Annotated in this window: 57 protein-coding genes, 1 pseudogene and 1 riboswitch (1 of these 59 only partly in view); of the genes and pseudogenes, 38 read left to right on the top strand and 20 right to left on the bottom strand. The window is 42.7% G+C overall.

The features are described from left to right. Positions 1-482 carry the start of a MocR-like pyridoxine biosynthesis transcription factor PdxR gene (gene pdxR, locus MH117_RS15170; RefSeq protein ID WP_239329679.1) on the bottom strand. The gene continues 943 nt to the left of window position 1, outside the view, so the window shows 482 of its 1,425 coding nt (coding positions 1-482); its start codon is at positions 480-482; its stop codon lies beyond the left edge, outside the window. Positions 483-747: 265 nt separating this feature from the next. Between pdxR and MH117_RS15165 the strand changes: the two genes are divergently transcribed. From MH117_RS15165 to MH117_RS15145, 5 genes are all read left to right on the top strand, one after another. Beyond that, on the top strand, positions 748-1,203 hold the full coding sequence (locus MH117_RS15165; protein ID WP_239329677.1) for a GNAT family N-acetyltransferase: 456 nt from the start codon (positions 748-750) through the stop codon (positions 1,201-1,203). A 296-nt stretch (positions 1,204-1,499) separates the two neighbouring features. Beyond that, a complete protein-coding gene (locus MH117_RS15160) occupies positions 1,500-2,174 on the top strand; it encodes a PspA/IM30 family protein (protein ID WP_239329675.1) in 675 nt (224 codons plus the stop codon). A gap of 27 nt (positions 2,175-2,201) precedes the next feature. Then, entirely contained in the window at positions 2,202-3,236 is a 1,035-nt protein-coding gene (locus MH117_RS15155; protein WP_239329674.1) for a TFIIB-type zinc ribbon-containing protein, read from the top strand. Beyond that, positions 3,236-4,030, top strand: a complete 795-nt coding sequence (locus MH117_RS15150; RefSeq protein WP_239329672.1) for a TPM domain-containing protein — start codon at positions 3,236-3,238, stop codon at positions 4,028-4,030. The genes MH117_RS15155 and MH117_RS15150 overlap by 1 nt, the downstream gene beginning before the upstream one ends. 25 nt (positions 4,031-4,055) lie before the next feature. Further along, the gene (locus MH117_RS15145) at positions 4,056-5,045 is read left to right on the top strand and encodes an SPFH domain-containing protein (protein ID WP_239329670.1); all 990 of its coding nucleotides are present in this window, start codon (positions 4,056-4,058) and stop codon (positions 5,043-5,045) included. 82 nt (positions 5,046-5,127) lie between these two features. Here MH117_RS15145 and MH117_RS15140 read toward each other — a convergent pair whose 3' ends face one another. After that, a complete protein-coding gene (locus tag MH117_RS15140; RefSeq protein WP_239329668.1) occupies positions 5,128-6,963 on the bottom strand; it encodes an alpha/beta fold hydrolase in 1,836 nt (611 codons plus the stop codon). A 65-nt stretch (positions 6,964-7,028) separates the two neighbouring features. Further along, positions 7,029-7,610, bottom strand: a complete 582-nt coding sequence (locus tag MH117_RS15135) for a TetR/AcrR family transcriptional regulator (protein ID WP_239329666.1) — start codon at positions 7,608-7,610, stop codon at positions 7,029-7,031. 690 nt (positions 7,611-8,300) lie between these two features. Here MH117_RS15135 and MH117_RS15130 point away from each other — a divergent pair. The 6 genes from MH117_RS15130 to MH117_RS15105 all read left to right on the top strand — a co-directional run bounded on the left by MH117_RS15130 (position 8,301) and on the right by MH117_RS15105 (position 14,077). After that, the gene (locus tag MH117_RS15130) at positions 8,301-9,752 is read left to right on the top strand and encodes a CDP-glycerol glycerophosphotransferase family protein (protein WP_239329664.1); all 1,452 of its coding nucleotides are present in this window, start codon (positions 8,301-8,303) and stop codon (positions 9,750-9,752) included. 156 nt (positions 9,753-9,908) lie between these two features. Continuing rightward, the gene (locus MH117_RS15125; RefSeq protein WP_239329662.1) at positions 9,909-10,955 is read left to right on the top strand and encodes a pyridoxal-phosphate-dependent aminotransferase family protein; all 1,047 of its coding nucleotides are present in this window, start codon (positions 9,909-9,911) and stop codon (positions 10,953-10,955) included. 122 nt (positions 10,956-11,077) lie between these two features. Next, positions 11,078-11,809, top strand: a complete 732-nt coding sequence (locus MH117_RS15120) for a phosphocholine cytidylyltransferase family protein (protein WP_239329660.1) — start codon at positions 11,078-11,080, stop codon at positions 11,807-11,809. Further along, a complete protein-coding gene (locus MH117_RS15115; protein ID WP_239329658.1) occupies positions 11,806-12,645 on the top strand; it encodes a LicD family protein in 840 nt (279 codons plus the stop codon). The genes MH117_RS15120 and MH117_RS15115 overlap by 4 nt, the downstream gene beginning before the upstream one ends. A 22-nt stretch (positions 12,646-12,667) precedes the next feature. Further along, positions 12,668-13,429 (top strand): class I SAM-dependent methyltransferase, encoded by a 762-nt coding sequence (locus MH117_RS15110; RefSeq protein ID WP_239329656.1) that lies wholly within the window; start codon positions 12,668-12,670, stop codon positions 13,427-13,429. 27 nt (positions 13,430-13,456) lie between these two features. Further along, the gene (locus MH117_RS15105) at positions 13,457-14,077 is read left to right on the top strand and encodes a class I SAM-dependent methyltransferase (protein WP_239329655.1); all 621 of its coding nucleotides are present in this window, start codon (positions 13,457-13,459) and stop codon (positions 14,075-14,077) included. 526 nt (positions 14,078-14,603) lie between these two features. Here MH117_RS15105 and MH117_RS15100 read toward each other — a convergent pair. Next, positions 14,604-19,316 (bottom strand): SpaA isopeptide-forming pilin-related protein, encoded by a 4,713-nt coding sequence (locus MH117_RS15100; protein WP_239329653.1) that lies wholly within the window; start codon positions 19,314-19,316, stop codon positions 14,604-14,606. A gap of 242 nt (positions 19,317-19,558) precedes the next feature. Beyond that, a riboswitch (cyclic di-GMP riboswitch) is annotated at positions 19,559-19,648 on the top strand. Positions 19,649-19,764: 116 nt separating this feature from the next. Between MH117_RS15100 and MH117_RS15095 the strand changes: the two genes are divergently transcribed. From MH117_RS15095 to MH117_RS15085, 3 genes are all read left to right on the top strand, one after another. Continuing rightward, on the top strand, positions 19,765-20,748 hold the full coding sequence (locus MH117_RS15095; protein WP_239329651.1) for a CAP domain-containing protein: 984 nt from the start codon (positions 19,765-19,767) through the stop codon (positions 20,746-20,748). Positions 20,749-21,164: 416 nt separating this feature from the next. Continuing rightward, entirely contained in the window at positions 21,165-21,884 is a 720-nt protein-coding gene (locus tag MH117_RS15090) for a YebC/PmpR family DNA-binding transcriptional regulator (RefSeq protein WP_239329649.1), read from the top strand. A 286-nt stretch (positions 21,885-22,170) separates the two neighbouring features. Continuing rightward, the gene (locus tag MH117_RS15085) at positions 22,171-22,992 is read left to right on the top strand and encodes a protein-glutamine gamma-glutamyltransferase (protein WP_239329647.1); all 822 of its coding nucleotides are present in this window, start codon (positions 22,171-22,173) and stop codon (positions 22,990-22,992) included. Between the two features lie 73 nt (positions 22,993-23,065). On the opposite strand, the gene udk is transcribed toward MH117_RS15085, so the two are convergent. Together udk and MH117_RS15075 are read right to left on the bottom strand one after the other, a co-directional pair. After that, positions 23,066-23,692 carry a uridine kinase gene (gene udk, locus MH117_RS15080; RefSeq protein WP_239329645.1) on the bottom strand — a complete coding sequence of 209 codons (627 nt, stop codon included), beginning with the start codon at positions 23,690-23,692 and terminating at the stop codon, positions 23,066-23,068. Positions 23,693-23,936: 244 nt separating this feature from the next. Continuing rightward, the gene (locus MH117_RS15075) at positions 23,937-24,530 is read right to left on the bottom strand and encodes a TetR/AcrR family transcriptional regulator (protein ID WP_239329643.1); all 594 of its coding nucleotides are present in this window, start codon (positions 24,528-24,530) and stop codon (positions 23,937-23,939) included. 353 nt (positions 24,531-24,883) lie between these two features. Here MH117_RS15075 and MH117_RS15070 point away from each other — a divergent pair, with 353 nt between their 5' ends. From MH117_RS15070 to MH117_RS15050, 5 genes are all read left to right on the top strand, one after another. Next, on the top strand, positions 24,884-26,092 hold the full coding sequence (locus tag MH117_RS15070; protein WP_239329641.1) for an MFS transporter: 1,209 nt from the start codon (positions 24,884-24,886) through the stop codon (positions 26,090-26,092). Positions 26,093-26,473: 381 nt separating this feature from the next. Further along, the gene (locus MH117_RS15065) at positions 26,474-27,838 is read left to right on the top strand and encodes an MFS transporter (RefSeq protein WP_239329639.1); all 1,365 of its coding nucleotides are present in this window, start codon (positions 26,474-26,476) and stop codon (positions 27,836-27,838) included. Positions 27,839-27,870: 32 nt separating this feature from the next. Then, positions 27,871-29,112, top strand: coding sequence for a macrolide family glycosyltransferase (locus tag MH117_RS15060; RefSeq protein ID WP_239329637.1), 1,242 nt, complete (start codon positions 27,871-27,873; stop codon positions 29,110-29,112). Positions 29,113-29,227: 115 nt separating this feature from the next. Then, positions 29,228-29,653, top strand: coding sequence for a MarR family winged helix-turn-helix transcriptional regulator (locus MH117_RS15055; protein ID WP_239329634.1), 426 nt, complete (start codon positions 29,228-29,230; stop codon positions 29,651-29,653). Between the two features lie 361 nt (positions 29,654-30,014). Next, positions 30,015-30,872: an alpha/beta hydrolase gene (locus MH117_RS15050; protein WP_239329632.1), complete on the top strand. Its 858-nt coding sequence runs from the start codon at positions 30,015-30,017 to the stop codon at positions 30,870-30,872. A 180-nt stretch (positions 30,873-31,052) separates the two neighbouring features. On the opposite strand, the gene MH117_RS15045 is transcribed toward MH117_RS15050, so the two are convergent. From MH117_RS15045 to MH117_RS15035, 3 genes are all read right to left on the bottom strand, one after another. Then, positions 31,053-32,117: a hypothetical protein gene (locus MH117_RS15045; RefSeq protein WP_239329630.1), complete on the bottom strand. Its 1,065-nt coding sequence runs from the start codon at positions 32,115-32,117 to the stop codon at positions 31,053-31,055. Between the two features lie 991 nt (positions 32,118-33,108). After that, positions 33,109-33,267, bottom strand: a complete 159-nt coding sequence (locus tag MH117_RS15040) for a hypothetical protein (RefSeq protein WP_239329628.1) — start codon at positions 33,265-33,267, stop codon at positions 33,109-33,111. A 24-nt stretch (positions 33,268-33,291) separates the two neighbouring features. Then, a complete protein-coding gene (locus tag MH117_RS15035; protein ID WP_239329626.1) occupies positions 33,292-33,480 on the bottom strand; it encodes a hypothetical protein in 189 nt (62 codons plus the stop codon). A 254-nt stretch (positions 33,481-33,734) separates the two neighbouring features. Between MH117_RS15035 and MH117_RS15030 the strand changes: the two genes are divergently transcribed. The 4 genes from MH117_RS15030 (at position 33,735) to MH117_RS15015 (ending at position 36,597) form a co-directional block, all read left to right on the top strand. After that, a complete protein-coding gene (locus tag MH117_RS15030; protein ID WP_239329624.1) occupies positions 33,735-34,217 on the top strand; it encodes a hypothetical protein in 483 nt (160 codons plus the stop codon). A gap of 103 nt (positions 34,218-34,320) precedes the next feature. Further along, complete coding sequence (locus MH117_RS15025; protein WP_239329622.1) at positions 34,321-35,343, top strand: peptidoglycan DD-metalloendopeptidase family protein; 1,023 nt, start codon at positions 34,321-34,323, stop codon at positions 35,341-35,343. A gap of 271 nt (positions 35,344-35,614) precedes the next feature. After that, positions 35,615-36,181 (top strand): TetR/AcrR family transcriptional regulator, encoded by a 567-nt coding sequence (locus MH117_RS15020; protein WP_239329620.1) that lies wholly within the window; start codon positions 35,615-35,617, stop codon positions 36,179-36,181. Further along, entirely contained in the window at positions 36,178-36,597 is a 420-nt protein-coding gene (locus MH117_RS15015; RefSeq protein ID WP_239329618.1) for a DUF3995 domain-containing protein, read from the top strand. Before MH117_RS15020 ends, MH117_RS15015 begins: the two co-directional genes overlap by 4 nt. A 131-nt stretch (positions 36,598-36,728) precedes the next feature. Here MH117_RS15015 and MH117_RS15010 read toward each other — a convergent pair whose 3' ends face one another. Next, positions 36,729-37,145, bottom strand: a complete 417-nt coding sequence (locus tag MH117_RS15010) for an Lrp/AsnC family transcriptional regulator (protein ID WP_239329616.1) — start codon at positions 37,143-37,145, stop codon at positions 36,729-36,731. Positions 37,146-37,266: 121 nt separating this feature from the next. Between MH117_RS15010 and MH117_RS15005 the strand changes: the two genes are divergently transcribed. The 6 genes from MH117_RS15005 (at position 37,267) to MH117_RS14980 (ending at position 44,372) form a co-directional block, all read left to right on the top strand. Next, a complete protein-coding gene (locus MH117_RS15005; RefSeq protein ID WP_239329614.1) occupies positions 37,267-38,025 on the top strand; it encodes an MBL fold metallo-hydrolase in 759 nt (252 codons plus the stop codon). Between the two features lie 172 nt (positions 38,026-38,197). Continuing rightward, positions 38,198-38,434 (top strand): DUF6953 family protein, encoded by a 237-nt coding sequence (locus tag MH117_RS15000; protein WP_239329612.1) that lies wholly within the window; start codon positions 38,198-38,200, stop codon positions 38,432-38,434. A 55-nt stretch (positions 38,435-38,489) separates the two neighbouring features. Then, a complete protein-coding gene (gene rnhA / locus MH117_RS14995) occupies positions 38,490-39,131 on the top strand; it encodes a ribonuclease H (protein WP_239329610.1) in 642 nt (213 codons plus the stop codon). A 230-nt stretch (positions 39,132-39,361) separates the two neighbouring features. Next, positions 39,362-40,360, top strand: a complete 999-nt coding sequence (rpoD, locus tag MH117_RS14990; RefSeq protein ID WP_481857272.1) for an RNA polymerase sigma factor RpoD — start codon at positions 39,362-39,364, stop codon at positions 40,358-40,360. Positions 40,361-40,387: 27 nt separating this feature from the next. Further along, complete coding sequence (locus MH117_RS14985; protein WP_239329608.1) at positions 40,388-40,597, top strand: hypothetical protein; 210 nt, start codon at positions 40,388-40,390, stop codon at positions 40,595-40,597. A gap of 292 nt (positions 40,598-40,889) precedes the next feature. Beyond that, on the top strand, positions 40,890-44,372 hold the full coding sequence (locus tag MH117_RS14980) for a copper amine oxidase N-terminal domain-containing protein (RefSeq protein WP_239329606.1): 3,483 nt from the start codon (positions 40,890-40,892) through the stop codon (positions 44,370-44,372). A gap of 173 nt (positions 44,373-44,545) precedes the next feature. On the opposite strand, the gene MH117_RS14975 is transcribed toward MH117_RS14980, so the two are convergent. After that, a complete protein-coding gene (locus MH117_RS14975) occupies positions 44,546-45,505 on the bottom strand; it encodes a carbohydrate deacetylase (RefSeq protein WP_239329604.1) in 960 nt (319 codons plus the stop codon). 279 nt (positions 45,506-45,784) lie between these two features. Here MH117_RS14975 and MH117_RS14970 point away from each other — a divergent pair, with 279 nt between their 5' ends. Beyond that, positions 45,785-45,997, top strand: coding sequence for a cold-shock protein (locus MH117_RS14970; RefSeq protein ID WP_028547162.1), 213 nt, complete (start codon positions 45,785-45,787; stop codon positions 45,995-45,997). A 174-nt stretch (positions 45,998-46,171) separates the two neighbouring features. Here the strand turns inward: MH117_RS14970 and MH117_RS26850 are convergent. From MH117_RS26850 to dhaS, 3 genes and pseudogenes are all read right to left on the bottom strand, one after another. After that, positions 46,172-46,266, bottom strand: a pseudogene (locus MH117_RS26850) (oleate hydratase); the annotation flags it as partial. After that, entirely contained in the window at positions 46,257-46,382 is a 126-nt protein-coding gene (locus MH117_RS26545; RefSeq protein ID WP_275444651.1) for a hypothetical protein, read from the bottom strand. The pseudogene MH117_RS26850 and the gene MH117_RS26545, both read right to left, overlap by 10 nt. Before the next feature lie 262 nt (positions 46,383-46,644). Further along, a complete protein-coding gene (dhaS, locus tag MH117_RS14965) occupies positions 46,645-47,220 on the bottom strand; it encodes a dihydroxyacetone kinase transcriptional activator DhaS (RefSeq protein ID WP_239329602.1) in 576 nt (191 codons plus the stop codon). Between dhaS and MH117_RS26540 the strand changes: the two genes are divergently transcribed. Further along, the gene (locus MH117_RS26540) at positions 47,214-47,345 is read left to right on the top strand and encodes a hypothetical protein (protein ID WP_275444650.1); all 132 of its coding nucleotides are present in this window, start codon (positions 47,214-47,216) and stop codon (positions 47,343-47,345) included. The genes dhaS and MH117_RS26540 overlap by 7 nt on opposite strands. Positions 47,346-47,383: 38 nt before the next feature. On the opposite strand, the gene MH117_RS14960 is transcribed toward MH117_RS26540, so the two are convergent. Then, positions 47,384-47,647, bottom strand: coding sequence for a hypothetical protein (locus MH117_RS14960; RefSeq protein WP_239329600.1), 264 nt, complete (start codon positions 47,645-47,647; stop codon positions 47,384-47,386). Positions 47,648-47,918: 271 nt separating this feature from the next. Between MH117_RS14960 and MH117_RS14955 the strand changes: the two genes are divergently transcribed. Continuing rightward, positions 47,919-49,160 (top strand): DUF445 domain-containing protein, encoded by a 1,242-nt coding sequence (locus MH117_RS14955; protein WP_239329598.1) that lies wholly within the window; start codon positions 47,919-47,921, stop codon positions 49,158-49,160. Between the two features lie 177 nt (positions 49,161-49,337). On the opposite strand, the gene MH117_RS14950 is transcribed toward MH117_RS14955, so the two are convergent. Next, complete coding sequence (locus tag MH117_RS14950; protein WP_239329597.1) at positions 49,338-49,883, bottom strand: cupin domain-containing protein; 546 nt, start codon at positions 49,881-49,883, stop codon at positions 49,338-49,340. Between the two features lie 241 nt (positions 49,884-50,124). Here MH117_RS14950 and MH117_RS14945 point away from each other — a divergent pair, with 241 nt between their 5' ends. Then, on the top strand, positions 50,125-50,529 hold the full coding sequence (locus MH117_RS14945; protein ID WP_239329595.1) for a DoxX family protein: 405 nt from the start codon (positions 50,125-50,127) through the stop codon (positions 50,527-50,529). Positions 50,530-50,616: 87 nt separating this feature from the next. Beyond that, positions 50,617-51,387 carry a DODA-type extradiol aromatic ring-opening family dioxygenase gene (locus MH117_RS14940; protein ID WP_239329593.1) on the top strand — a complete coding sequence of 257 codons (771 nt, stop codon included), beginning with the start codon at positions 50,617-50,619 and terminating at the stop codon, positions 51,385-51,387. Between the two features lie 206 nt (positions 51,388-51,593). Here MH117_RS14940 and MH117_RS14935 read toward each other — a convergent pair whose 3' ends face one another. Continuing rightward, on the bottom strand, positions 51,594-52,373 hold the full coding sequence (locus MH117_RS14935) for an alpha/beta fold hydrolase (RefSeq protein ID WP_239329591.1): 780 nt from the start codon (positions 52,371-52,373) through the stop codon (positions 51,594-51,596). Between the two features lie 160 nt (positions 52,374-52,533). Further along, positions 52,534-53,355 (bottom strand): hypothetical protein, encoded by an 822-nt coding sequence (locus MH117_RS14930; protein WP_239329589.1) that lies wholly within the window; start codon positions 53,353-53,355, stop codon positions 52,534-52,536. A 376-nt stretch (positions 53,356-53,731) separates the two neighbouring features. Between MH117_RS14930 and MH117_RS14925 the strand changes: the two genes are divergently transcribed. From MH117_RS14925 to MH117_RS14915, 3 genes are all read left to right on the top strand, one after another. After that, positions 53,732-53,908, top strand: coding sequence for a hypothetical protein (locus MH117_RS14925; RefSeq protein WP_239329587.1), 177 nt, complete (start codon positions 53,732-53,734; stop codon positions 53,906-53,908). Next, positions 53,908-54,774 carry a metallophosphoesterase gene (locus MH117_RS14920; RefSeq protein WP_239329585.1) on the top strand — a complete coding sequence of 289 codons (867 nt, stop codon included), beginning with the start codon at positions 53,908-53,910 and terminating at the stop codon, positions 54,772-54,774. Before MH117_RS14925 ends, MH117_RS14920 begins: the two co-directional genes overlap by 1 nt. An 80-nt stretch (positions 54,775-54,854) precedes the next feature. Continuing rightward, on the top strand, positions 54,855-55,256 hold the full coding sequence (locus MH117_RS14915; RefSeq protein WP_239329583.1) for a YflT domain-containing protein: 402 nt from the start codon (positions 54,855-54,857) through the stop codon (positions 55,254-55,256). A gap of 91 nt (positions 55,257-55,347) precedes the next feature. Here MH117_RS14915 and MH117_RS14910 read toward each other — a convergent pair whose 3' ends face one another. Together MH117_RS14910 and MH117_RS26845 are read right to left on the bottom strand one after the other, a co-directional pair. Beyond that, positions 55,348-56,427: a S8/S53 family peptidase gene (locus MH117_RS14910; RefSeq protein ID WP_239329581.1), complete on the bottom strand. Its 1,080-nt coding sequence runs from the start codon at positions 56,425-56,427 to the stop codon at positions 55,348-55,350. 98 nt (positions 56,428-56,525) lie between these two features. Continuing rightward, positions 56,526-57,248: a radical SAM protein gene (locus MH117_RS26845; RefSeq protein WP_481857271.1), complete on the bottom strand. Its 723-nt coding sequence runs from the start codon at positions 57,246-57,248 to the stop codon at positions 56,526-56,528. A 26-nt stretch (positions 57,249-57,274) separates the two neighbouring features. Between MH117_RS26845 and MH117_RS14905 the strand changes: the two genes are divergently transcribed. After that, the gene (locus MH117_RS14905; protein ID WP_239329579.1) at positions 57,275-57,553 is read left to right on the top strand and encodes a hypothetical protein; all 279 of its coding nucleotides are present in this window, start codon (positions 57,275-57,277) and stop codon (positions 57,551-57,553) included. The last annotated feature ends 118 nt before the right edge of the window (positions 57,554-57,671 follow it).

Here is a 57,671-nt window from a genome sequence, read left to right as displayed (position 1 = left end):
TACTTCGTAATTTCAAAGCGAAGTTCATATTCGCCTTGAGAATCCCCGTAAGAGAAAAGCTCCACTTCTTCGGGTTGTAAGCACTGGTTGGACAGCTTGCGCCAAGTGGAAACCGGAAAGTGCGAAACGTCCACATCGCCATATCGAAAATCATATTGTACTACAGGCCGGTCATGCTTGCTTAATTCAAAGGATTTACTACGCACTGGAGAGGGAGCAGGCAGCTTCTCATGCTCTAATTGAATGACAAACAGCCCGCTTCTCGGCCTGCTTTGAACATAGCCTTCGGCTATTAATTGGTGATAGGCGAGTTCTACCGTATTACGGCTAATATGGAGATGGGATGAAAGCGCACGGATGGAAGGCAATCGTGTCTTAGCGGCCAGCTTGCCGCTTATAATATCATTTTTGATGTGTTGATACAGTTGGCAGTATAACGGTTCTCTAGCGTTTACATCCAGCAGCAGTGTGATATCGACCATGATAACCCTCCTGATCATTCAATCTGACCCTATAATATTATTAGGAGTTGACACTACAAATGGGGTCAGTAAGATATTACAATTATATCACTTCCAGTTAAAATCACGTCAAAATTTGTTGTCCTATCGTAAGGGGAGAATTGGAATGGGGCACAAGTTCAACTCGACTCGGCGTGCGCTACGACAGAGCATGTAGCGGTTATTATTAGCCTGCGCATCCCCTTGCTGCTAGTACTTGAAATACACCAGAATGAGGAGGCGAAGTATGGATAATTATGTGGTTCGAAAAGCGAGTCAGCAGGATATCCACCCGCTCAGCTTGCTTATGCAGGCGTATATCGTTGACTTTTACAAATGTCCCCGCCCTGCGGAGGAGAGCCTATTCGGTCTAATCCAGATGCTGTATCGAGAAGAGGAAGGCATTCAATTTGTTGCCGAGAAGAATGGGGAACTTGTAGGCTTTGCAACACTCTATTTCACATACAGTACAATCAAAGCACACAAGATTGCGATCATGAACGACTTGTATGTTGTGGAAGGCAAGCGTGGTGAAGGAGTAGGGGCCGGTTTGTTCCAAGCATGCAATTCATATCGAATGTCACATGATTACGCTTCTATGGTATGGGACACGGCAAGCAGTAACAAACGTGCACAAGCATTCTATAAGAAGATGGGTGGTATGCCAGAAGATTGGATTATCTACAGTTTAGAAGACGAGTAAATAGGGGATGAATCCTACCCATGCCGGACCCCATCCTCTGTTTAACGGGTGGTAGAAGATGATCATCGAGGAAAGCACCGTATAGGTGCTTTTTTTGCATACTTGGAGAAAACCAGATAAGGTTGGATTGTGGCACGTCACTTGTAAACATGATGATGAGACAATGGCAGTGGTTCGACAAGGGAATTGACAGCGGCTGTTTTCAACTCGCGGCACGAAAATCTCTTCAAATGAATCCTTTCTGGCTTAATTGAGGTATGATATGAAGATGAAATCTTTTCAAGGGGGAACTCATCATGGGAATTTTGTCGAGGTTCAGAGAGGTTATGAAAGTTAACGTTAACTCTTTGTTGGATAAGTCAGAAGATCCGATTAAAGTTGTCGATGAATATATGCGGAACTTGAACGATGAACTAAGAAAAGTGAAAGCGGAAACAGCCTCTGTATTGGCGGATGAGAGAAGGTCGAAAAAAGCATTAGATGAATGCCAAACGGAGATAGACAAGCTGCAGCGTTATGCTGAGAAGTCAGTAGCTGACGGGAATGAGGGGGACGCGAAAAAGTTCCTGGAGAGAAAGAGAGTACAGGCAGAGAAACAACATCGATTACAAGTTTCTTATGATTTGATATCTTCAAACGCAGCAAGCATAAAACAAATACAAGATAAACTCGAATCGTTCCGTAATCAATTGGAAGCCCGGCGTGTCGAGTTAAATGGGAAGTGGACGGCTGCCCAAGCTCAAGAGCTGATGAACTCTATTAGTTCTCCCTCAGGAGATGGAGACTCCATTTTCGGGAAAATGGAAGCAGAGGTTAATAAAGCCTACGATGAAGCGATGGCAATAGCGGAGATTAGAGCAGAAGCCAATGACAATCTGGACGACCTATTCACACAATTTGAGAAGAGCACACATATGCAAACAGAAGATGAATTGGCTGCAATCAAAGAGAAAATTAAAAATAAGGACTAACAGTTCCCTAGTCATAGAGGTGAGCAGATGCCAGTTATCGAGTACAAATGTCCAAACTGTGGCAGTGGGATGACTTTTGACGTTAAAACAGGGATGTTGTCCTGTCACAGCTGTGGAAGAAAAGACAACATTGAGCAAATTCCGGACCCTCTCACAAAACATGTGTTTTCAGAAGAAGATGAAGCACGCGAGTATCATTGTACGAGTTGTGGTGCGGTCATTATGACTGAGGCGGAGACGAGCGCAACGATCTGCAGCTTTTGCGGTTCGGCAGTTGTTCTCGGCGACCGTTTGATCGGGAAGCTGGCCCCAGCGAAGATCATTCCATTTACAATTAGTAAAGAACAGGCGATGATGGCTTTTCGAAAATGGTGCAGGAGAGGTACTTTGACACCAAGGGGATTTATGTCAGCGAATCGAATCAAGGGGATAACTGGAATGTACGTCCCGTTTTGGCTCTATGATCTGCATAATGATGTCGAGGTACATGGAAGTGGGACAAAAGTCAGCACCTACACGAGCGGTGACTACGAGTATACGAAGACGGATTATTTTCAGATATACCGGAGACTCTGCCTGGATTATGTAAAAGTGCCGATTGATGCTGCCGAGAAAATGAATGATGAACTCATGGATAAATTAGAGCCTTTTGCTTACGATCAGCTAGAAAGCTTTAAAACCCCCTATCTTGCCGGCTACATTGCCGAAAGATACAGTTATAACGATGAGGAGCTTTTTCCGCGGGCTAAAGATAAAATATACGGCTACATCGATGCTTACATTGACTCTACAACGAATGCATATACCAGCGTAAGTTATGCTGACGTGCAAATCGATACAACAATAGAGCGTGCTGATTATGTGCTGCTTCCCGTATGGGTGATCCACTATGATTACAATCAATCAAAATACACCTTTGCTATGAATGGCCAAACGGGAAAGGTAGTTGGCAAGCCTCCGATTAGTAAGGCAAAAGTGGCTGCTTGGTTTGCAGGTATTTCCGGTATCTCTTTCCTGATACTGCAGTTGCTGACCTTTTGGATGATAGGGGGTAGAACTTAGTGAGACGAAAGCATACACTCTTTGCAGTTCTGTTCTTGATCGCCATGATGCTGATTGTTCCGATGCATTTGGCAGCGGGAGAAGCGAGTACAACAAATATTAAGCAGTTAATCTATGATGAAGCGGGATTGCTCAGTCAGGAAGAATACAACGAGATTAATGCGCTGGCCAATCAATACGGAGTCGAAAGAGAAGCAGATATTATAATTGTTACCGTCAATAACGAATCCCCTACCGATGTAAAAAGAATGACACAAGAGTTTTACGATGAACATGCACCTGGTTACGATAAGCCTCACGGCAATGCCGTGATTTTGACGTTGGACATGAATTCTCGCGAATTGTATTTGGCTGGATTCTACAAAGCAAAGCTTTACTTGAATGACGAGAGGCTTGATCATATACGTGACAAGATCGCTCCGGATTTAACAAACGGTGATTACAAGCTGGCATTTGAAAAATACATCCAAACTGCGCATAAATATATGGGGTTCAAGCCAGAGGTAAATCCGAACAACATATTTTATAATGTTTGGATTCAATTGGGTATTTCAGTGATACTCGGAGGAATTATTGTTACGGCGATGGTTCTTCGTTCAGGTGGCCGTATAACCGTAAATTCACGAACCTACGAGGATGCAGCTACCTCAGGCCTTGTAGATTACGAGGACAGGTATCTGCGTTCAAACACTACAAAAAGGAAAATTGAAAAGAGCAGTAATGGTGGCTCAAGTGGCGGAGGAGGGACCACCTCAGGAGGTCACTCACATAGCGGCAGCAGGGGATCATTTTAACTGAATCGGAAGGGATGGGTACAGAATGAGTTTTTTTAGAAATCAATTTGCGAATGTTGTAGAATGGGAAGAATTTAGAGATGACATGATTTTTTGGAAGTGGAGCAATCAAGAAGTTAAAAAAGGAAGTAAGTTAATCATTCGCCCAGGTCAGGACGCTATTTTCATAAATAACGGCAAGATTGAAGGGGTTTTTGAGGATGAAGGAGAGTATAAGATTGATTCTGATATCATTCCTTTCCTATCCACATTAAAAGGTTTTAAATTTGGATTTAACAGTGGGATGAGGGTGGAAGTTCTTTTTGTGAACACAAAGGAATTTACCGTCAAATGGGGAACGCAGAATCCGATTCTGATCCCGACTCCACAACTACCAGGCGGTATGCCTATTCGTGCTAACGGCACATTCCACTTTAAAGTCAACGATTACGTTGCGCTTATTGATAAAGTTGCTGGCATTAAAGAGAGTTACTTGGTTGAGGATGTTAAAATCCGATTGACGTCTGTGCTGGATCAACTGTTAATGAAGTGGATCAGTAGAGAAGGGAAGGATATGTTTAATTTACAGGCGAATGCTTCTGATATAGCCAATGGGATCCGTGAAGATCTTGATATGCAAGTGATAGACAATGGGATGACGATTACAGGCTTCCAGATCATGAGCTTTAGTTATCCTCAAGAGATTCAAGATATGATTACGAAGACAGCCTCCCATGAAATGATCGGCAATCTGCAAAAGTATCAGCAGGTTAGTATGACGGACGGTATTGCGTCCGGCAAAGTAACAGGGGGTGGGGCTGCTTCGGATATGGCAAGCATGATGATGGGAATGAATATAGCAAACGAAATGATGAAAAATATGAATCAAGGCCAGAAGGAGCCACTTGCGTCTGAAACTGCATCTACGGTACCTTCTTCTGAGGGCGGTAAAAAAGTCAACTTCTGCCCTAACTGCGGTGCAAAAAACGAAGGGGCTAATTTCTGTCCGAACTGCGGTTATAAACTGAGCATGTAGCTTGCGGCAGCACATCACCTTGCCCCCATGTAAAGCCCCCGACCTATAAGATCGGGGGCTTTTGCTCACGCAAAAGTGATTGCTAATTGTTTATCAACTTGCTTATCCAGCGGGCGGTATCCTCCGGATGTGAAATGGGGAACTGGTGGGCATGGGGCAAGTGTGTAATACGAAAATCACGATAAGGGTTCGGAATTTCGAATTTATGATCTTTTGTGCCCCATAGAATGGAGACCTTGTTATAGTCCCAACTGTTGGGGTTGAGGGTGATATGACCTGGCTGGGTAAGCGCGGACATCACCTCTGTTGTTGTTTTTCGCACACGAGCAGATTTCAGTTCATCATGTATATAAGGGATGTAGTCAGCTGGAATTTCTTCAATATGCTCAAAGCCTTGAGCATGTAATAATTGTTTCGTTAATGCGGCTTTAGACATGAGCCGCAGCATAGTGTGGGTCAAAAATGAAGATTTGTAGTTTGAACCTATAGCATGTAGTACAGGCTGCAGCAAAAGGACCCTTTGAACACGATCTTGCAGTTTTTCCATCACTTTGGCCGCAAGATATCCCCCAAATGAATGCCCCACGATGATCACTTCTGATGGTATGTTGAGTATCAACTCCATGATAGCTTGTTCAAACCCTTCTATAATTGAGGGGTTATGGTGAAAGGGAGATCGGCCGAATCCAGGGAGATCAATCAAATATATGGGATTGCCTGCTGTCGATAATTGCTCTGCCAGCGGCAATAAATTATATGCGGTGCTGAATGTACCGTGCAGAATTAGAATAGGTGTTCCTTCCCCCGCCCTTTCGATAGTGGCTAGATTTGCTCTTCTATTAAGACGAAATGGAGGAGGTACATGAATCGTTCCATGCGAAATTCGGTAATCTAAATCCGAAATGACAAAAGGCAAGGTCGATGGTGATACCGACAGGTCAAGGTTGTTTTTTTCTGCCAAGGCAAGCTTGGGTGAGACGGGAAAATCAGTATTAACAATAAAATCTATAGATTCCTTGGGCATGTTCACGAGTTTGCCTGCACCAAGGTTCAGGATGGCTTTTAAGAAGCGATGGGGAATAGCACCAAACGGACCGTTTACACGCACTTCTTTTGAAACTAGCCGAGTAAGTTCTATCATGTCGGGGCTATTTGATTTCTGGTCCAATAAATAATATGTATGATCAACAGGGCGCTCCTCTGCGCTTAAAGCGGCGATAAATGCCGCAACGTGATCGACATGCACCAGTGGAAGCCAGTAATCCTTCCCACCAGGGACCAGAGCCATCAAGTTTCGACGTACGGTATCCACTAGAATGCCTAATCCTCCGACTTGTTCGGTAATGCCAGTGTAGGAATCACCGATGACTACACTGGGGTTAACGACAGAAAGAGGAATTCCCCATGGACGTAGCGCCTGCCGAATGAAGAGATCGGCTTCAAACTTCATTTTTTCATATGGAGGTTCTTTAGAGTCTTGATCGTTATGCCGTTGGCTCTCGTGATCCTGCTCCGAATAAGGCGATTTGAATCCGACAACGTGGATAAAGTGCTTTAATGGGTTAGAATCATGAATCATTTTGGCAATATTGGTTATTTCTCGAGCGCCATCTAGAAATACCTGCTGTGCTTCCTCTGCTGTTAAAAGAATATCCATTGGGCCACCAGCGTGAATAATGATATCTACATGGTGTAAAAGCTGCAGATCGGCAGGGTTTAAGCCAAGAGAAGGCTTGGTGAGATCGCCTTGTACAGGTGTTATGAATGAGAAGTCGTTCCATCCGATTCCTCTCATCGCCTCAATCAGCTTTTCCTTGGAACGAACGAGGACATAGAGCTTATGATTAGCCTTTGCTAATGCCACCAGTACATGCCGTCCAATAAACCCGCTGCCACCTGTCATAAAAATAGTACTCATCGTCTAATTTCCTCCTCATTTTTATATTATATAGTACTATATAGTACTAATTGTGGGTAAAAAAATTACTTCAGCATAAAAGCCAAAGTTTGAAGGATGTTAGGCAGTAATAAAGGATCTTTTCTAGTATGTTGTAAAAATAGGGCCCCCTCAATAGTAGACAGGATAAGAGCAGCAAGCTGCGAAGGGGGAAGCTGACTGCTGAACTCTTTGCGTGTAATACCTTCTTGCAGTAGATTTTCTATCGTGTGCATTTGATTTTGGAAAAATGAACCTATCGTCTCCCTCACAAACTCAAATTCATGGGATGTTTGGACGTAAATCGTAAGAAAGGGACATCCGCCTAAACTGTTAGATTGATGCTCAGACAGCAGCATCGTAATTTCGCCAATTCGTTCAACTACAGGAAGATGTGTTTTTTGCACAATATTATCAATAATGTGGTTGTAATGATCGACCATTTGGTCGACAATGGCGGCTAAAAGCTCCTCCTTGCTTTTGAAGTGGTAATAAATATTGGTTTTAGATACTTTGCTGACGGCAACGATTTCATCCATACTGGTGACTTGGTATCCTTTTTCTAGGAAAAGGGTTGTAGCTACTCGCATGACGATGCTGCGATTTGAGGTCTTTGTTTTTTTGATCATATTAGCACTATATAGTACTAGTCTGTAGTTTGTCAATCAGTCCCTTCTTTGTGATGTATCTGCGGGTTATAAGAACAGTGTGGATGCTGGTTTTTTTGTACATCGAATATGACATGATAACAACCTACTACCTTATCTTCAAGCATGCATTCCATCTACTAGCAGATCAAATTATTTCGTAGTTCACCATATTTGAAGATGGAACTCGAAAAAATCGAAACAAGCAATGAAAAATCCTCACAATAAGCGACAGGGTAACTAGAGATTTCAATGACTGAATTCGCTTTTTTGGTGAGATGTAAGAGGTGCGTAGATGCTTACAGAAATGCACTAAAGGATATTGTTTAGATAACATTGTGACGTTTCAGGTGAGGATAATTGCTTCATTAAGCAACACTTTTCTATTTTGTAAAATTATTTCCTAATTTGCAATCTGTAATCGCATTCATTCAAGCCAACGACTATTAATCTTTTGTAGTATTTTGTCGATAGAATATATACAACAACGTACTGTTTGTGAGATTAATTATGATGATGGTCTATACTCAAATGGTACCTTATATGAAATGATAATAAAGGTGTCTAAGCAGTATCTGTCCAGAGCTAGCTTAGCTTTGAAACATAATAATAAAACTGTTGGTTAGAGTTAAATGTGAGGGATTAACTAACCAAATTAATTGGAGAGAGATTATGAGATTAAAACAAAAAAAGCAAATAATGGAATTTATTAATACGATAGAAGAAGGCATTGATTATTTAAGCTATAGTGGTAAAAATAGTACAACTGCAATGATACAAGATTGTAATGATGGTTTAATGTTCTTATCTAATTTAATGGGTGAGGAACAGGAAGTAAGCGAGCTTGTTCAAAAGGCAATCCATACGGTTCAAAGTTTGATACCAGGAGAACAGGATGAGCAAATCTTTATAACACGCATCAATTTAATAAAAGAGATCATGAATGATGTGAGATCAATAATTAAAAATAATGTGAAAACAGAACTAGAAATAGCGTTTATGCCATACAAAGTATCCATGTGGGACTCATTAGAAAGTATATATAGAGAAGCAGAAAAAGATCCTAATTGTACTTGTTATGTAGTACCTATTCCATACTATGAAAAGGATGCTCAAGGGCAAATCATTAGGTTTTGTTATGAAGGAAATCAATTGCCAAAGGATATAAAGATTACACCGTTTGAAATGTACGAGTTTGAGAATAGACAACCAGATATTATTTATATCCATAATCCGTTTGATCAATATAATTCGCTAACGATGGTTAACCCTCGTTTCTATTCTGACAATCTCGCACAATATACAGACATGTTAGTCTATGTACCCTATTATGTAGCTGGTAGCTCAGAAAAACCAGATATATACGTAATGCCATCGTATAAAAATGCAACAAAAATCATTGTGCAGTCGGAAAATTTAAAAGATGCTTATGTGGCAAATGGAACGGATGCTGATAAAATATTGGTCCTGGGGTCCCCTAAAGTTGATGCTATGCTTGCAACGTTAAATGAGCCTAGAGAAATACCATTATACTGGAAAGAAACGATAAAAAATAAAAGGGTATTTTTATTTAATACAGGCATCGCCGATATTCTATCTATTGACACGTGGTTTGAACAAACAGAACTAGTTTTAAATTATTTTATGGATCATGAGAATTATACTTTAATTTGGCGCCCACACCCGCTTACAGAACTAACAATAAAAACATTGCGCCCTCGTCTTTTGGAAGCATTTGAAAAGATAGAGAATAAGCTGAAACAAGCTACGAACATTATTATCGATAATAATGGTGATACTTATCCAGCAGTTGCTGTATCTGATGCTATCATTAGTGATTATAGTTCTGTTATGCTGCAATACATTATTACGGAGAAGCCTGTTTTAGGTTTACTAAGTAAAACGAAGCTAGAAAAAGATAAATATTATTTTGCAGACTATTTGGGATGTTATTTTACAAATCAAGAAGTATCGGTATCTCAATTTGTTGATATGGTAACATGCAACGAAGATTTCAAAAAAGAAGAGCGAATTTCCAGATTTATTAATAGCATAAGCAATGCAGATGGTACATGTGGACAAGTAATTCATCGAACCATTAAAAATGAAGTTATTAATAACTAGTTAATTCTTAATCTTGCCGACACAATGTGAGAATAGTGCTGGATCGTAACGTCATTCTGAGTGTTGTTATGGTAATGATTGGATGAAACCAAAAAACAGAAACTATTTTATAATTAATTGGAGGCAAGAATGCTAAATTTTTCAGTGGGTCCGGTTATGATGGAGCAGGATATCTTAAAGATCGGTTCTGAACAAATACCATATTTCCGCACAGAGCAATTTTCCAATCTTATGATTGAGAATGAAATGCTTATGAATAAATGTGTAAAGGCATCGGAATCAGCTCGAGTAATTTTTCTAACAGCCTCTGGAACAGCAGCAATGGAAGCAACAATTATGAACCTCTTTGATAAGAGCGATAAACTGCTCATCGTAAATGGAGGGACCTTTGGCACCAGGTTTAAAGAGATCTGCGATATACATGGATTCTTATCGGAAGAAATTTGTTTAGATCATGGTGAGATATTAACGAATCAACATTTAGAATCATACGAAAATAATAATTTTACAGGTTTCTTAATAAATATGCATGAAACATCTACTGGCGTTTTGTATGATATGGAGCTAGTTAGCGGCTTTTGCAAAAGGAATAATTTGATGCTTGTAGTAGATGCCATAAGTTCATTTCTAGCTGATCGTTATGATATGAGTGAATATAATGTTAACGCAACAATATTAAGTTCACAAAAAGCAATTGCTCTACCACCTGGTATGTCTTTTGTCGTGTTGGATGGAAAAGCCCAGGAAAGAGTTTTGAGAAACAATGTAAAAAGCCTGTACTTTAATTTCAAGAATTATTTATTGGACGGATTAAGAGGGCAAACACCGTATACCCCTGCTGTTAGCATACTCTTACAGTTAAGAGAACGATTAAGAAAAATAGATAGTATAGGAGTTGATAGGACTGTAGAAGAAGTCGCTCGTATTGCTCAAGATTTTAGAACGAAGATTAAAGGATTACCATTAATGATAACGTCTAGTTCCCTTTCGAATGCTGTCACGCCTCTAAAGCCAATAGGGAAAGTCCCTGCAGATGAAATTTTTAAATATTTAAAGGATCATTGTCAAATATATGTCTGCCCAAATGGTGGATCACTTAGTAAGGTCTTGTTTAGAGTTGGTCACATAGGTGCATTAACAGAAGATGATAACAGTGAGTTAGTAAATGCTTTAATTGATATGAATAAGAAGGGTTTGTTATAACAAGGGAATGCTACTGACAGTGCAGGAAGGTCAGCTAATGATAACCCATATTGATATGCTAGTACAATTCATATTTTGGGAATAATCAAGTAAGAAATATAAAGTTGGGGGAGGGTCAAATCATGAAAGCTATTTTGTTGGCGGCAGGAAGAGGAACAAGAATATCAAGAATGATTGAGGAAATCCCCAAATGTGTATTGCCAGTTGATGGTATTCCGTTGATTAGAAGAAGTGTACTGATGTTATTAGAAAGAAATATTCAGCCAATCGTATGTGTTGGATATTGTAGAACTAAGATTTATGAAGCTTTAGAAGGCCTAGATGTTACATATTATTTTAATCCATTCTATAATGTAACTAACAGTATTGCCTCCTTCTGGTTTGCTAGAGAAGAATTGACAGAAGAAACTATTATTATGAATGGTGACGTTTATATTGATGATACTATTTTAAATCTGATTGTAGAGACGAAAAAAGATTGTGCTTTAATGGTTGATACAGGTAGAACCGTAGAAGGCGATTATTTTTTGCAGCTAGAAAACGGATATATAAAAAAGTACGGCAAGGATTTACCTTTAAAAGAACGAACGTGTGAATATGTAGGAATGGGAAAGATAAGACCAAAATTCCTTGTTGAATTCAAAGGGAAACTAGAGAGTTTAATTGGAGATCAACAGCACCAACTATGGTGGGAAAATATATTATATTCACTAATAGAAGAGAAAAACATAGAAACTATTGATATAAAAGGGATGTTCTGGTCGGAAATCGATTATTTTGATGATTACGAAAGAATATTAGCTTACACAAGTAAGGCTAACAAAAAAGAAAGGGCTGTAGGAGGCGGAGTGTGAAACCGGGAGTAGATTATATAAAATTAAATGATGAGCAATTAAAACAATTGAAAATTGAGATGTTTTCACTTCTTATAGAAGTAGATCGTATATGTGAAAAGCATAATATACAATACTTTTTATCTGATGGGACATTGCTGGGAGCAATTAGACATAAAGGATTTATTCCGTGGGATGATGACGTGGATATCCAAATGTTTAGACAGGATTATGATAGATTTTGCGAAATTTGCGAAAGCGAATTGAATAAAGAAAAGTTTTTTTTACAAAACCAACAAAACGATAAACATTATAATTGGGTTTTTGGAAAGTTACGATTAAAAAATACATCCTATATACGTTCAGGGCAAGAACATTTAAAACAAAAAGACGGCATATGTATGGACATTTTTCCAATAGACAATATTTCACCAAACAAGTATATACAAAAGCTCTCTATGTTCATATGCAAAATTTGTAGAAAAATATTATGGGCGCAGGTTGGAAAAAAAGCTGCAAGTACTATATACAGTAAAATGCTATTTAAAGTGTTATCTTTCATACCTCGAAAGGTTACTATTTTTATTTTTGATTATTTTTCTAAATTTTATAACAAAAAAGAAACGACTTTTCTAGTGTGCCATAATTTAGCAGGTCATATTTATAAACGTGAATGGTATGATCAAACGATAATTGTAAATTTTGAAGGGCATGCATTTCGTGCACCGGAGAGATATGATGATATTTTGACATCAAGGTATGGAGAATACATGGAACTACCGCCGCTTGATAAACGACACGGACATAGCTATGCGTCATTTATAAAGTTTTCGAATGGACTAGAACTGGAACTATAGAGGCGGAGTAAGGGGAAGATTTATGAACAGAATATATAATGAACATGTTGATATTGATCATGAAAGTCTACAAGACTTTTATAGAAAAAGAGCTGTTGAAAAGGTTTCTATTGATGTCGATGCGCCAGTAGTTTTATGTGGTGACAAGGACAAAAGCAAGATTGAAATATGGACCAGCTTTGAAATAGAACACAGGCTTCCTCTTTTATGTTTAGATAGCAATAGTCGTGTGCTTGAAGTTGGCTGTGGGACAGGACGTATATCAAAATATATTACTTCTGTTGCAGATACATATGTTGGTGTTGATTATGTAGAGGAATTTATTGAATTAATACAATCGCGAGAAGATATTGAGAAAAAAGATACGACCTATTTTATTCATTCTTCCATTCAGGAATTAATGAATAATGAAGATGATTTTCCTATAGAGGAAAAATTTAACCGGTTTATTATATCGGGTGGAGTTCTAATGTATATTAATGACGATGAGGTAAAGACAGCACTTAATAGTCTTGTTGGAAGATTTGATGAAGAGTGTATCATCTACTTATCAGAGCCAATTGCATTGAAAGAAAGATTAACTTTAAATAAATTTTATTCTGAAAATTTAGAAAGTGAATATAGTGCAATTTATCGAACTGAAAAGCAATATAATGATATTTTTGAAGTCTTATATAAAGAAGGTTTTGAATTAAAAGTAAGTGAAGAGTTTTTTTATGATGACATAAAGGCTCAAAATGAAACAAAGCAATGGATATTTATATTGCAAAAAAGTAAGAAATAATAAAGTAGTTACAAGGGGAAATAACTGTTGGATTATTCGTACTGGGATAATTATTATACAAAAGCTGAGACTTCTAATGAACCAACTAAGTTTGCAACCGATATTCTACCTGTTTTGGAAAAAGGCAAAACATTGATAGAATTAGGTTGTGGAAATGGAAGGGATTCTTTATTTTTTGCTGGGAACGATATACGAGTAATTGCGATTGACCAATCACAAAATGCAATTTCGAACTTACAGGCGAACTATGCCAATGAGAATATTCAGTTTGCAGCAAAAGATTTCATTCGCTCGAATGTGCTAAAGATCAATAACTATGATTATGTATATAGTCGCTTTACATTACATTCAATTACGGAAGAAGAAGAAGATATCCTACTTAATAACGTATACAACTCTATGAAAACAGGAGGACAGTTTTTTATAGAGGCTAGAAGTGTTAAAGATGAAATTTTTGGATTGGGAAAACAAGTGGGTAAGAATTCCTACTTTTATAACGAGCACTATAGAAGATTTATTGTATTAGATGAATTAGTACAAAAGTTACAGCTTATAGGGTTTCAAATAAGCTATATGATTGAGGGAAATAACTATGCTGTTTATAAAGAGGAAAATCCAGTAGTTATTCGAGTAATCGCAAAGAAGTAATCGGTGAAGAATAAGGATGAAAACCTGTTCTGAAGGATTTCTTGCAATAAAAGAGAGAACAACAAAGACAAGTTCAAATGCCGATCGATGATGAATTCTAGCAGCAAGTAATGGAGCAATCAACATCGATTTGCTTCCAACAAGCACCCCCCAACCAATACGGACTGGGGGGTGCTGTTATTAGTAAACGCTAATTGGTAGTCGACCTGCTCATCTGGTGAGTGTATCCTCCGAACGAATATCCCACAATAATTACTTTATTCGCCGAGGTGAATGCTCCTTTAGTCTTCACCTATAAGCCAACCATGTTAGGTTCGGCTCAGCTTATAGGAGGAGAGCATTAGAGGCGGATTCCCTGATATCTAGATCTAACGCTACCCAGTGTCCTGATTGATCAGTTTTAGCACCTTTGCCTGTGGGTTACTTTTTGAATGTGCATGAAGTGGTGCAATACAATGTTGTTAAGGATTATAGGCTATAATAAATACGCCTGCTGAGCTTTCAGCAGGCGTATTTATATACAATATTATGCTCTAAACCATTTTCTGCGTATCCCGATAAGCGCTGCTCCCAGCAAAATCAAGGCTGCACCTATTAGCTGCATAGGCAATGAGCTATCTTCACCCGTCTTCGGCAGAACGTTACCAGAGTTGTTGTCACGGTCTGGTTCACGATTGCTTGTCTTATCATTTACACTTGTATCCTTCACTTCATCCGTTGTACCGGTGTTGGTATTATCCCCAGAGTTATTATTGCTATTGCCTCCTGGCTTAACGGTCGGTTTGTCCGTGTTACCGTCAGGCTTGTCGGTTGGCTTGTCCGTGTTACCGTCAGGCTTGTCGGTTGGCTTGTCCGTGTTACCGTCAGGCTTGTCGGTTGGCTTGTCCGTGTTACCGTCAGGCTTGTCGATTGGCTTGTCCGTCTCACCATCGGGCTTGTCGGTCGGCTTGTCCGTGTTACCGTCAGGCTTGTCGGTTGGCTTGTCCGTGTTACCGTCGGGCTTGTCGGTTGGCTTGTCCGTATCACCGCCCGGCTGATCTGGAGTCTTACCTCCATTGTCAGGAGGAGTTGTTGGATCAACTGGTGGCTGCGGTGTGACCGGTTGGCGCGTATTCGCTACCGTTACAACCGCCTCCTTCTCGCTGATCACAACGAATCCAGTCATCTTCTGGTCAATTATATAGCCAGAAGGTGCTTTAATCTCTTCGACAAAGTATTTACCTGGCTTGAGGACAGGGATAAGTGCCTGTCCGTCTTTATCAGTAGTTAGAAGCGGAAGCTCCTTGCCAGATGCATCGACTACTGGTTTTTGATTCTCGTCCAATAGACGGAACTGAGCCCCAGCAAGCTTCACGTCTGGATGGCTTGTTTCAATCTTGATCAGCTTAACGGAACCTGAAAGCGGCTCGCGAATGTTTTCTACCGTCACAACCGCCTCCTTCTCGCTGATCACAACGAATCCAGTTAACTTCTGGTCAATCATATAGCCAGAAGGCGCTTTAACTTCTTCGACGAAGTATTTACCTGGCTTAAGAGCAGGGATAAGTGCTTGTCCGTCTTTATCAGTAGTCAGAAGCGTACGCTCTTTGCCAGATGCATCAACTATCGGTTTTTGATTCTCGTCCAATAGACGGAACTGAGCTCCAGCCAGCTTGATATCAGGGTGACTCGCTTCGATTTTAACGAGCTTAACGCTGCCTGGAAGCAGTTCATTTGTAAATGTAACTTCCAGCTTCTTCTCATCCACGATTTCAAATGTTAACGGCTGTGTACTTAACTTGTAGCCTTTAGGTGCGGCTGTCTCCACAAATTTATAAGTTCCTGCTGACAAATTGTTAACCAGCAGTTTGCCGTATTGGTCAGTTGTTCCAACCTGCACTATTTTGCCTGCAGCATCTAGTAGTTGGAACTTTGCTCCGGCAAGAGGCAAGGCAACTTTGCTGTCATCTACTTTCGTCAACTCGACGGTTCCTTTGATCAACTTATTTTTAGCGATCAGTGTCTTCAGCGTAGATTGGTTTGTCACAATGGTAAAGCCAAGTGGGGTTGTATCCACCTTGTATCCCTGTGGGGCCGTGACTTCAATAAGTTGATAGCTTCCTGGCTTCAGTGCAGACAGTCGAATCTTACCGTCTAGAGCTGTCTTTAAGCTTGTATAACCATCTACATCCTTGAACTCTACTCCTGTTTTTACTTGCAATTTAAACACAGCATTAGGAAGAACCTTCGTAGGTGTATCGATATCGACCTTCGTCAGCTCGACATCCCATTCATCCTTCACATTACCGATTGAGATTGGCGCCATGTCCTTACGAAGTGTGATAAGCTTTCCGTTCTGATATTCACTTGCAATCACATAACCCGTAGGAGCAGCTAATTCCTTAAGTTTATAATCTTTTAATCTGTAATTCTCAAAAGTGGCTGCTCCGTTGACGTCAGTAACAAGCTCTTGCAACAAAGTATTGCCCGACTTGTCATATAGTCCAAATTTGGCGCCAGCTAATGGAAGTTTTGTGCTGGCATCCACTTTAATGATAGTGAGATTCCCTTTGCCAGGGGTAGTTGCTCCACCGCCAGCTCCTGAGAATTGAACCTGAAACTGATTGCTCGTATTTTTGTCAACGCTGCCCGCAGATTGACCTTTAAAGGATACCTTATTGCTAATATTCTCGCCGTTATCGGCATTAATAAATGATTTATACTCCAGAATATAAGCAGCACGGAGTTCATTGATAAACGTTACGGACAACGTATTTCCTACAATATTTACGGTATACTGATCTGAATTTACGAGTCCTGCTTTACTTAAATTCCCGTTCTTATCTACTGTGGTATGGAATAACTTCACCGCATCTGGTATCAGAAGCTGATTTGGCGATAACGTATCTGTTAAAATCGAGCCAGCTTGAATGTAGGATTGGCTGCGATTAACGTTTACTTGCCAGAATGCAAATTCTGCGTCAGCCCCAGTCCCCTGTCTACCCAGTTTATTTACAAACTCACCGCCATGCTTTGGTGCAACCGTAGCACTCTTCTCAAATAATGTTGTCATAGAGCCTGCGCCGTCTCGCAGCGAAGCTTCGTTGGAATAGGAAGTTGTAACCGGATGCCCATCCAGACTCGTCTTGTACGTGATCCGATAAGCAGAATTAATTGGCTTGTTAAAGCTTAACTCAAAGCCGTCTTTCCCATCTTTTTTGACCGTGCTATCAAACGAATAGTCTGCCTCTGGAACAAGGCTACCCACACTGACTTTATTATCAGCGCCCAATAGGTTCAGTTGATGAACGGTGAGCGAGTTGGCTACAAGCGTTTGTTCACCGGTATAAAAGTCTCGGATGACGGCATTTGTAATACCATGGAGATTATAGTTGAAATCAATCGTCCACGTAATTTGTTTTGTGATTGCGTCATAGACACCTGTTTTATTCCCGTTGTCCCGCGTATAGCTATCTGGCACGACGGTTGCTGTTTTTGAGATGGACGGTTGTGAAATATTATTCTCTTTCCAATCCAATACAGCTGTATTCACATATTTCGATTTATTAGCAGTTGGGTCGAATTTAGTCTTGTATGTGAAAACATATTGTTGAGAGATCGGATTCTTGAATGTAATCTTAAGTCCTTCATTATAGGTTGCGTCAGGTTGTACTGTATAATCGACACCTTTTTTAAGGCCTTGAATATCCAAGCTGTCTTCAATGAAAGTTAATTTTTGGCTTGCAAAATTATCTTTAATGATAACATCCTGCATTGTTTTATGATCAAGGTTAAGGTAAATCTTCCATTCAATTGTCTTGCTAGCATAATCAACTGTACCTGGGTACTTGTTAAAAATTACTTGGGAAATCGTTTGCGCAGCATTCACGCCTGTAGGGTTATCTACGATCTTAACATTGTTCTCAACAATGGTGGCATCTGCATGCACCCGATTAATTGCCTTTGTCGCATACTTGATCTCATAAGCGTCGTGAATATCGTTTAGAAACTCTAATTTAAATCCATATCCAACGGAATCATTAACCGTATAATCAGTGCCTTCAGTTAGTGGAGTTCCTGTTGCTTGTGTAGCATTTCCATTGGCATCAATCGTCATTTCAAACACTTCAAACGGTCTTACCAATTCCTGCTGACTCTTGTTAAACGTATCTTGAAGCCAAGCTTTAGACTGTTCAATGGCTTGTTCATTATAGTTGTACTGTACGGCCCAATGAATCGTTTGTGTGTAGGGATCATAGTTGACAGCCTTCTTATCAAGCGGCTTACTGAATCTTACAGTTACTTGAGCTGACTTATCCATGGGAGCAGCAAGGTTACTTCCACTTACTGTGGCTGTATTCTTGTAGGTTTGATCCGAAGTTGATGTAACCTTGGTCGTATACTTCACTCTGTAAGCATTGTGGATATCACCTAAATTAAGTCCAAATCCGTCTGTGGTGATTTGTGGTGTACTACCAGCAACGAGTTCTTTTTCAACAAGGCTACCATTTAAATGTACGTCTAACTTGAACACTTTAACGGAGTTCAGATCAATATTCAGACCAATAGGGAGTTTATCTGCAAATACAGCCTGCTCAATTTTCTGCTCGCCTTTGTTGAGATCGACTTCCCAATTAATTTCACTCGGGTTCATGCCTTTATTGGGATTTCCTCTTTTGTCCATAAGACTGCTTATGTTCGTATTAAAATGGACAGGAATAATGGTGGAGTCACCCTGAATAACAAACGTAATGGGCTGCTCGCTGCTACCAGAGAACTTGTCTTTGTTAAATTGTCTCCATACGAAGAAGTCACCCTTTAATTCTTGTCCGTCTTGAATTTCTTCGTTAAAGGTTAGGGTCACTTGCCCTTCTGGAGTTACGACGTATGTACCATAATCACCAGTTAAATTCCCAGTCAAAATACGATCTACATTAAATTTGTCGGGAAGCTGGAATGTAAAGGTTGAACCAGAGCCATAGGTATGGCCCGCTGGCAGTCCCCACGTAAAATCAATCTGTACACGTGAGCCCGGTGTAGGCCTAACGTCTGTAATATTACGTCCTGTTTCATCTTTCATCGTGACCGAAGTAATGATATTCTGCGTGATCGGCCCATAAGTTGCATTGGTGACACTGTTATTCCCCTGACCATAGGTCGAGTTGGTTACGCTTTGCGAGGAATTGCTCCCTACGATGGACAATGCATTCAGTAATCCTTCACTGGCAAGTACCATGGAAGGAGGAAGTACAAGGTTCATCAATAGGGTGATAACTAAGAGGCCATATAGTATTTTTCTAGAATAATGCATACTTAAAATCTACCACTCCTTTTCTTTTTACAACTGGTCTATTGTCCCCTATATAATAGCTACTTGTCAAATTAGATAGAGGCAAAGGTATATAGATTCATAAGCGTGAATTTATATTTGTTCAATATAAAATAGTAGAGATGTACAAGCCTTTTATTCCCGTGGTATCATAATAGTATCAAAACGCTAAATATGGATAATGGCAAACCTTAGCGAAAGCAGGGGACGCAAAGCCACGGGTCTAATGCACTTTAAGGTGCGATGATAGCCGGGTTGCCCTAATTGCGAGAAGTCGTATATTTTCGCGCTACCATTAGGGTGGCGCTTTTTTTGTTGAAAAAGCGCCCCTATTGTTCATCGTCCAAGCGTAAATCGTTAAGAATGGGGATGATAGTTGATGCGAAAACAGTTGATAGTATTAGTCGCAGGTCTTGCACTTGTAACAGGTAGTGTGATCCAGGCAATACCTGCCTCGGCAGCGCCAATCAAGTCGAACGCTGCAGTACGCATGTTGTCTAATGAGCAGGCTGCCGCAATCAAGTTCCAAGGTGTATCCATTGGATTAAACGAGGATCAGCTTATCAAGCTCGTGGGAGAGCCGAGTCGGAAAGATAGCAGCGAATATGGTTTTGAATGGTACATTTACAACAAAGATTATGAGCGCTATTTGCAGGTTGGAGTGCGTAACCATAAGGTAGTTGCATTGTATACCAATGCAAAAGAGTGGAAGGCTGGCGGAGTTGGCTTTGGATCTACCAAGAATGAGATCACTGCTGTATTTGGACCTGCCTTGAACCAAATCAAGAAAGGGAACACAATCTATCAATATAAAGATAATGGTGGCAAGTATAGCCTTCATAAAGTTGGAAGCCTTTACGCTACGGTGTTCTACGATACGAAGCTGCAATCCAAAGCTTCTTCCATTCAATTGATCCAACAAGAGACTGAGTTGGCGTTCCAAGGTTATTACGGAACTCCGAGCGAGAGTCTGCGCAGTAGCTTTGAGCAAGAGGTGTTTGACCTGACCAATACGATGCGTGTTCGTCACGGCAAGAAGCCCTTACAATGGAATGATCAGATTGCAACTACAGCCCGTAAGCATAGTGCGGATATGGGCAAGAGAAACTTCTTTAACCACAGCAATCCAGATGGTGAAACTCCATTTGACCGGATGAAAGAGGATGGGGTTGCATACAAGCAAGCTGGGGAGAATATCGCAGCAGGTCAAACAAGTGCTATTTTTGCGCATGAAAACTGGATGAACTCCGAAGGTCACCGCAACAATATTTTAGGTGATTTTGCTAGATTAGGAGTTGGCGTATCCTTTGGCGGTTCCTATAAAGTGTATTACACGCAAAATTTCTATACACCAAGTCTTTAATCGGCATATATCATATAGAATCTTCAGCGGTTAAGCAGGAATGAAATCCGGCTTAGCCGCTTTTTATGCAGGTTGAGGTAGCGGGAAGTGGTTTAAAGTAGAAATTCAGAAAAGTTAATTGCTGAAGAGGAAGAGGAGTTCTTAGTACGAGGCCAGAATACGTAGTGACATGGATAGCAAAAGACAAAAAAGCAATTTACACTTTAGAATAACACGGCAGCGCCCCTGTTTATTATGAAATGTGCTCCCATTATCGTTGGATAATAAATACTGTTCTTGGATTATTGGATTCGCCCATACTTGTCATTGGCCTATTTCCACCTAAACAAATCCCAATCTAATTTGCTCAGGTTCCTTATACGAGATATAATAATTACGATTGTACACATTCAATGTGGAAAGAGAGCGAGAACAGTATGGGACGTAAATGGAATAATATCAAAGAGAAGAAAGCATCGAAGGACACGAATACAAGTCGTATATATGCTAGGTTCGGAAGAGAAATTTACGTGGTGGCGAAGCAAGGCGAACCGAATCCCGAGTCTAATCAGGCTCTAAAGTTTGTTGTTGAGCGTGCCAAGACATACAACGTACCAAAAGCGATCATTGACCGTGCGATTGAGAAGGCAAAGGGCGGTTCAGATGAGAATTATGACGAACTCCGTTATGAAGGATTTGGACCTAACGGTTCGATGGTCATTGTAGATGCATTAACGAATAATGTGAATCGTACAGCTTCGGAGGTACGATCTGCATTTAACAAAAACGGCGGAAGCCTCGGCGTTACGGGCTCTGTTAACTATATGTTTGATCAGACGGCTGTTATCGGTCTAGAAGGCAAGACGGCAGATGAGGCGCTTGAGATCTTGATGGAAGCGGAATTAGACGTACGCGACATCCTCGAGGAAGAGGAGACAGTAATTATTTACGCTGAACCAGACCAGTTCCATGCTGTTCAAGGAGCCTTTAAGCAAGCAGGTGTGACCGAGTTTACGATTGCAGAACTAACGATGCTGCCACAGAACTATGTGACACTCCCAGAAGATGTACAAGCCCAATTTGAGAAAATGATTGATGCGTTGGAAGATCTGGATGATGTGCAGCAGGTGTACCATAATGTCGAGGGTGACGAGTAAGTATTAATGGAGATGAGGAGTTCACTCTAGCTGTTTCTTGTCGGTTATGGGTCCGATATCATTTAGCTCCATCTCATCTCTGTTTTTATCGATAAGGTTGTGAAAATGTTCGCTTGATTCATCTCAAAAGGCAGTCGCTATTTTAAGCGATTGTCTTTTTTATATAGTAGGACTGGCTAGCTTCACGTTGCATCTTAAACATCTCTCATGCCCTCAGTGGCACCAACTTCGAACAAGGTACATACATGTATACAGTAGCCTATTGACCAGAAGGTTGGGATAAGTAATGATTCAGATCTCGGAGTTGCATTCGAAACCGATAAGTACGCTAAAGCTATCTGAATTCGAACAAGGAATACTGGCACAGAAGGAACGAAGTCCAGAGACCTATTATTATAATTCGCTCGAAGCTTTGGACTTTGAATTGAAGATGCGTACGAGTATAGTAGAAGCTGCCACAGCTTTAAACTTTAGTGGTGTTGATTTTGCAGTATTTGAACGTTCGCGATGCAACGAGCAGTTTTGGGTGCGAGCAGAGAACGGCGGGTTTCAACTTAGACCGGATGTATTGCCCTCAGACGCAATCAATGATATTTTTCAGCAGGGCAAGCTTTATGCATTTGAATGTTCAGCGGCGATCGTAATTATTCTTTATAAGGCCACTCTTGATATGATTAAGAAGGAGGCCTTTAATGCCTACTTTCAGGATCTGTTCATTTGGGATTGGAATTATGATAGCGATTTAAAGCTTGTAGCTAAACGTACTAGTCGTGAAGTATATCCAGGAGATATTCTCTATTTCAAGAATCCTGATCATGACCCACAATTTCCGGAATGGCAGGGAGAGAACGTCATTTTATTGGCTAATGATCTCTATTACGGGCATGGTATCGGAATTAGATCAAAACAGGCGATCATTGACGCCTTAAACAAAGCCAGGGCACCGGGAAGCACCACATCGGCGTTTTTGACAGAGGATGTCATTCATCCGGACTTTGAGTATTTACGAGGGTTAGCGATCAAAGATCATTTTCCAATGTGGGGTAACCGCGAGGGGGGAACGGTGGTGGTTGCTAAAATAGGGAATAAAGTTTATGTTGCAAAATGAAGGTGCTCATACGACTTCAATGCATTCATAAAAAGGCAAGCGCGATAAAATGCGGTTGCCTTTTTATATTGTTCTATGTGGATTTCCAGTCGCAAGTCAAATATTTCTCCGTCATCGAGGTTAGCATTTGAATACCAACTTCGTTCTGGCCGCCTTCCGGGATAATGATATCTGCATATTTCTTAGAAGGCTCAATAAAGGCTTCATGCATAGGCTTAACCGAATTTAAATATTGATTATGAATCGATTGAATCGTCCGACCACGTTCCTCAATATCTCGCAGCACACGTCGGAGTATACGAACGTCTGGATCAGTATCTACGAACACCTTGATGTCGAGGCACTGACGCAGCTGCTCGTCCGATAGGACATGCAGCCCTTCCAGAATGACAATGTTGTAGGGCTTCAGCTCTATAACTTCGCTAGAACGCGCATGCAGGGTAAAGTCATATACGGGTGCTAAAGCAGTCTGGCCTTCTTTAAGTATTTGAAGGTGTTCCATCAGCAACGTGTTATCAAACACGAGTGGATGGTCGTAATTAAGCGACTCACGCTCGGCAAAGCTGAGATTTGGATATTCCTTATAGTAGTTATCTTGAGAGATAAACGTTACTTTGTCTGTCCCCAGACGGTCAATGACGGCTTTGGCGACCGTTGATTTCCCCGATCCGGTGCCGCCGGCGATACCGATAATTAGCATGGTAATGAAATAAACCTCCCTAAGATGACAGATGCAATTATGTATTTTAGCACAGCTTTCACAATTTTTCATCTCGATCAAGCAGTGATTTGCCCAATCACGAGTGATTTGTGGTTATAAATGAAGAGATATTGATTGAGTAAGGCTATCGTACAGACCAGATTATTAAGCTATCCCCTAAAGAGGTGGAAGATATACGCCATACGATGATTGTTAAATTAGAATCGATGACAGATCAAATGAATTACTTATCCAGCAGCAGCCCGCTTAATACAATGGAAAGGCTGTGTAAACTTGTTGCCAAGCCTGCCTCTGCATCCTTGCAGCTTGCAATCCAGAAAGCGGTATCCACCAGTCCCCCGTTCAGGAGCCTTGCTAATGACTCGCTGTCCGTCCTTACAATAACCTTCTCGTCCATCAACTGTTGAAGCATATGGGCCATGGAAGCTAGGCAGTGTGATTGGGATGATTGAGAATATGCGTTACCCAGCACCGAGGGTGCATCCCTAAGCACGATTCGTTGAATTTCTGGTTCGAGCGCCATGGCAAGGTAAGCGCGGCAGCGACCGACAAAGCCCTCCCAATGCCCAACTGCTGCATCTGAAATTTGTTCCAATCTCACATCCATTTCAACATCCAATTCTTTGACTACAGCTTGCAGCAGACCTTTTTTGTCGCCAAAGTGATGATAAAGCGCACCGCGTGTCAGCCCCACGGAAGCAGTAAGGTCATCCATAGATGTGTCTGCATAACCGATCGTGCCAAATGCTTGTCTGCCCGCACTCAATAATTTGGTGCGTGTTTCTTCAATCATTTCTGCTCTTGCTTTTCGAGCCATTCAGATTCCTGCTTCCATACGTATTTGTTGTATAGTGTTATCTTCTCTGCTATATCCGCTGATCGTGCACAAGGAGGTAACGAGAAAAGGTTATCAGGTATGTTGATTAGTCGCATTATAATACCTCACAGAAAAGTATGAACGCAAATGTTGATCAAGAAATAGTAATTGACATACGAATCGTATGTATATATAGTATTTCACATACGACGTGTATGTCAATGTGGATGATCTCGACGCTAGGCGCAGAAATTGTCTTAGTTCTAGTACTGTTCTGCGCGCAGTGAGTTAGTATGAAGTAACCAAGGCAGGGAAAGTTGTGTGCTGGTTTAACTTTTGAATGGAGGTGTCGTATGTTTAAATTATACCGTGAGATATTTAATGCTCCTGGTGCAAAGGGATTCTCTGCAGCAGGCTTTATTGCCAGAATGCCAATCTCGATGATGGGGATTGGCATCGTTACGATGCTGTCGCAGATGCGCGGTGAATACGGGCTTGCTGGTGCTGTTGCAGCTACGTTTGCGTTGTCGTCAGCTTTGATCGCTCCTCATATCTCACGTATGGTAGACCGATTGGGGCAATCCCGAGTGCTGCTCCCATCCGCGGGAATTAGCGTGGTATCGATTATTTCCTTGCTCTTATGTACAAGATACGAAGCACCCGTCTGGACGCTGTTCCTATTTGCATTGCTAGCAGGGTGTATGCCTAGTATGTCGGCCATGGTTCGTGCACGTTGGACGGAGTTGTATCGTGGTTCTCCTATGCTGCATACTGCTTTTTCTTTTGAGTCTGTTGTAGATGAGCTTTGTTTTATTATAGGTCCTGTCATTTCTGTTGGACTAAGTATTATGTTCTTTCCTGAAGCGGGTCCGCTATTATCGTGTATTTTCTTATTGATAGGGGTAGTCTTATTTACGATGCAAAGGAGTACAGAGCCTACTGTTCGTCCCCTTAGCTTGAAGAGTGCAGGTACTGTAATTAAGATTGGTTCATTACGGCTGTTGGCATTCACGCTTGTTGCTGTGGGTACCATATTTGGCACAATAGACGTCGTTAGTGTAGCCTTTGCAGAAAGTCAGGGGAACACAGTGGCGGCTAGTTATGTGCTGTCCATTTACGCGATCGGCTCCTGTTTGGCAGGTTTGGTGTTCGGTACGCTTAAATTAAGGACACCGCTATACCGTCAATTTCTAATAACGGTTGCGGTGGCGATGGTAACGATGATCCCGCTGATCTTCGTAGACAGCATAGTCAAGCTTGCATTCGTTGTATTTTTCGCCGGTATGTCTGTGGCTCCTACTATGATTGTTACGATGGGACTAGTGGAGAAAATCGTCCCCGAGTCGCAATTAACGGAAGGTATGACTTGGGCCATTACAGGGCTCGGTGTCGGGGTTGCTCTAGGATCAGCAGCGGGGGGATGGGTTGTCGATGGTTTTGGCGAACGAATGGGGTTTAGCGTTGCAATAGCAGCAGGCGTGATTGCTTTAGCAATTGTAGGAATAGGGTACAAATCCCTTCAGTCAGCCTATTATCACGCGATTAGTAGTTCCAATAAATAACGTTCTATCCATTTTTAATTAAGACGAGCTTTCTCTAATCATCTTACGCTCGATTCCATAACGAGTTGACGAACTGCTTTGTTAAGGCAAGCAATAGAAGATGATGTTCTTTTTAAGGAAGAGGTATTATCCAATTTCAGGAGATTAATGGTGTTGACACTGTTAATGGTCATGGATATAATAGTCATAGCAACTAATAGGAGTTAACGGGCAGCGTAACCAATTTATTGAGAATAAGTTTGGGGAGTTGCCTTTATTACGCTCGATAGTTGTTATGACTAGTATTGTTATAACAAATAATAATTTTTTAGGAGGTGGTTAGAGACAAACTCAACAATAAGCATTTTCAGCCCGCCTTACAGGTCACTAACGATTGGCATCATGTTGATTTTGACGACTGTAGCGTTTGAAGGATTGGCTATTACAACCATTGCACCTGCATTGGCGCAGAGCTTGCAAGGTATTCATTTGTATGGCTGGATATTTAGCGCGTTTCTGCTGTCACAAATCATTGGCACGATGGTTATAGGCCAACAGCTCGACAAGCACGGTGTCTTACGTTCTATTTTATTATCTTTCACGATTTTTATTATTGGCATTGTGATTGCTGCAACTGCCTTCCATATGTACATGATGATTGCAGGCAGAGCTTTGCAAGGATTTGGGGCAGGTGCCCTCAGTACATGTGTGTACTACAGCGTAACACTGCGATATCCTGATGCCCTTCGCACAAAGATATTAGCTGCGTTTTCAATGGCCTTTGTCATCCCCGCATTAATCGGACCCTATGTAGCAGGACTTATTGCTGCTTATGTATCATGGAGATGGGTGTTCTGGATTGTGCTGCCGCTAATTGCTCTCGCTCTAAGCTTGACGCTCCCTTCATTTCGTAATTTATCTGGTAATGGATCAACAACTCCTCGAGGGAGTAAAAAAGAAATATATGCGATCTTACTCGCCCTTGGCACAGGTTTACTGTTAACTGGCTTAGGCGGGATTATCAATTGGTGGGGCATTGTACTCACGGTGGCTGGTGTATTTATGATGATTCAGCCATTGCGGATGCTGCTTCCGGAAGGCACGTTTAAGGTTAAGCAGGGCTTGCCAGCAACGATGGTTACGAGAGCATTGTATGTGGCTTGTTACTTTGCGACGGAAAGTTACGTTGTTTTGGCCCTTACACAAGTGAAGGGATTATCAGAGGAAGTGGCGGGTCTCATTGTTGCTGCGGGAGCTTTAAGTTGGTCAACAGCTGCATGGGTACAATCCAAACTTGACGAAAGAGACCTTGGTCGCGGTCGGAGAAGCAGGGTGACGTATGGCATCGGTATTATGATCGTTGGGGTCATATTTGTGATCATGGCGGTCGGATTACCAAGCGGAGGGATTGTTCTCGCCTTGACGTCGCAGATCATTATTGGATTTGGCGTCGGGTTGGCTAACCCTACTACTGGGGCAATTGCTTTGCAGTACGCTCAGGCAGGGAAGGAAGGCGAAGTGTCTGCGACACTGCAATTTGTCGACTCTTTTAGTATTGGACTAAGCATAGGTTTAAGCGGTGCACTTATTGCTTTAAGTGAGACGTTCCAATGGGGTATCTTGGCGGGCGTCTTAATAGCTTTGTCGCTCCAGCTATGCTTTGTGCTATTAAGCTTGCTGGCATCGTTCCGTATTACGACACGAAGTGCCGAGGGTAAGCAATCCTATGAAGAGGCTCGGAGTTCGAGTACACCCAATTCTATGTAAGGAAAAGACGACATTTATCGGAGGTGGAGAAGATGGCACGTGTGTTAGTTGTAATGATGCCTGCGGAGGGACATGTTAACCCATCTTTAGGTTTGGTTAAGCAATTGGTGGATAGCGGTGAGGAAGTCATTTACGCTTGTACTGAAGAATTCCGTACTCGTGTAGAACAGACGGGTGCCAAATTCATAACGTTCCATTTTGACAGACAGGCCTTTTCAGACGACCCGGATTTAAAGCCAATTGAGTTTAAGCATCCCAACCAATTTATCTACATGATACTTAGAGGACTTGTTGAACGAATGGTTCCACATGTGCTGGACGCCGTTGAGCAGGGCGAATATGACTATATGATATACGATTCTTTAATGGGATGGGGAGGGCAGGTTGTTTCTGAAAGACTAGGTATACCAGCGGCATGCTCGATAGCTTCCTTCGCTTTTGCTGAGCCCTTAGGATTAAGTAAAGGATCTTATGAAGACACCGAGGAAATGAAGCAGCTTTATAGTGTAATCGAGGAGCTGTCTCAGCAGTTAGCTACCAAGTTTCAGGTGGCCACTCCACCAGTGGATGAAATCGTCAAGCATTTTGGGCAAATTAAGATTGTGTATACGAGCAGGTATTTCCAACCGCAGGTGGATAAGCTGGATGACAGCTTTGTATTCACAGGTCCCTCCATCGTCCCTCGTGCAGATGCTCCAACATTTTCATTCGAAACTTCCCACGAACAGTACAAGCATACCGTTTACATTTCGATGGGCACCATATTAAATAGAGACCTTAACTTTTACAAGTTATGTTTCTCGGCCTTTCAAGAGTTGCCGATTCAATTTATTTTATCTTCAGGCAAAGATACGGATTTGACATCGGTGGCTGATCTTATCCCAGACAATTTTATTGTAAGACCATACATTCCACAGTTAGAGGTGCTGCAGCAGGTAGATGCTTTTATAACCCATGCTGGCATGAACAGCACAAGTGAGGCTTTGTATTTTAATGTGCCTTTAGTAACTATTCCACTAACTTCTGACCAGCCAATGGTGGCTAGGCGAGTACAGGAACTTGGGGCCGGTGTGGTTGTGGATAAGCGGGAGCTTACACCGGAGAGCTTGAAAGCCGCATTGTTAGAGGTTCTGCACGATCCATCTTACAGGCAGCAGGCTCACGTGATAGGGGAGACATTACGTCAAGCTGGCGGGTATAAGCAGGCTGCGATCGAAGTCATGAATCGTATGGGCGGATCACGACTTCGCACGGTCTCTTCCACTCAAGAATAGCTGTAGTACCACTGCCATAAGCAATTTGGGCCATCTCCCTTCATTGACACGATACAGGTTGATACCTATAATGGTCGTAGCAACTATTATTAGTTTATGAATTCGGGGGCTCACATTGGAATTAGAAAAGTATATCGGTGTTATTGTCCATCGGGCAGATTTAAAGCTTAACAATTATTATCAGAAGGTAGTTAATCCCTTTGACATTACCGTTGATCAATGGGAAATACTAGTTGTGTTATGGGAAAATGAAGGGATTACCCAGAAGGAACTTGCGGAACGATTGTGCAAAGATCAGACTAATATTGCACGTATGCTGTTTAAACTAGAGAAAAAGAGTTTTATTTATCGGGTCACGCATGAGACGGATCGTAGATCTTTACGCGTGTATTTAACCGATAAAGGAAGAGACGTCAAAGAAGAGATTCTTGCTCCTTCTATAGAAGCATATCAGAAAACGATTGAAGGACTGTCGGAAGAAGAGGTGGAGACTTTTAGACGAATCCTTTCCGTCATGTATAACAATGTCAAAGATTTATAAGCTGAACAAGAATGTAGACGAGAATGATGGGTAAACATGCCGCTCATAAGGTTATTTTGCTCGTTACTATCATGTGCTCCCCTTGTGGCAGGCCATGTAAAGTCATCGCTTGTGGATGGACTTTCAGGTATTGCCCAAGGGGATTATTTGTCGTGATAGAAATTGTTGGCACAATGAAATGTCGGGTCCATAACAGGAGAACTCGTATAGAAGGAGAGGATGAGCTAAAGGAAACTGAGGAAACTGATCACGGAAATTTGTCCATGCGTAGAACAGAATAACGTCCATGGTGACCGCACTGCACATTATCATATAATCATTTAATAGTGAGAACTATTTTCAATGGGGAGGAAATGAAGATATGCCTTACGAGACAAGCATAGAAGGCGCACAGGCTGTTGAAGGCAATAAGCGAGTCCCTGTGCAGATTCCAGGCTCTGAGCAGTGGTTTGTTCGCTCGCGAGCAGAGAATCGTAAGTATCATATTCAAGTGGCAGTGCCCGCCGAGGGGCCTCCTGCTGCCGGTTATCCTGTCATTTATATGCTTGACGGCAATTCTGTATTTTGCACGATGGTGGAGACGGCAAGATTACAAGGCCGTAATCCGGATAAGAGCGGCGTGATCCCTGCAATTGTAGTCGGCATCGGATATGAAACGGAAGGACCTTTCTCTCCAGAACGCTACTGTGATTATACGATTGCCGGTACGAGTCCTTACAACCTTAAAGCGGATGGAACGAAGCCGTATAAAGAGGGAGGGGCCGCAGCCTTTCTGCAGTTTATTGCAGAGGAGCTTTTGCCCGATATTCAAGAGCGATACCAAGTAGATGCCTCGAGACAATCGATATTTGGGCATTCTCTAGGTGGATTGTTTGTTCTTTATGCGATGTTTGCGAAGCCAGGATTGTTCGAAAATTATTTGTCGGGCAGTCCGTCCGTTCATTGGAATGAGGCAGAGTTTCTCGCACATGAGCAGCAATTTACGGCTGATCTGGCACAAAGCGAGCATCACATTAGGCTATTGATTGGAGCAGGTGAGAATGAGAAAGGGCATTTTACGGGTCATATTGAAAAGGTAAATGCTTTTGCCCAACGTTTATCTGGTCTGTCGTATCCACACTTTCAAGTGGAGTTCAAAGAGTTTGAGGGAGAGGGACATATTTCGGTGCTGCCTGTATTTATTAATCGCTCCTTACGGTTTGCCCTTAGACCTGAATAAAAAAGGGATAGTTAGCTGTGGTTAGAAGGACGTCTACAATGGACGTCCTCTAACTATTCTTCGGCTGCATCAAGGATGTTGCAGATTGCAACATCCACTCCATCGGTATGCTCGAACCAGCCAACCCATGAGAAACTTTAAATGATAGCGCTTATCATTTGTCATATGGGAAACAAGTTGTTAATGATGAGGAGTGCTCGCTGGACTTGTATTAGCTGCATGTGGAATGGAGTGATTTGTAATTACCGAATGATTTTGTACGACAAATCCATTGGCAGGCTGCCCCATCCAGACGTAAACGAGCATCATGCCGAACAACATCACGCAGAAGTTTACGGCAACGAAGGTGTAACGCAGTTTTGATGTTTGCTTAAACTCGAACAAAATCTTCCTATCCTCTCGTCCAACGATCAAGAAAATAATCAACAATGTATGGACGACAGTGTGTCCAACGATCTCTGTGAAGCCAAACACGGTGGTTGTGGCCAGAAAGACTCCCGTTAGCAGCAATGCTGTAAATCGATTCATAAGTCCGACGATAAACGCCCACGCAAGACCCATCTCGATAAAAGCACTAATTAGCACGAAGTCTTCCACGGTAAAACCGAGCGTTGGCAAACCATACTCATGCATTAAAGAACAAGCAAGCTTAGCTAGTGTCATCTTCTCCATAGCGAGCCAAGCGAGAGAGAGTCCTGTACAAATATAGAGCACAGGAATTGCCGTTCGATACCATCTGGTTTCAGCTACAAACAAATAATACATAATGCCGAGATAGAACATATAATCCAGTGCATGGAACAGACCATAAGTAGTAAGCGCTTTAATATATAGGGTAGTCAGTGCTGCTCCACTAACGAAGAGGCTCTTCCGATGCAGGAGTCCAAGGATCGCCACTACAAGTACCGCATATACCCACCAATCGTTGGATACGAGCGTAGGAGCAAGATAAGTTCCGGTAAATAGTTGCAAGATAAGTCCAAGTCCCAGGCCGACACGAAGGACAAGTTGTTGAAAGCGCTTTAAACTATTGAGTGAAGAATGTACCTTGCGAACGATACCAATACGATCAATAGACTCATTAAAGATTGCAGTCAGGAGAAGCACTGCTACAGTAAAGCAAAGCCAGAACAAAAATGTAGGGGTTATCACTTTGTTGATTGCTTGAGGCGTCCACTCTTGGTCAGTAGTAAACCATTTGACATGCATGTACAGCTTTTGCCACATTGGCAATCCTTGATACATTATCCTTACCTCCTTTGCATGCGCGAGACGTCGATATGCCCTCAATACCTCTGTTCAGGTTGCAAGAAATGGCTGCGTTTGCGTAATCTTGGGAGATGCAGGAATGGTCTCAACATGGTGGATGTGCAAAAATTTCAGGTAGGCATTTCTGATGAGGATACACATTAGACTTGTGAGTAAATGAGATGTTCCTTAACTTAGGTAAGTAGTCCGCAGAAAGAAGCAAGTTCTTGTATGTACGGAGAAGTTGGTGGTCATTCGAAAATTTACGCAGGTTGTTCGTTCATAATCTTTAGCAATTTTTTAGTTTTCATTTATATTACCACAATTTAGCCAACATGCCAGTGAAAAATGTGTCGAACAATGTCGAATGTTAAATATTTTTAACTATTTTTAAAAAACAGGTAAAAAAGACTACTCGCCGTTCTTATCGGTGCAGTGATGCATCAAAACGAAAAATGGACGGAATACCGATCGTTTAAAGAGGCACAGTTTCATAATTTTATATGTATGAAATAGGGAGCCCATTCGAAGAAGCTGGTGTAGAAGATGGAAAATGAGGCAAAGGGAGCGGACAGCAGATACCTTCTTGTGGGCGTTAACAATCGGCGCATGCTTTATGGGGGAATAAGCTTCTACCGTTGAAATCTTTACCGGGTCTATAGCCTAATACCTAGATGAGTTATGGTTATCGATCACCAAGCTGCTGATTGGATTGATATTAGTAGTACTTATTACACTGCTGCTGTCCTATTTACCTTGATGTTAAGGGGGTTAGTTCCATAGTGTTCTGCCATGCTATAACCGTAAGCTGTACCTCTGTTTTTTGCAGTGCCGATCACCTTATTGTTATGCCTAATTGGCAATATCGTTTAGTGACTTTGAGCTCGCAGTGTAGGAAGAGGCAAATAATCACATTAGTAAGCTAAAAATATCGACGAAGACATCCGGATGAAGGATGTCTTCTTTTCAATTTAATACCTTACGACATTTACTTTTTAGGTCTAATATCTGTTCTTACTACACCTACATCTGATGCATTTATCGCAAATGCATTTCCACCTTGACCTGTGCTTGCGCTAGCCGACTGTTTGACATTTACACGGTTAGAACCTTCCCTGGTACGCGTTTTTCTTTGGACTTTGGACATCTTTCTTCACTCCTTACTACAATATTAACCTTGCAAATACCGCTTCTTTCTCCTTTTCTGAATAGCTTTAAAAATTTTTAAATTAATGGCATTACTAGCCAATGCATTCCCGTGAACGGCTTTTGCAGTTGCTGACTGGTATATTTTAATGACAAGGTACTTGTTTTTGCCAACACGGTATTTAAATGTTTTTACTTTTGATTGCTGGAGCATCACGTATTGTCTCCTTTTGTACTGACTGTACAGTTATGATATTCATAAAAAAGGGACAGGGGGCGGCGAATGCTCGAGGGTTTTAGCTGAAATTCAAGGACAGCAATGTATATATGTGGGGCGAGTCCTTGTAGAAGAGCGATGCCTCATCAATCAGGTTACTGACAGCCAAGAAGCAGTTCTACAGAATGTAGGTGAGCTTTGAGGCTATGGTATAATACACGGTATTAATCTAGTTACATGGAGGAACGTACATGCTCAGCTTTGAACAAAAATCGGCGATAGCGGATTCATTCCCTGAATTGCAGCGGAAGTCAGTATCACTTGGACGTATGAATTATCATTATGAGCAAAGTGTTTACGATAAGAAGACAGTGGTGTACCATCTGCATCCAAATGGCAATGGATTTGTTTATGCCGGCCATATCAAAGGCTATGCTACAGACGACAAAGGCATGGTAAATATTCGTGACTTAAGCGCAGATGAATTGAGGACGCTGATCACAAATTCGATCCGCTCGCTGGCTGGCACGCCATCAACACCAGCAGAACCGGTTGTACAAACTACAGAAGAACGGTGGCTGGATGCTGATAAGCATATGCTTACCCTATGTTTTGAAGATGAAGACCAGATGTGGTATGTCTATGCAGGTTTAAATCTAGACACGGTATTTGAAACATATGAGGAAGCGGTTGACTATTTGCAGGAGGAAGGCTTTACACGAGTGAACAGTTAAGTTGTTTCAGATCGAATTAAGGTTCCGTTAAACTTCCGTTTCATACCCGATAAACTACGTCGTCTACACTCCTTATATAGACATAAAAGGAGTGATGGATTGTATGAATAATCGAACAATGAAACGGAATATCGTTCTCTTAAGTTTGATTTGTGCCTTATCTGCCGGCTCAATGACAGTTTTTGCAGGAGCGTCCAACACTACGAATTCCGGCTCACCAGCAAAAGCGTCTACACAACAAAATAAAGCCGTACCAAGCAAACCAGCTTTATTTACACCCGACCAACTGCCAAAGCTGCTGCTGCAAGAGAAATACGAGCGTATTTATAAACAACTTAGCGCGGCATTAAAAAAACAGATTCCGTTAAATGAGTTTAAGAAAGTTGGTATCCCGTTCCATAAAGGCGCTGGATCTTACAAACTGTCTTCTAAGTTGCCAGTGAACGGTCTCCAAAGATATGCGTGGGTGAGCAGCAAAGGTGATAAAGGTGTAGAGGCTATCTTTGACAGCAAGCACACCATTCACAGTATTTTGTTTAAGCCGTTACAAAAATATCCGCAGACTGATGCTAAGCGTACAAAAACGAAGTTCCAACTGCCCTTCCATGGCAATTGGTTCACCTTTTGGGGCGGAACGAATGCTTTGGTTAACTATCATTACGAACATGAAACGCAGCGCTATGCCTATGACATTGTGATGGAGAAGAACGGGTACAGCTATAAGGGCGATGTTTCGAAAAATGAAAGTTATTATGCTTTTGGCCAACCGATTTTAGCTGCTGCTGGAGGTAAAGTTGTGGCGGTTGTAAATGATATAGCGGACAATGTGCCTGTAGGTGTAATGAACAGTGCACAGCCTGCTGGCAATCATGTGATCATTGATCATGGCAACGGAGAATTCAGCTTCTACGCACATCTACAAAAAGGTTCAGCGCTTGTGCAGGTGGGGGACGTCGTGAAGGCCGGTGATGATCTTGGAAAATGCGGGAACTCAGGCAATTCCAGCGAAGCGCACCTTCATTTCCAAGTGTCGGACGGAGTTGATCTGTTTACCTCCAAATCAATCCGTGTCCAGTGGAAAGACGCAGATGATTACGTGCAAGGAACGACGATAAAAGCACCTTAAGCGACATGTAATTCGCAGGGATTTTCTATAATTTAAGACATCTGATGAGATTCAGAGCGCTCTATAGAAGAGCAGAAGAACCTTCTGACCCACAAATTTTGTGGAATAGGAGGTTCTTTTTTATGAGCATAAAGTGTTTGCACAGCTTAATCGCGATTGCCATCCATCATCAAGTCGTATTCGTACACATGTCTTGAAAATGACATCCCGCAGAGATATAATGGAAATAAATGATATGTACGGTGGCGTACAGAAAAGGAATGGCTCAGATATGCCTAAGATAGTTGTGACAAAAGAGGAATGGATTGAGAAAGGAATCGGTAATTTTGCGGTAGGGGGAGCCGATGCTTTGTTGATTGAGAAGATGGCCAGAGAGTTGGGATGCAGCAAAAGCAGCTTCTACTGGTACTTTGGTGATCGAGAGCAGTTTATCAGGTGTCTCGTTGATGAGTGGGTACGTCGAGCCACCTATGAGGTCATGCAGTGTAGTCTAATGGAGCAGAGTGTGGATGCTCGAATTAAAGTACTGTTGACGTCGATGTTTTCAACCCATACAGGGAAGGATTTTGTCTACTATTTGCGGAGAATGGGACAAGAGAATTTTCAATATCGTGACTTGTTGGAAAAGGTTGAGAACGATCGAATAGACTTTATGACTTCTCTGTTAGTGGAACGTGGCTTTCCACAGGAAAAGGCAATTTCGCTGGCGACGGTGATCTACCATTTTTACTTGGGGTGGTATGAGCGTAATAAGTATCTTGGGCCTACTGCGAATGCGGATCAGCTAACTGCATTATTGTGGGAGTACGTGATTCAGACAGAAGGAGGGATTGAATGATTGCGATACTATCATTATCTGTAAGTTGTGTGCTGCTGGGATTGAGTGTCCTGCACGTATATTGGATGTTGGGCGGGCGATGGGGGATCGAGGCAGTGATCCCGGTTCGAGGAAATAAACGATTATTTACGCCAGGTAAGATAGGTACGTTAGGGGTAGCAGCCATGCTTGCTTTTGCTGCTGCTATTATAATGGGTATCGGTGGATTAACGGAGCCTCTGCTGCCTGGCTGGGTGTATCAGTGGGGCGGTTGGGTAATATTTGGTGTGTTCCTACTGCGAGCAATCGGAGAGTTCCGTTGGGTAGGATTTTTCAAGACAGAGAAAGGAACGCTGTTTGCCAGGTGGGATACCAGGGTCTTCTCGCCGTTATGCTTCCTGCTGGCTGCTGCGGTGCTTACTGTGTTAATTATCTGATAAGGTGCTCTATGAAATGTGCGCTAGTGCTATCATCTCACCATAGAAATAGGTATCAAAGCAGCAGAGCCCGCAGATCCTTTCTAACGGGCTTCCGTCATCAAGATGTATCAAGAGGGGGGACCCTGCTCCTATATACTTTGATTGATCACGATCGACAGCTTATAATTGACGAATCGATTTAACGCAACTAAGAAATGATCCAAATCTTCGTTGGAGGCGAACCTGCACTCCAGCATGTAGCAGCCTTCGCCGCTAATTTTATAGTTGGCAATCACATGGGGTGACTGCGCGGCAATAAAGGATAAGTAGGGACGATGATCAAACTCTTTTGTATAGATATTAATAAAGGTGTGGACCGGATAACCGGTTTTAATTTCATCAAGCTGCACGGTATATTGTTTAATAATGCCTTCTTCCTCTAGCTTTGATACTCGATTTGCGGTCGCCTGCCCAGTCATATGAATCTTCTGCCCCAGCTCTTTCATGGAAATGCGGCTGTTCAGTTTAAGCTCCTTCAAGATTTGTTTGTCTGTATGATCCAGCATTCATCACAACCTCTTTCATTAATCAAGTGCTGCATATCGTATTCTTGATCCTATCTATGTCCAAATAGGCTGCTTACATTTTATCCTATAGAAGGAGACAGATAAAGGAGGAGATCAGATTATGAACATTACCCAAATTCGCAATGCGACGCTGCGGGTCCAATTTGGAGGCGTTGAATTTCTTATAGATCCTTTTCTAGCGGAAAAAGGAGCCTATCCTTCATTTCCGAACACGCCAAATGCAGATAAACACAATCCTCTCGTTGAACTGCCAGTGGCAGCGGAGGAGATCGTGAAAGCTGACGTGACGATAGTTACGCACCTACATCTAGATCATTTTGACGATGCTGCTAAAAGACTTTTGCCAAAGCAAATGCGTATTCTTGCGCAATCTGAGCAGGATGCAGCATCAATCAGAGCCGATGGCTTCCAGCAAGTAGAGGCAGTAGGTGAGAGTACTTATGTGGGTGACGTCCGGATTCAACTTACGAATGGACAGCATGGTACCGGTGAGATTGGACAGCTTATGGGGAAAGTATCAGGCTTGGTGCTGACACATCCTAATGAGCATACGTTATATATAGCGGGGGATACGATCTGGTGCAATGACGTAGAGGCGGCGATACAGGAGCATCAGCCGGGAGTTATCGTGGTAAACGGCGGAGCAGCGCAGTTTCTGCAAGGTGATCCAATCCTGATGACCAAGGAAGATATTCATCGCACGCATCAGGCGGCTCCTGAAGCTCTGATGGTCGTATCTCATATGGAATCGGTCAATCATTGTCTGCTAACTAGAACAGAATTAAGAAGCTTTCTCCAAGAGAAAGGGCTGACATCATACATTCGCGTACCGGAAGATGGAGAGAGCTTATCATTTTAAGACGTAATTTGCTGGCCATAATGCCTACTCGTATATGGAAGCTGTCGAGAATTTCTCGACAGCTATTTGTATGTTAAAGAGTCATCCTCAATTCAAGAATATGAATTATGGCGCTGCTCCATTATAATGGATGGATACATGCTAGCAAGTGAAAGACAAGGAGTGGAGCCTGATGGAGATTACAGCGCAGCAGGTAGCAGAGTGGATGATAGCCGAAATTGAATTCAAAGGTATTGCTCATCAAGCTGATGTCATAGATTACGTGAGAACCCACTTCGGTGAATCATTTGTATTTGTAAATGAAAATGGAAATGCTTCGCTTGAAAAGGAAGTTAAGAAGGCATTCCGCAAATTGCATCGCGGACGAGTCGCCTGGGATAGGGATGGCTTCTTCTGGGCATGGACGTGACAACAGCCATTGAAGTGCCAGCATCGTCTGAATAAGCAAGGAGGGTGGCAATGAGATGACAGCTCAAAAGTACTATGTCGTCTGGGCTGGCAATCAACCGGGGATCTACACGAGTTGGCCAGAATGCAAATCGCAGGTAGACAATTACAAAGATGCGAAGTACAAGTCTTACCCGTCGAAAGCAGAGGCAGAGAAGGCATATCGTGAAGGCTGGACCAAGCACTGGGGAAAGAAAGCGGCTGGCGGATCGAAGCAGGTACAGACAAAGACTGCAGCAGCAGTTCAGACGGAAATTGATTATGACAGTATTTCGGTTGATGTGGGAACCAAGGGCAACCCGGGACCGATAGAATACAGAGGTGTCCATACGCAGACAGGGGAAGTCTTGTTTGCTCGAGGTCCGATTCCGAATGGCACTAACAATTTGGGCGAATTTCTGGCTATTGTACATTCTCTAGCTTATCTGAAGCAGAAGGGAAGCACTCAGACTGTATATAGCGACTCCCGAACAGCACTAAAGTGGGTGAGGGAAAAGAAGGTCGCTACCACGCTTGAACGGAACGAATCGACGAGGGAAGTGTGGGATCTAGTAGACCGGGCGGTGCAGTGGCTGCAGAAGAATACTTATGACAATAAGCTGCTTAAATGGGAGACGCAGGTTTGGGGTGAAATTAAGGCCGACTACGGACGGAAATAACCTAAATCTTGCAAGCACGCAAGAAACCCCCGGCAAGAGTTGTCGGGGGTTATAATCTGTAAAATCGGGCCATGCTATTAAGTGAAAATGGAAATCATTTATGGTGTTCAAGTGTTGAATTGATATAAGGTTTATGTTATTATAATGTGTACTCAAATTTTATTTATTTTAATTAACTTTTAATATAACATGAATTATTGATTATGTCAATAATCAAAGCCTAGTCGTGAATAAGCAGCAACTTAAGAATACATGTAAATGCAGATGCAGATGTGGATGTTCAGGGGGGCGAAGGATTGGCTAACGATGAGCGTAATGAATTAGAGAGAAGTCTGGCCAGTGCAAAGGAAGAGGTGCATACTCAATCCGATGTAGAAATGGACCTGCTGCCGCCAGGCATGAAGATTGATGACTCCGTACGTATGTATCTGAAGGAGATCGGTCGAGTCGGCCTGTTGAGTGCGGAAGAGGAAGTGAACTTGGCCAAGCGAATTGCAGATGGGGATGAAGAAGCCAAGCGTATATTGGCGGAAGCGAACTTGCGATTGGTTGTTAGTATTGCCAGACGCTATGCAGGACGTGGCATGCAGCTCCTGGATCTCATTCAGGAGGGAAACATGGGTCTGATCAAGGCAGTAGATAAGTTTGACTACACGAAGGGGTTTAAGTTTAGTACCTATGCTACTTGGTGGATCAGACAAGCTATTACGCGTGCTATTGCAGACCAGGCTAGAACGATCCGTATTCCTGTTCATATGATTGAGACCATCAATAAGTTGGCGCGTGTCTCAAGACAGATGGTACAGGAGCTGGGACGTGAGCCAGAGGTGGAGGAAATTGCCAAGGAGATGGAGTTGAGTGTAGAGAAGGTTCGGGAAATTATGAAGATTTCCCAAGATCCAATCTCGCTTGAGACCCCGATCGGGGAAGAAAATGACTCCAAGCTTGGTGACTTTATTGAGGATCAAGATGCGCTTGCTCCTGTAGATTCCGCGGCATATGAGTTCCTGAAGGAGCAGTTAGGCGACGTGTTGGATACACTTACAGAGCGGGAAGAGAATGTACTGCGTCTCCGCTTTGGGCTGGAAGATGGCCGTACACGCACACTCGAAGAGGTGGGCAAAGTATTTGGGGTAACTCGTGAGCGTATTCGTCAGATAGAAGCGAAGGCACTGCGGAAGCTAAGGCACCCAAGCCGCAGTAAACGTCTAAAGGACTATATGGAATAAGGAGTCGATCATACGGAAGCTGGATTCATGATTCGCTGTTTGAAGTGTGGAGCAGAGCTTGAGGTGGTCCCTGGTCGACGCAACTATCGTAGTGAGGGTATCGTTTTTGGAACCGATAATTATGGTTCGGATCAAATGTCGTGTGAATGCGGGAACGCTATGGAAGAGCACAGTCGATTCGAGCATGATAGCGGTGAAGGGGAATTTATCGTCGAATGGCGAGACATTACCAAATAGGTTACAAAATATAAGAAGAGCTGCCGCAAGGTCATTTTGGCTTTGCAGGCAGTTTTTTTTGCGTTAGAGAAGCAAGGTTTTAATTGTAATAATGGTTAAATATATATTTAAAGTAATTATATAGTTATAAATTAAGCATAAAAGATGGTCTTATTTCATTAATTATCCATATTGTCACGAAAAGTTCAAAAAAATTTGTAAAAAGATAAAACTATTTCCTCTAAACAGGAGTCAATATTATACAGGTATTTTTCATGCCGCCCTGCAGAGGGTATTTTGAGGAGGTAGAATAGTGAAGAAGATCGTTACGATGCTTGTTGCATTTGGGATGTTATTCTCTGCGGTAAATTTGCCAGCAGTGCAAGCCGCGCCCACGATAAAGATTTATTTAAACGGTTCTAGACTTGCGACTGATGTTGCCCCCATTATGGTGAAGAATCGAACGCTTCTGCCGTTAAAAACCGTATTTGAGGCCTTAAATGCTTCGATTTCCTGGAATCAGTCTACGAAGACCGTCACAGCTTCCAGAAACGGAAATGAAATGGTTCTCAAGATAGGCTCCAAAACAGCGAAGTTGAACAATCGTAATATTACGTTGGATGTTCCGGCACAAGTCGTTAAAGGGAGAACGTTAGTTCCTGTACGCTTTGCCAGTGAAGCGATGGGAGAGAAGATTGACTGGAATGAGAGAACGTCCAGCGTTTACATTACCACTTCATCCTCCAACGAAGGCAACAACGGTAACGAACCAACGGATAATGGCAATTATAACGAATTCACACCTGTAACGAATGTGACTGCTGAGTTAACTGGCAATAGGGGTGACGCCAGTGATATTACGGTCAGCTTTAAGAAAGCTTCGAATGAATCGAGTGTCAGCCAATATCGTGTTATGGCTGTAAAGTCAGATCGAGCAAATAGCTTTGATCTGTCTAAAGCAAGAACGGTCTCGTCGAGTAATTATATGACCATTTATAAAGATGGGAAGGATCAGCGTGTATCCATTACTACCGGTAAACGGGACGTTGATGGGGATGTAATCAAGGATAACCAAGCGTACGTAATGTATATCCTTACGGTCGGCAAAAATAATGAGTATGGGTTGTCCTATCAGATCCCAGCCATAACGATTGGTTCTAATTCTTCCGTGCTGCCAGTTAGCAGCTTGCAAGTGGCAGATGTGAACGAGTATGGGGATGGAAGAGACTTATCGGTTACATTCACCAGACCGCAGTATGATGACAATATTAACAGTTACCGCATTATGGTAGTGAAGTCATCTGAGGTATATCGCTTCGATCTTAACACGGCGAATGCCGTAAGCAGTCAGAATTATACAACCGTATATAAGAATAGCGGGACGTTAACTTCAACGTTAAATAGTTCATCTAGAGACACTTCGGGTGATCTGATCCGTAATGGCGTATCGTATACGATCTATGCGCTATCCATAAGCAATAACACAAGCACTTGGGCGAATAAGCTAAGTACGGGATCATCCATTACGTTAGGTAGCTCGATTGGTGCACCAGTTATTACTAAGGTTGAGGATATAAATAATTATGGTGACGGTCGCGACGTACAAGTTAGTTTCAACCGTTCAGCTGATGAGTCCAAAATTAGTGGATATCGGGTATTCGCGGTGAAGTATAGAGACGCAGCTAGCTTTAACCTTGCAGAAGCAAATAAAGTATCATATGGCAGATACCATGATGTGTCGAAGACGGGATATTCCAGCATTACCGCAGCATTGTCTTCATCCGCACGTGATATATATGGTTCTTCCATTCAAAATAATGAAAGCTACCAACTGTTTGTCATGAGTTTGTCTAAAGATAATAGTTCATATAACATGTTGTCTGCGCCTTCACAAGTACTGACCTTAACGAACAATTCGAATACGAACGCGCCAAGTTACGTAACAGCTCGTGATGTGAGTGATTATAATGATGGTCGCGACATGCAAGTGAGCTTTAACCGTTCTGCAGATGAATCCAACATCAGCCATTACCGTGTGATGGTTGTGAAGTCTGGATATGCAGATCGATTCAACTTAGCTGAAGCAAATAGTGTAAAAAGCGCCAATTATACGACTGTTAACAAGACTGGAAGTGGGCTAAGTATAAACCTGTCTGCAAGTGCGCGAGACGTGGACGGCTCCCTCATCCAGAATGGTGTAAGCTACCGTGTATTTGTGCTCGCTATAGGCAATAACAGCAACAATGCTGCATTGTCTACATCTTCTGAAGTAATTACATTATCAGGAAACTCAACATTATATGCGCCAACAAACGTCACAGCATTGGATATTGCTGATTACAATGATGGCCGGGATATGATGGTGTTGTTTAATCGGGCGTCTGATGAATCAAATGTGAATCATTACCGCATCATGGTGGTGAAGTCGGGAAATGCAAGCCGATTTAATTTAAGTGATGCTAATGATGTAAGAAGCTCTAACTATACTGTCGTAAATAAAACGGGCAGTAACCTGAGTGTTAACCTGACTGCCAGTACTCGAGATGTAGACGGTACAACCATTAAAAACGGTGTGAGCTATCGAATATTTGCGCTTGCTGTAGGCAACAGCAGCTACTCTAATGCGTTATCTTACGGCTCGGATATGATTACGCTTGGCGGAGGTTCGGCTGGATATGGTTCTGCTGCGACCAACGTATCTGCCATTGATGTAGCCGATTATAATGATGGCCGCGATATGACGGTGTTGTTTAACCGTGCGACGGATGAGTCCCTGATTAGCCATTATCGTATTATGGTTGTGAAATCATCAAATGCCAGCTGGTTTAATGTGGCTGAAGCAGCCAAGGTCAACGCTTCCAACTATGTTCCAGTGGGCAAGACGGGCAGCAATCTTAATATGAACTTGCCAGCTAGTGCCAGAGATGTAGATGGTGCGCCAATTAAGAGTGGTGTTTCCTATCGCATATTTGTATTCTCGGCCGGATTTGACAATTACTCTGGTAATGCGCTGTCTGCAGCTTCGCCGGATATGATGTTGTCCAATCATTCAAGTGTGACTGCAGTTACAAATGTGGTTGCAAGACCGATCAGTGCCAATGGTACAGCTAGAGATATTGAGGTTAATTTCTTGACCCCTGCTAGTGAAGCTAGCGTGGCTGAGTATCGAATTTTTATCGTTCGTTCGGATCAAGCGAATTCCTTTACTTTAAACACAGCAAATCAAATTTACGAGTGGGGATACACTCGTGTAGCCAAACAAGGCAATTATGCGTTTGCCAGACAGCAGTTGTCGGATAATACGCGAGATATTACAGGAAACGTGATTACAGCAGGTGTGGCGTACAAAGCATTTGTACTTACGATATCGGACAATCGATCGAATCCAGTCAACGCGCTTTCTGCGGCTTCGGCTGAGATTGCCTTGTTGAATCAGAATGGGCCTGCTGCTGTGTCGAATGTGTTAGCTGTGAATGATTGGAACGGCGCAAGCTTTAAGGCTTACTTTGACAGAACGTCCAGCAACAACAATGTTTCCTATTACAAGGTTATGGTCGTGCCTACTTACATGACAGCAAGCTTTAACCTGGATGCTGCCAACAGAGCCCCTTACGGCTTTAAAATTGTAGGTACTACTGGCGATACGTTTGTAACGTTCTCCACATCGGATCTGGATGTAACAGGTAATGCCATCCGAAACGGCATCGCATACAAAGTATATGTATTATCGGTTGGCGATGGCCGCGGTTCTAATGTCAGTGGTTTGTCCGCCCCATCCAACGAAATTGTACTCTAATGCCAGCAGTGTGTCCTGTGTAAGGTGAGATCCTATATAAGTGCGGGGCACAAATCAATGAAAGACCGGTATCTCATCTGGGGGAGATACCGGTCTTTTGGTTTTCAGGCAGAGCTGAGTTGACCCGAAACCCTAAGTTGCTGTGTGAAGCAAGTTTTGCTGCTTTTGCAGTGCTATTTTTGTTTCCTAGGGTATATATATTTATAGAACGGATAAAGGAACGATCTCGGCCTGCGCTTCTTTTGGGTTGATTGGGTAGAGCGGACTGTTCGCCCATATTTGCGGGTATGTTTTTTCTTCTTTTTTTTGAAAACAAGCTTCTTTGAAATAGGTTTTCGTCTTTTATTTGTTAGAGACTTTTGTTCAAAGAGCACAGGGAGGGATAATTGGTGAGGTTGCGGAAGTTGGTTAAAACGAATGCGGTGGACAGGATGTTGTTTGAGCGCAATAAGCAACTGCGGATCCGTGAATACTCTTAGCTCTGCTTCTCGCGTATCAAGACGATCAGCTTCTGAGATTGCTGGTCTGTAGGCATATCCCGGATGACACATAATCTCTGTCGTGCCATCTGGCAGTGCTTCTATGTGAGCAAGCAAACGCTGGAGACCCCCTGGGTCATCATACGTATCCATAATGAGATAATCAGTACCCTTTGGGCGAGGGACAAGATGGAGTGCTAATGGATTCAAACGTATTGGGATATCGCTACGCTGTGAACAGGTGGACAGAACGCTGTAGACTGCGGGAGCTTCCAGATGCGTATGGTGGTGGGTGTCGATGTGAGAAGGGTGAATACCGCTTGAAACCAGCTTGTCGAGTTGATATTGCAATTCCGTCTCTAGTTCAGACTGTATCCATGAATGCAGTTGGCCGTTAAACAGACCATCAGAACCTATCAGAGTTGGGATAAGGTGAGGCGGTGATAATGGCTTTCCTGATACAATGTTAAAATGTAAACCGACACCTAACCTTGGACACTGGCGCGCAAGCCGAACAGCATGCTGAAAAGCAGGCATATTGACCATAATAGAGGTGCTTGATACAGTTCCGAAGCGATGACAGTGTATGATGCCTTCATTGATTCGTTCTGACATTCCGAAGTCATCTGCGTTCAGAATAACATATTTAGCCAATGAAATCTCTCCTCTGCATGTCTTGGATATTGTATGCAGGATAGGAGATCAGGATAGGTACATCTGACTAAGAACGGTTATCAATTATTGTGCAATTCCACCGATTACAAAACAAAAGCAAAACAAGAAAATTTTTCATTCAGATTTAGATAAAATAGTGCTATAATGGTTATATTGAGATTAGCAGAAGGCCAACGCATAGTCACAGTGCCCCGAACGAGCGTTTGGGGTATTTATTTTTTACCGTTTACAATTCTATGAGAGAAAGAGGGACGGTTCATGTACAATTCACGGAAGAAGCCACAGGACGATATTCCTGAAGAAATAACACCTATTTGGTCTTGCACAAGCGAGAGCTGTAATGGCTGGATGAGGGATAACTTTTCTTTTTCAACTGAACCAAGCTGCCCGCAGTGTCAGTCTCCGATGGTTAAGGGCGAGAAGAAGCTAGCCGTGCTTGTTAACACAAGTCCCCGTCAGACCAAAAAATAATTTGTAACGTATGAAGGAACAGGGAGCACCTAACAGTCTGAGAAGACTTATAGGTTGCTCCCTGCTTTTATATGTTCTGGTTTACATTATCGGAAAGAGGCTAGAAAGCCGCTTAATAAGGTTCTGATATCCTATTGATATTAATTAATTGGTGTGATGGCCATTGTTAAAGCCAAGAAGTGTATACACCGCTATGCGTGCAGCTCTCACTGAATATTCCTCGGCAAATACAACGTCGTCGGTATTTCACAAAATTGTTCTACAAACGCGAGATACCAGCAATTGACGCAATTCCGCCACCTACAAAATATACCTGTTTGTTACCGTATTTATCGCTCATAACAGTCGCTGCCAATGGTGTGTTCTCACTGTGTTGCTTAGACATCTCAAATATAATCCAATTGGCTGGTTTGAGATATCATCAATGAACGGGGATTGTATGATTTCTAGTCACCTTGTGGATATTGTATAAATGATATACATAATGATTGCCTATGTAGGATGTGGTTTTAACCGATATTGCGGAGAGATCAACATAGTGCTATTGGGAGGCTAGAAAGGTATTTAGACCAGCATTAATACAAATGATAAACAATAAAGAATGCCTGAATAGGCCGATAAAAGAGTAGGAGGAGGCCTGGCAGCTGCTAATGGTGTCTATTCTCATATCGATGGAGGGCTGTAACGAAATTGCCTTCCACTAGCTCACTTAATTTGGCGATGATGACTGCCGGATCTTCCTTCATGCCCTGCTCTAACCATTGAATGACTAGGCCAGTAAAGGCGAGTGTATAAAAGTTGGATATAAAATGTTTGTCGTCGTCCTTGACGGACATATTGGAGGATACTTCATTGATAACGTCCATCATTAATTCTGAAGTCACGCTGTATAGATAAGTATCGAGATGGGGACGGGCTAAGGAGTCGAGCGTACTGGAGCAGAAGGCTTTGTTGCGTGTAATGTAGTCAAATATTTTCTGGAGTCCACTGGTCCATGTTGTATAACTACGGTACTGGGCGATACTTTCTACGGCTTCCGTCTTGTAGATCCAACCTAGCAGCTCGTAAACGTCCTGAAAATGATAATAAAAAGTTTGCCGATTTAAGCCGCAATTATTCGTGATATGCTGAACGGTAATTTTGCTGAGAGGGGCATGGATCATCATATCTTTTAATGAAGAAGCAAGCGCTTTCTTGGTTAGCAATGAGCTTGAACTTGACATGGAATCACCCGCTTATGGAAGATGTACAGCCAGATCTTGTCTTTTATTATAACCGAGAAGCCGTAAGCTTCTCAAATCACAGCTATGGTGTAATGGGGGCTGTTCACCATCTGGACATCCGGTGATGAACAGCCTTAAATTAGTCTGCATTTACAGCTCGCTGTTATAGGTCGATAGCGATATGAGGCTTGCTGTAATGACTGGTTCCCCCGCCTCCAACGAGTACTTTCCCCCCTTTGTTAAAGAGGAGCAGCTTTTGTAAACCACCCTGAAGAGTAACCGTGATGCTGGCATCGTCATCGATTGCGGTGTAGATCACATATCCACTATCCGCTATAGTCGTTCTCCATTTATGATCAAATTCCGACCTGAGGACTCGATTGGAATAGACTTGATTCTCCAACTTTCCTTTCTGTTTGTTGTTCATTGCTCATTCCCCCTATCTTGTCCACTTTTGTGGTTTCTACATTTTATGAGGGAGAGAGCAATTTGGCGTAGATGATTATCGAATGGGAAGTCTATTTTTGACACTATCTTGCTTTTGGACTGGACAGATGTACGGCTCAAGCAGGAAGTTGTTCACTCATATGTCTGTTCTTTGATGTCTCCTTTGCTTTTGTATGCGGATAGGGTTAAACTTCATAGTGAAATAAATGAAGGCATATGTGGATATATGTACATAAGCAAAAGGAGGAACTATGAACTCCAAATATTTAGCCGTTATATCGCTAGTTGTGATGGCTGCTGGCTTCGTAATAACGCTGTTGCTGCCACAGCATGTAGCAGTAGTGCTCCTGCAAGGTGGATTTGAAGCGGGGCTCGTTGGCGGCATTGCCGATTGGTTTGCTGTGACGGCGTTATTTCGGCACCCGATGGGTATTCCGATTCCCCATACGTCTTTGTTGCTTAAGAACAAAGCACGCATCGTACAGTCGCTCGTTGCGGCGATGGAGACAGAGCTGTTAAACAAGGAAAGCATTGAAAAGAAACTGCGAGGCATGAATCTAATTCAACGAGGCGCTTCCGCGTTGACTAAAGCGCTGGGCAAGAGAAGAGTGCGCAGAAAGGTGTTGGAGTGGCTTATCCAGCTGGTTCACCGCATACCGTTGGAGAAGCTTGTCCCAAGTATTCAATCTGGTCTGATCGCATACGTTAAGAAGATAGACCTGAAGGATTCTGCCGAGAAGTTAGCCGCTAAAATTATGGAGGCAGGATACGACGAGAAGGCGCTCGATTATGTGCTGCTTGAAGCAACGACATGGGTCAATCGTCGTGAGACCAAGCTCATGTTAAGCAAGCTGGCTGGTGAAAAGCTGTCCGAGGTAAAGATGGGGGGCTTTATGGGGTTTGCCTTTCAGGCAGTTGCCGGCTTTATGGATGACGACAAGCTTGGGGGGATGCTGCAAAATATGATCGTATCCAGCCTGCAAGATTTGCAGCGTCCTGATAATGCGTATCGGGAGACGATAGTGCGGGAAATCAGAGTACAGATGTTCCAGTTAGCGAGTAATGAGGCTTACATGGAGCAGGCGAAGACATGGCTGGTAACCCAATTGCAGCAGGAACAGTTCGAGGAAGCTCTGTTAGCACGGCTGCAGGATGTTCGTGATATGCTTGTGAATCGCTTGGAGCAGGAACAGGAAGCTGCGGGGCGTCTTGTATTGGTAACATACCGCAAGGTAGTTCGCAATCTGGAGCGTGATCCAGATTGGATTGCTGCATTAGAGGCTAAAGTTACGTCGGCTATTGTGAGTGCGGTCGGAGCTAATCATTATCGGCTCGGTCAACTCGTTAAAGAAAATATTGATCAAATGGATGACGCATCATTAGTTGCGATGCTGGAAGAGAAAATCGGCAAAGACCTGCAATGGATTCGAGTAAACGGGGCTTTATGCGGATTTATAATTGGTATTGTGCTTGCGCTTATTCATTTATTGTAATATCCATAGTAAAAGACAGAGAAAGCAATGAAGCCGTCTAAGCTTTAAAGCCGCAAAAGTCGCTATAAGAGCGGCCTTTGCGGCATCCATTTTTCCTAGATTATGCAAACTTGATTATCATTACTGATGTTTAGATACGCTGTCTCATGTGCGCACACGGTTCCTAGTACGGGACAATTATTTAACATCATCCAGATGGATCTCTTTATATACCGAGATAAGTACAACCGCAGGAACATCACCGATATTTGTTACCGTATGCGGTACGCTTGCATTCCAACTGAAGGAGTCTCCCTGCTCAAGTATTTCGCGGTCCTCTGCCTGCTCGATCAATATTTTGCCGCTGACAACGACGTGGCATTCTTCCCCTATATGTGTATTGGCTCCTGTAGTTCCACCAGGGGGCATTTCACAAATCATCATCCGCATGTCTCGTCTATCGCAAAGCAGTTCTACTTTAAGGTTATCTATGCCTGGCATTGTTGTTTGCACGCGATCTGCTTTACGTACCACCTGCATCCGCTGTGTTTGATGGAGCAGAAGGTAAGGAAGCGGTACCTTCAAGCTATTAGCAATGCTCTCCAGTGTTGCAATTGAAGGGGAGGTGCGGTTATTTTCAACATTGCTGATGAATCCTTTAGATAATCCCGTACACTCGCAGAGTTGGGGTATTGTCATTTTTCTTTGTTTGCGTATAGCTCGAATTGTAGCTCCGATGTTCATTGTATGGCCCCCATAGAAGTATAGTTCCAAGAATATTAGTTTCATAATAACAAAAAAATAAGCTTGACGGAATATGAATCTTCATGATAACTTATAGTTCATAAATAACAAAAAGTTATTTCTATTAGAATACTTTTGAATAGGAGGAGGGTTGAGAGTGATGTTGTAGCTTGTTAGTATCCAAGAGTATTTTAATATGAATAAAGTATTACAATATAACAACTAATGAGGAGAAGTGAACATGAAAATAAATGAGATTATGGTTACATTGATGCGTGTGGTGTTGGGGATTATTATGATGGCTCATGGTATTACAAAGTTCCAGATGGGGTTGGACAATGTATCTGGCTGGTTCGCAAGTATTGGAATCCCTGGGTTCCTCGGCTATTTTGTAGCAGCGTTAGAACTCGTAGGCGGTATATTGTTAATTATCGGCCTGTTTACCCGGTATGTGTCGGTGTTGTTTGCCTTTATGTTAATCGGTGCCACAATTTCGGTTAAGCTGCCAGGTGGATTGTTGGGAGATGGTCAGGGAGCCGGTTATGAATTAGATTTGGCACTGTTGGTCATTTCGTTGTATTTTGCAGGAGCGACTGTACGTGGGTTCGGCCTTGATCAATTGTTGTTCCGCAAGAAAGAACAATAAGGAAATAGCGTACTCGATGTACTAACAACAAGTGGGCCCCGTAGGGCCTCTTGTTGTATAAAGGCAGTTTCGATAGGAGGGTTAAATATGATTCCATCTTTGTTTATCGCACATGGCGCTCCTTCGTTAGCTTTGGAGAAGCACGATTACACAACTTTCTTGAACGACCTTGGTTTAAGTATGCCTAAGCCACGGGCCGTCGTCTTATTTACAGCTCACTGGGAAAGCTCGGAGCAGTTGGTGTCAGGTGCTTCGACTTATGAAACTATTTATGATTTTGGTGGTTTCCAGCGAGAATTGTACGAGGTCAAGTACCCAGCTCCTGGTCATCCATCATTAGCTGATGAGATTAGAGGAGTATTCGAAGCTGCGGGTATCCCTGCAAGTATTGATTCTACACGTGGTCTTGATCATGGTGCCTGGGTAGTGCTGCATCTGATGTATCCGGCGGCTGATATTCCAGTTATTGCTCTATCCGTTAACAGACACCTTGCCAATGAGGAGCAGTACCGGATAGGGAAGACACTGGCAGCGCTGCGTGAACAGCAGATATTGGTTATTGGCAGCGGCGGCACAGTGCATAATCTAAGACGTGTAAACTGGGAAGCTGCAGCACACGATGAGTGGGCGCTTGAATTCGATCAATGGCTTGAAGATAAACTGACAAGCTGGGATACGGAAGCATTATTTCAATATGAGAAGTTAGCACCATATGCTGAGGCAGCAGTGCCGACCCCCGAACACTTTATTCCGCTGCTGTTAGCCATGGGCGCTGGAGATACCAAGAGACAAGCAACAAAATTGTTCCGCAATTATCAATATGGTAATTTGAGCTTGTCTTGTTGGAAGTTTGATTGAGGCGGTAATCGATTATATGTACTATAAGGTAGTTACAATAAGTGTCGGGATATATATCCCGACACTTATTGTATGAATTGAACCGCTTACTAATAGGTATTGTCCTTCTATACATCTATTGGCCGTCATACTTCGCCAATTAGGCGTGTATGACGGTTTTCGGTTGTTACTAGTATGGCAAGGACCTATACGATATTACTAGTTAACTATTGATGAATAACTTGGTCAATCCATCTACGTATGGTCTTATTTACTTCACCAGCAGCTTTGGTTGGCAGTTGATGCTGTTCCTCCTGAAAGATCACGAGCTTGGTATCAGGTAAGCCTTGTTGAAGTTTGCTGCGATATTTATTAAAATTCGTATCCTTTGCTCCATAGAGCAGCAATACAGGGGCCGTGATATGACGGAGTTGCTCTGTACAATTGTAGTTCAAGCTGCATTGATAATATTGATGAATGTTGTCTCGGTGTCCCTGCTTGGCATCTTGAAGCAATTGTCTGAATGTTAGCTTGTTGTCCGCGTTGCCCCATGAAATGGCCCACCGTAATAAATGCAGCAACGGCCGCCAACGAGAAAGGCTGATGGCCAGTCGAATTCGACTACGCAGCTTCATATCAGTAGCCTCAGACATGGCGCTGATCAGAATGCCGCCATAGAATCGGCTCGGATGTGTAAGCATTGCTTCTAATGCAATAGATCCTCCAGTAGAGTATCCGCATACAAATGCTCTTTCAATGCCCAACTTGTCCATAAGTTGATGAATATCTTCTACGATCAATGGATAGGTAATCGATGCATCGGAATGAGCGCTTTTGCCATGACCACGGATGTCAAACGTAATGATCCAGTAATCGTCAGACAGATCGATCTGCTGATATCGGAAATTAGCATTGGTCAGCAGCGGAGGGTGAATAAAAATAATCGGTATGCCTTCGCCAAATGTCTGGACATGAAGCATCGTTCCGTTAATAGATTGAATAGGCAACAGATATCCCTCCGGTAGTCCATGTTATGTGGCTATGATGACCCGAAAGCTGCATCCCCATGCATAACAATCACTCAACTTAAACGGAAAGACGACTAATAAGCATTGTATCCCGTAGAATGGATTCAGAAAAGCTTGCTTTAATCATGCTGCTATGATGTTAGGCACTTGGCTTTAATTGTGAATGAGCTTTTAAAATGACGTTTGCAATATCTTTCTGCAACGACATGATGTGCTGCTTCTGTTCCACGATCTGACGAGAGAGCGAGACGATTGGTGTTAAGGCATCGATGCAGGCTTTGGCATCGGCTGCTTTGACCGCTTGCCTGAACGGCTTGAGAACTGAAGGAGCCAACTTGTTAAGGGAGACGACAGTCTGTCGTGAGGATGTAATCTTGGCTCGCAGAGCAACTGCATCGGATAATGTGGTGCGTACTCGCTTCATCGCTTGAGCTGCACTTTGCTTGGCCTTCGTATAAGCTAGCTCACACATGCGAATATCCTCTCTAGCAAGTTGAACAGTTACCTTAACGATATCCGCCTGAACCCGCAATGCAGCTGCGAACTCCGTCTGCTTTAGCTTGCGAGCCACAGTAATCTGCTGCTGGAGAGAAGTGTAGTAGGCTTGCAGCGGCTTGTGACGGCTGCGAGCATCTTGAACACGCTTCTCTAGCTGATGTAATTGATTCGTGTCTATGCTCTTAATTTGCTTACGCACAGCTGCTTCGTTCTGGCTGTTGCGAGCATGTTGGGCCGCAATGTCTGTGTCCAACTGACGTTCTTGTCCCTGTTGGGTGACAAGTGAATTGTGAGCTGATTGCAGCCGCGGACCATACGCAGGAGGTGCTGCCGAAAGGATCTTATTAAATGCAGCTTGTGTGGTGTCTGACCATACGACGGAAATCGCCGCAGCTGACGAAGGGAAGCTCATACTAATAAGCAAAAGCAACAACATAAATATCAATCTCTTCATAATCTTCATAGTCTCCCTCCTAAGATACATACGTTAATCTCATCCAAGCCTCAACAATGGAAACCCGGTTGCAGTAATGCAAAAAAGCACCTGCAAGAAAGGTCTGCATAGACCTGTCTTACGGGTGCTTCCATCGTAAGGGTTATAAGTGTTTGGATTTATACCACCAATATACTTGATGCTTAATTCCCAGTCAAGTACTGTTCCAGCCATATTTTTTTCGTCCTAGGATAAGTAATGGGATAACAAAAGAACATCCATTGTCTATAAGACACTTTGCAAGCAAGAACTGCCGCTTGTCATATTGGCGTAACATGAATCTCTTATAATCAGGGATGAGACGGTGCAGTTGGCCGTTAACTAGATCAGACAGGATGAGATTTTCATGAACGCCAAAATGCCAAAACTGCTGTTTATTGTTCTGCTGGCCCTTGTCGCAAGTTTGCTTGTGGCTGGCTACCATCAAAAACGCAGTGTATCTTTCCCTTCCGCTAAAATCAGCCACGCTTTTTTATCTATAGACAAATTAACTGTTATAAATGCACAGGGACGAAGTAAATGATGAAGCAGTTAAAACAGGCAGTGAGATGGGGAACAACTGCAATCGGAGTCTTAGTGATGTTAGGAATAAGTGCTTATATATACAGTTCGATGGTAGAACCGAATATGCTGATCGTAACCGAGCATGTTGTTGAGTCTGGGCAGCTGCCGGCCAGCTTTGACGGGACGACTATTGTGCAATTCAGTGATACACATGTGGGAGTAGATTATTCATTAGAGCAGCTGCAGGATCTGGTACGCACTATAAATCAACACCGCCCTGATATTGTCGTGTTTAATGGTGATTTGTTTGATAATTACAACCTTTATGGAGCTGGCGCAAACAGAGTATTTGAAGTATTGGCCGGAATCCAATCAACTATTGGCAAGTATGCTGTATATGGCAATCATGATCGAGGTGGTGGAGCCAACAAGATGTATAAAGAAGGGATGGAGAACGCAGGATTTACCGTTTTGGTTAATGAGGTTCGGCAGCTCGCGCTTCCTAATGGGCAATCGATTGCGATTGCAGGCCTCGATGATTTTATGCTGGGTGATCCTGACGTAACGGGTACGCTGTCTCAACTCAAAGCTGATCAGTTTAACTTAGTAATTGTACACGAGCCTGATGTGGCAGACCGCTTTACTGCTTATCCCATCAATATGCAGTTGTCTGGACATAGTCATGGTGGTCAAGTGCGTTTCCCATTGTTAGGGTCATTTATTACGACACCGCTCGGAGAAAAGTATGTTCAAGGCATGTATCGGATTCAGGGGCATCTCCGCGAATCTGCTCTATATGTCAATAGGGGCATTGGCACAACAAGGGCTAAGTTTCGATTGTGGTGTGCACCTGAGCTGTCTGTATTTACTCTTAAGAAATCTTAATGTTTATATGATGAGAGGTGCGGTTAAATAAAAATAACCAATTGGATAGCAATTGGAAAATGCCGAAGGAGGAATTAGAGATGGTTAATCACACAATGACAAATACAAAAGTATTTACGGTTGAAAATGCTATTCAGGCAGAACGTCGGATACAAGAACTGGTCAGAGAAGGATATAACAAAGATAATCTCTATGTTCTGGCACACGACAACGATCGAACAGAGCGAGTAGCTGAGCAGACGAATGCGTCTAAGATCGGCGTTGCTGAGGAAGGCATGCTAACTGCCATCGGAAATCTGTTTCGCTCTCATGGAGATACGCTGCGTGCGAAAATGCGATCCATGGGTGTATCGAAACAGTACGCTGATATATTGGAAAGTGAGTTGGACAAGGGTAAAATCGTGATTTTGGCTTGGAACGGAGTTAGTTATGAAGGAGACCGCTACGACTCAGAGGTCACTTATTTCCCGCCCTATTTATAAGAAATACAGCCCTTATCTGAATAGAATAAAAGGACGTCGCAGCGTTTAAGCAGCGGCGTCCTTTTACTGCGAATTGCCAGGGAGTGAAATATTATTCTTCATGCGAATAGCATGGACTAGCTCCGTCAATCAGATCAAGCAATGTGTATATGGAATAAAAGTGATGTAGTGAGATAGCGTTAAAATTAAGTTTAATGCTGAATTTCTGTTCAATAGCCTTTAAAATACGGACACACATGTCCGGTTTAAGTCCAATTTGAGGATGCAGTAAGGAATGATCGCATAGGTTCGGCAGCAATTCTCGAGATAGTTGTAAATGATCGGAGAGTAATTGAATCATTTCACTAAGCAAATAATCGTTATAACAACAACCGCATGGAGGAGCTATGTTTTCATTATGAGGGATGCACGTGACATGCTGGCTCTCGACCCATTCTGTACGTGCTGCTAGATCCCGAAGTAGTTTCATCAGTGTCCGGTTTGATACATGCGGATCTGTTTTAACAATCTTAGTGACGATACCGCAAAATAAAGCTGCAGCTTTGCGGTGTCCGCCGAACATAACATAATGTCCTTCTGCATTTGGAACAAGTGTTGGAGTTGCGTCAGCTACAACTTTAAAGGGAGAACACGGGTTATACCAATATTCATAAGTCCTTTTCATAGAGCTGCCACAGACGCCGATCACCGAGCTGGAAATTGCGGGAGAAAAGCTGACTGTACAGTCATCGAAAGGATAGATCAATATTTTTCCTTGCCTTGCAAGCGTTTCGCACACCTCTTTTAAGTCCCGTTCATAGCATCGATCGGTTGTCATGCAGTTTGTATATATAATACGGACATCAGTATGACTCATTTCTTCTAAAGCTTTCAGCAGCAAGCTTGAGCTGCTATCCGTTGGCATATGTGCTAGCTTAGCGATATGCATATTCAGATTGGGTACGACTTGGCGAATAATTTGCGCGGAGTGTATTCCAGATTCGCGGTTTTCTGGATTGCCACTGCTCAACGGATGTTCTGGTTCATTTTTGTTAGCACAGACATCGTATGTGGTGCATGTCGACAATTTGGCATTTATGGGACTGGCCTCGTTGTCAATTAAAGCGATTAACGAATCATCGCGCTTCCATCTGACGTTCAAGCTATCACCCAATTCCTGATATGGATTCACACAGATATGGAAATGCCGTTATGAATGAAGTCAGTTACAGTCGATACACTCTATTTATATTTGTGTTTAAAAGCAGCTGGAAGATGAAGGCCTCACTGTCAATGCAGATCGCTGAGAGGGGTTGGGTCACAGTCGGGATTGATCGGTAGACAGCAAGAGGATGTGGTCCCATCGTGGTTAATGACAATCATGTTGTGGGCGCAGTGGCACTTGTAGGGCTCGGTTATGTCAGCAAAGTGTTCGGATTCTGTAATTTGTGTTTGAGTGCAAGGTTGTAGAGGGTACGGAGAGTATGATCTGAGAAAGGCCTTACCCCTGCCTGTTGGAATGAAATATTTAACTATGGGACATGTTCCTAGACGGTGGTTCAGGTCATAAAATGCGTCTTCCAGATGACGGTTATGTTCCATAAGTACCATTGAAAGGGAGATGTGACAGCTGCCGCAGCTTTGGAGAAGTGTTACACTTTCCATCACTTTCTCGAATACGCCAGGTCCGCGAATTTGTTGGCAGGATTCATTATCTACTCCATCTAGACTGATGTGAACGCTTTCAATATAGGAGCATAGACGATTCACATTTTCTTTCGTAATCAGTGTAGCATTTGTGGATAAATGGATACCCCCTTCAAAATGGCTGTGCATGTAATGCAAAATAGTAAAAAAATCGGGTCTCAACATGGGCTCTCCGCCCGTAAAGGTGACGGTATCGGGTGCTAAAGCTATGATCTTGTCCAATAGTTGAAGTACTTCTAGGGTGGATAGCGTATGGGATGTTGGGTGGGTGGATGGAGTAAATTTGGCATTGCAGCAGCAATGGATACAATGCAGATTACACTTGTTAGTGAGTGCGAAGTGGACATGCTGTAGTGGATTGGGCAGTTCAGGCAGGGGGCGTAGGCACGTTATGCATGGTATATGCGGAATTCCGTCATGCAGCCGTGTGCAGAGCTTACGGTTTGCTTCATTATGCAGATGGGGGGGAGGCTGACGCGGGCTCTTCATATGCACTGTACCTGTCCCCAACATATACAAGGATGGAGGCGTTAGCTTCATTCCTTCTCCAGCCAGCAGCTTGCAGGGGACATCTGGTACTTCTTGATTCGGGATGCTGCAATTCGATATAAACATATAGGACTCGTCATAGGACATGTCGACACCTCCATGTTTCATAGTTAGTTACAATGGCATTATATACCTTTTAAATTTGAAGCAATGTGATATTTGTTACATTTTTTTCTTGCC

It is taken from the genome of Paenibacillus sp. ACRRX (assembly GCF_022346885.1).
Classification (GTDB): domain Bacteria; phylum Bacillota; class Bacilli; order Paenibacillales; family Paenibacillaceae; genus Paenibacillus_B.
This window is presented reverse-complemented; position numbering and strand designations above follow the sequence as displayed.

What these genes read in the sequence shown, in the direction of transcription:
- MH117_RS15075 (WP_239329643.1), bottom strand. Translation starts at nt 24,530, where the DNA reads ATGGCTCGAAAAGCAAGAGCAGAAATGATTGAAGAAACACGCACCAAA.
- MH117_RS14985 (WP_239329608.1), top strand. Translation starts at nt 40,388, where the DNA reads ATGATTCGCTGTTTGAAGTGTGGAGCAGAGCTTGAGGTGGTCCCTGGT.
- MH117_RS14940 (WP_239329593.1), top strand. Translation starts at nt 50,617, where the DNA reads ATGATTCCATCTTTGTTTATCGCACATGGCGCTCCTTCGTTAGCTTTG.
- MH117_RS15010 (WP_239329616.1), bottom strand. Translation starts at nt 37,145, where the DNA reads ATGCTGGATCATACAGACAAACAAATCTTGAAGGAGCTTAAACTGAAC.
- MH117_RS15120 (WP_239329660.1), top strand. Translation starts at nt 11,078, where the DNA reads ATGAAAGCTATTTTGTTGGCGGCAGGAAGAGGAACAAGAATATCAAGA.
- MH117_RS15165 (WP_239329677.1), top strand. Translation starts at nt 748, where the DNA reads ATGGATAATTATGTGGTTCGAAAAGCGAGTCAGCAGGATATCCACCCG.
- MH117_RS15095 (WP_239329651.1), top strand. Translation starts at nt 19,765, where the DNA reads ATGCGAAAACAGTTGATAGTATTAGTCGCAGGTCTTGCACTTGTAACA.
- MH117_RS15030 (WP_239329624.1), top strand. Translation starts at nt 33,735, where the DNA reads ATGCTCAGCTTTGAACAAAAATCGGCGATAGCGGATTCATTCCCTGAA.
- MH117_RS15090 (WP_239329649.1), top strand. Translation starts at nt 21,165, where the DNA reads ATGGGACGTAAATGGAATAATATCAAAGAGAAGAAAGCATCGAAGGAC.
- MH117_RS14950 (WP_239329597.1), bottom strand. Translation starts at nt 49,883, where the DNA reads ATGAACATCGGAGCTACAATTCGAGCTATACGCAAACAAAGAAAAATG.
- MH117_RS15045 (WP_239329630.1), bottom strand. Translation starts at nt 32,117, where the DNA reads ATGTATCAAGGATTGCCAATGTGGCAAAAGCTGTACATGCATGTCAAA.
- MH117_RS15145 (WP_239329670.1), top strand. Translation starts at nt 4,056, where the DNA reads ATGAGTTTTTTTAGAAATCAATTTGCGAATGTTGTAGAATGGGAAGAA.
- MH117_RS15060 (WP_239329637.1), top strand. Translation starts at nt 27,871, where the DNA reads ATGGCACGTGTGTTAGTTGTAATGATGCCTGCGGAGGGACATGTTAAC.
- MH117_RS15020 (WP_239329620.1), top strand. Translation starts at nt 35,615, where the DNA reads ATGCCTAAGATAGTTGTGACAAAAGAGGAATGGATTGAGAAAGGAATC.
- MH117_RS15125 (WP_239329662.1), top strand. Translation starts at nt 9,909, where the DNA reads ATGATGGAGCAGGATATCTTAAAGATCGGTTCTGAACAAATACCATAT.
- MH117_RS15140 (WP_239329668.1), bottom strand. Translation starts at nt 6,963, where the DNA reads ATGAGTACTATTTTTATGACAGGTGGCAGCGGGTTTATTGGACGGCAT.
- MH117_RS15085 (WP_239329647.1), top strand. Translation starts at nt 22,171, where the DNA reads ATGATTCAGATCTCGGAGTTGCATTCGAAACCGATAAGTACGCTAAAG.
- MH117_RS15025 (WP_239329622.1), top strand. Translation starts at nt 34,321, where the DNA reads ATGAATAATCGAACAATGAAACGGAATATCGTTCTCTTAAGTTTGATT.
- MH117_RS15040 (WP_239329628.1), bottom strand. Translation starts at nt 33,267, where the DNA reads ATGTCCAAAGTCCAAAGAAAAACGCGTACCAGGGAAGGTTCTAACCGT.
- MH117_RS14920 (WP_239329585.1), top strand. Translation starts at nt 53,908, where the DNA reads ATGAAGCAGTTAAAACAGGCAGTGAGATGGGGAACAACTGCAATCGGA.
- MH117_RS15070 (WP_239329641.1), top strand. Translation starts at nt 24,884, where the DNA reads ATGTTTAAATTATACCGTGAGATATTTAATGCTCCTGGTGCAAAGGGA.
- MH117_RS15035 (WP_239329626.1), bottom strand. Translation starts at nt 33,480, where the DNA reads ATGCTCCAGCAATCAAAAGTAAAAACATTTAAATACCGTGTTGGCAAA.
- MH117_RS26545 (WP_275444651.1), bottom strand. Translation starts at nt 46,382, where the DNA reads ATGTCTAAGCAACACAGTGAGAACACACCATTGGCAGCGACTGTTATG.
- MH117_RS14970 (WP_028547162.1), top strand. Translation starts at nt 45,785, where the DNA reads ATGTACAATTCACGGAAGAAGCCACAGGACGATATTCCTGAAGAAATA.
- MH117_RS15100 (WP_239329653.1), bottom strand. Translation starts at nt 19,316, where the DNA reads ATGAACCTTGTACTTCCTCCTTCCATGGTACTTGCCAGTGAAGGATTA.
- MH117_RS14955 (WP_239329598.1), top strand. Translation starts at nt 47,919, where the DNA reads ATGAACTCCAAATATTTAGCCGTTATATCGCTAGTTGTGATGGCTGCT.
- udk (WP_239329645.1), bottom strand. Translation starts at nt 23,692, where the DNA reads ATGCTAATTATCGGTATCGCCGGCGGCACCGGATCGGGGAAATCAACG.
- MH117_RS14930 (WP_239329589.1), bottom strand. Translation starts at nt 53,355, where the DNA reads ATGAAGATTATGAAGAGATTGATATTTATGTTGTTGCTTTTGCTTATT.
- MH117_RS15160 (WP_239329675.1), top strand. Translation starts at nt 1,500, where the DNA reads ATGGGAATTTTGTCGAGGTTCAGAGAGGTTATGAAAGTTAACGTTAAC.
- MH117_RS15065 (WP_239329639.1), top strand. Translation starts at nt 26,474, where the DNA reads ATGTTGATTTTGACGACTGTAGCGTTTGAAGGATTGGCTATTACAACC.
- MH117_RS15135 (WP_239329666.1), bottom strand. Translation starts at nt 7,610, where the DNA reads ATGATCAAAAAAACAAAGACCTCAAATCGCAGCATCGTCATGCGAGTA.
- dhaS (WP_239329602.1), bottom strand. Translation starts at nt 47,220, where the DNA reads ATGTCAAGTTCAAGCTCATTGCTAACCAAGAAAGCGCTTGCTTCTTCA.
- MH117_RS14945 (WP_239329595.1), top strand. Translation starts at nt 50,125, where the DNA reads ATGAAAATAAATGAGATTATGGTTACATTGATGCGTGTGGTGTTGGGG.
- MH117_RS15000 (WP_239329612.1), top strand. Translation starts at nt 38,198, where the DNA reads ATGGAGATTACAGCGCAGCAGGTAGCAGAGTGGATGATAGCCGAAATT.
- MH117_RS14925 (WP_239329587.1), top strand. Translation starts at nt 53,732, where the DNA reads ATGAACGCCAAAATGCCAAAACTGCTGTTTATTGTTCTGCTGGCCCTT.
- MH117_RS14960 (WP_239329600.1), bottom strand. Translation starts at nt 47,647, where the DNA reads ATGAACAACAAACAGAAAGGAAAGTTGGAGAATCAAGTCTATTCCAAT.
- MH117_RS15050 (WP_239329632.1), top strand. Translation starts at nt 30,015, where the DNA reads ATGCCTTACGAGACAAGCATAGAAGGCGCACAGGCTGTTGAAGGCAAT.
- MH117_RS14915 (WP_239329583.1), top strand. Translation starts at nt 54,855, where the DNA reads ATGGTTAATCACACAATGACAAATACAAAAGTATTTACGGTTGAAAAT.
- MH117_RS15015 (WP_239329618.1), top strand. Translation starts at nt 36,178, where the DNA reads ATGATTGCGATACTATCATTATCTGTAAGTTGTGTGCTGCTGGGATTG.
- MH117_RS15155 (WP_239329674.1), top strand. Translation starts at nt 2,202, where the DNA reads ATGCCAGTTATCGAGTACAAATGTCCAAACTGTGGCAGTGGGATGACT.
- MH117_RS15005 (WP_239329614.1), top strand. Translation starts at nt 37,267, where the DNA reads ATGAACATTACCCAAATTCGCAATGCGACGCTGCGGGTCCAATTTGGA.
- MH117_RS15110 (WP_239329656.1), top strand. Translation starts at nt 12,668, where the DNA reads ATGAACAGAATATATAATGAACATGTTGATATTGATCATGAAAGTCTA.
- MH117_RS15130 (WP_239329664.1), top strand. Translation starts at nt 8,301, where the DNA reads ATGAGATTAAAACAAAAAAAGCAAATAATGGAATTTATTAATACGATA.
- rnhA (WP_239329610.1), top strand. Translation starts at nt 38,490, where the DNA reads ATGACAGCTCAAAAGTACTATGTCGTCTGGGCTGGCAATCAACCGGGG.